The sequence below is a fragment of the Pseudomonas sp. genome (assembly GCF_030150285.1).
Taxonomy (GTDB): Bacteria; Pseudomonadota; Gammaproteobacteria; order Pseudomonadales; family Pseudomonadaceae; genus Aquipseudomonas.
In genome coordinates, this window is sequence record NZ_JASLGE010000070.1 from 1 (window position 1) to 57,237 (window position 57,237).

Sequence of the window (57,237 nt, forward strand, 5' to 3'; positions counted from 1 at the left end):
CCGGCGATGGCGATAAACGCAATGTAGGAACCAATCATGTACACCTCGCCATGGGCGAAGTTGATCATTCCAATAATGCCGTAAACCATCGTATAGCCGATGGCGATCAGGGCATACGTGCTGCCAACGTTGAGGCCGTTAACCAGCATTTGGAAGAAGTGATAGATGTCAGGCATTACAAAGCTCCTAAAAACCTGAGACGCATTTCACTGGTGGAGTCATTTTCCGGCCTGGGCTGTAAGGGTTTTGACCCTCTTTGAGCGCAAGTCTTCTGCCAGCGAACCGCTGGTGACGGTTTTAAAGATTTTCAGGTGGGGAGACTTTCGGATCACGAAAGCGCGGCCCATATTCCGATACAAAGAGGGGGCATACATGTCCTTAAAACAAAACCCACCGCTCGCGCAGTGGGCTTTGTGATCAGGTCAAAAGCCAGCCCTTACTGTGGGCTTACTTCCGTTTTAGGCTTGTCGAAGTGCCACTCGTAGACCACGAACTTGAAGTTTTTCAAGTCGCCTTTTTTGTCAAAGCTCAGCTCACCCATCGGGGTTTTGAATGTGCCTTCATGGATGGCTTCGGCGACTTTTGCAGTGTCTTGAGTTTTAGCTTTTTCAATGCCTTGGGCAATGACTTCAACAGCGGTGTAGGCCGGGAACACGAACGGACCGGTAGGGTCTTTCTTTTCTGCTACGAACTTGGCAACCAGCGCCTTGTTCTCAGGCTGTTGGTCGAACGCTTGCGGCAGGGTCACCAGCAGGCCTTCCGATGCGCCCTGGGCGATTTGAGAGATGGAGTCGTTGCCCACCCCTTCTGGGCCCATGAACTTGGCGTTCAGGCCTTTTTCCTTGGCTTGGCGCAGGATCAGGCCCAGCTCCGGGTGGTAGCCGCCGTAGTAAACGAAATCGACATTGGCTTGCTTGAGTTTGGCGATGATCGCCGCGAAGTCTTTATCGCCGGCGTTCACACCTTCAAATACGGCAACTTTGGTGCCTTTGCTCTCAAGCGTCTGCTTAACGGCACTGGCGATGCCTTCGCCGTATTGCTGCTTGTCGTGCAATACAGCAACCACTTTAGGTTTCACGTGATCAGCGATGTAGTTGCCTGCAGCCGGGCCCTGGGCGCTGTCCAGACCAATGGTGCGGAAGACGTTCTTGTAACCACGAGCGGTGATTTCCGGCGCTGTGGCGGCCGGCGTAATCATGATGACGCCTTCGTCTTCGTAGATGTCAGACGGCGGCTGAGTGGAGCTTGAACACAGGTGACCGACTACAAACTTGACGCCGTCGTTAACGACCTTGTTAGCCACCGCGACGGCTTGTTTCGGGTCGCAGGCATCGTCGTATTCTTTAGCTTCAAGCATGAACTTCGTGCCGCCAACATCGACGCCGCCGTTAGCGTTGATGTCTTTGATAGCTTGCTTGGCACCAGTGAATTGCATGTCGCCATACTGTGTAACAGGCCCGGTTTTAGGACCCGCAATACCGATCTTGATGGTGTCTGCAGCAAACGAATGGCTGGCAACCCCGGCCAACACCATAGCAGCGAACAGTTTAGTAATTTGCTTAGTAGCCATCTTTATTGGTGCTCCACTCTTCTGTTGTATTTTTTATAGTCCTGGAAGCCAAGGCAGCCGGACCGGGTCTTCTGTGAACGAAATTCCCGGTCAATCCCCCTTGCAACTGTACCGGTACAGTGTAGAGCGCCGGTTCAGCGCTTGAATAGCGGTCAGCCAGGGGAAAAAACAGGAAATGTCGCTTTAACGCAAGAAAGAGACAGAATGGCGGCGGATTAACATCGTGATAGTTATCAGAATGTTGCCAGCTTGGGGTCGTGACCCCTGACCTTTCACTCTTTCTTCGTTCCTCTTCCTTGAATCGGGTTTTTCTACCGGGTGTGCAGCGCTATCATTGCGCGTTTTTTTACCCGGTGAAACCCATGAACCAAGAACCTAGCACCCTCTATGCCAAGCTGATTGGCGAGACCTCAATTATCGAATGGAAGGCCCTTGAAAAATTCTTCGCCAAGGGGGAATTGCTGTGGGTCGATCCAACACTGGACCTGATTGAAGCGGCGCAGGCCGTGAGCCAGGATGAGGCACTCACAGTGGCGGCCTGGATGGCCGCGGGAACCCTGAACAAGCTGTCTGACGCGCAGGCTCAGGACTTTTCTGGGCGTAACCCACTGCTGTGGGCAGTTGTAGTCTCGCCCTGGGTAATGATCCAGGAAAGGGCGGAAAAATAAGAAATTGCACCAAAATCGAGCGGTGGTTACACGCATTTGAATGCAGTAAGTGTGTAGCTCCGTAACTCGTTTTTTGAGTAATGGCATTTTGCCGTGAAGAAACGCCACAAGTCTTCTGGTGGCGTTTTTTATACCAGGCAAGGCCGAGCAGGTTGGAATAGGGCGGTCACTTAAGGCCCGGAGAGTTGTAGCGCAGCGTAATCCGGATTCGTCAGGGAGTGGCTGTTGAGCCGCTCCAGCAGTGCATGCAATTCGGCAAAAGGCACCGCCCGACTGAGCAAAAAACCCTGGATAAAGTCGCAGCCGTGGAGCTTTAGGCATTCGAATTGCTGGAGGTTTTCCACCCCTTCTGTGACCACTTGCAGGTGCAGGGTATGGGCCATCACGATAATAGCCTGGACAATTTCCATGTCTTGAGCGCTGGTTGGAATGTCGTAGATAAAGGAACGGTCGATTTTCAAGGTGTTGAGTGGCAGGCGTTTCAGGTAGGCCAGAGAGGAGTAGCCGGTACCGAAATCGTCAATGGACAACGAGACGCCCAGTGCCCGGATCTGACGCAACAAGTTAGAGGTGTTGTTGATGTTGCTCATGAGCGCGTTTTCTGTGACTTCGAGCTCCAGCCTGTGAGGCGCAATGCCGGATGAGCGCAAGATGCCGGCTATTTCGTCGGCAAGGGCCGGCCTTACCAGGTTAAGGGCTGAGCAATTAACCGTAAGCCCCAAGTGTTGGCGGCCCAGACGGGAAAGGGCTGCCAAGTCATGGCAGGCTTTGCGCAGCACCCACAGGTCCAGTTCGGCAATCAGGCCATTCGCTTCGGCAATGCCTATAAAGCGCTCGGGGCCCAATAAGCCGTGTTCGGGGTGTTGCCAGCGCACCAAGGCTTCCAGTTTGGCGACACAGCCTTTCTTCAGGTCGTAGATGGGCTGGTAAAACACCATAAGACCGTTGTCATCATTGAGTGCGTTACGCAGCTCTTCTTCTATCTGCAGGTCCAGAGACGCGCGTGCTTTAAGGTTGGAACTGAAGAAGTTCAGGGTGTTACGACCGTTGTCTTTGGACTGGTAGAGCGCCAGATCTGCGTGCTTGAGCAGCTCGGAACTGGTGGTGCCGTCATCGGGAAAGACGCTGATGCCGATGCTGGTGGTCATCACCATTCGGCGGCCTGCCAATGCGATAGGGTCTTTCATTTTGAGCATGATGCGCTGTGCCATGTGTTGCGCTTCATCGCGGTGGTTGATGTTGATCAAGATGCAGAACTCATCACCACCAAAGCGCGCTACCAGATCGTCATGGGTGCGAACGGCGCTTTTGATGTGGGTGGCGATGGTTTTAAGCAGATCATCCCCGGCATCGTGGCCCAGGCTGTCGTTAATGCGTTTGAAATGATCGATATCAAGGAAGATGACCGCAAGTTTGCTGTTTTTTGCCGCGCACTCTGTGAGCTTTTCAGCAAAAATCTGATTGAAGCCTCTGCGATTGATCAAATTGGTCAGCGGGTCGTAATGGGCGACTTGTTGCAAGGACATCCGCGCCTGATCCAACTGCCTGAGCAGTGCGTTGACACGGCGCAGGTCCTGCTCTTTATTTTGCAACTTCTTGTCGACAAGGGCTGCGCTGATGCTACTGCCAATGAGTAAAAGTGCGATCAAAGCGACCATCAAGGCCAATTGCCAGTGATTATTCTCAATGCCGAGGTGCCCAGCGCTTTCTGCCGGTGAATAGCTGTGCTGCGCCCACATACCGACAAAATGCACGCTGATAATGGCAATCCCGGCGACGATGCTGATGGCGTACTTGAAAAACTGATGGAGGATGCCGCTGCTGGTGTGCAGGGAAATGCCGAGCAAGAGCGCGCAGTAGCTGCTGCCAACGGCAAGCACCAGTGAGAGTGCAATCAGTGACGGGTTGTAGTGTGCCAGGTTGTGGGACTGCATGGCTGACATGCCGACATAGTGCATGCAGCAAATACCGAGCCCTAAAACGAGTGCTGCCAGCTTTGGGTGAGCCTGAGACATCGACGGGCGATTGAGCAGGGCCATGGCAATGAGGGCGGCGGCCCACATGATCAGTAACGAAACGATAGTGATGATAAGGTCGTAACGGATCTGGAAGGGGGTTTCAAATGCCAACATGCTGATGAAGTGCATGGCCCAGATGCCACCTGCCAGGCAACTGGCCGCCAGCCATCGCCAGATAGCCTTGGCAGTCGGCTTTTCGGCATTGGCTGCGCGCTCGATCATGTGCAAGGTGGCCAAGCTGGAGCCGCAGGCCACCAAAAAAGCGAGGAGTACCAAGTACGGGTTGTGGCTGCTACTCAACAGCAGGTGCCCGTCCTCAAGATGAGTTCCTGGGAGATGTAGTCTTTGCCATTCCATAGCGTGCCTCGACACCAAGACGAAGTTTGCCAAGTGTCGCAGCCTGGCTTGATACCCAGTGTAGAGGCTGAGAGCCATTTGTGTAGTAAATGATGGCTAAATGATACCTATCATTTTGTCATTAGTCCGATGTGCGTTATCGCGAGGTCTGCTGACGGAGCAATGGAGGGGGGAAGTGGCAGCAGATGCCCCCATTCCCGTTGCGGGAATGGGGTGTTTGTTAAGGTCAATGAATTAACCGGCAACCAGTACGCGAATGGCTTCAAGGCGCAAGGCTGCTTTTTCCAGCATTGCCAGGCTCTGCTCACGTTGCTTGCGCAGCGCGACCAGCTCGCTGTCCCGAACGCTCGGGTTGACAGCTTGCAGGGCTGTCAGGCGCGCCAGCTCTTCTTCGGTGTCGGCAGCCAGCCTGCGCTGGGCATCGGCCACGCGTTCGGCGTGACGCGGGGTGATTTTAGCTTCGCCCGCATTGATTTTCGGTGTCAGGCTGTCGCGCTGTGCCTGAATAAACTTGTTGGCGCTGGCGCGAGGCACGCTTTCCAGTTGTTCATTCAGGGTTTCGAAGGACACCCGTGACGACAGGTCGTTGCCGTTGGCGTCGAGCAGGCAGCGCAGTGCCGCTGGCGGCAGGTAGCGGCCCAGCTGCAAGGAGCGGGGCGCAACGACTTCGCTGACGTAAATCAGTTCCAGCAACACCGTGCCCGGCTTCAGTGCCTTGTTTTTGATCAGGGCAACGGCGGTGTTACCCATAGAACCCGATAGCACCAGGTCCATGCCACCTTGCACCATCGGGTGTTCCCAGGTGATGAACTGCATGTCTTCGCGGGACAGGGCCTGGTTGCGATCGTAGGTGATGGTCACGCCTTCGTCGTCGCCCAGCGGGAAACTGGCGTCGAGCATTTTTTCGCTCGGCCGCAGGATCAGGGCATTTTCCGAATGGTCTTCGCTGTCGATGCCAAAGGCGTTGAACAGCGTTTCCATATAGATCGGCAAGGTGAACTGATCGTCCTGCTCCAGAATCGCTTCAACCAGCGCTTCGCCTTCGCCAGAGCCACCGGAGTTCAACTCCAGCAAGCGGTCACGGCCGGTGTGCAGTTCTTGTTCGAGGCGTTCGCGCTCGGCTCGGGCTTCGTCGATCAGGGTTTGCCACTCTTCATCGTCGCCGGCCTCCAACAGCGGCAGCAGACGGGGGCCGAAGGTGTGCTGCAGTGCATTACCGGTCGGGCAGGTATTGAGGAACGCATTCAGCGCTTCGTGGTACCACTGGAACAGGCGCTGTTGCGGGCTGGTCTCCAGGTAAGGCACGTGCAGTTCGATAATATGTTTCTGGCCAATCCGGTCCAGACGGCCGATACGCTGCTCCAGCAGGTCCGGGTGGGACGGCAGGTCGAACAGCACCAGGTGATGGGCGAACTGGAAGTTGCGGCCTTCACTGCCAATTTCCGAACAGATCAGCACTTGTGCGCCGAACTCTTCATCCGCGAAGTAGGCGGCGGCGCGATCGCGCTCAAGAATATTCATGCCTTCATGGAACACGGTGGCCGGAATACCGGAACGCACGCGCAAAGCGTCTTCCAGGTCCATGGCCGTTTCGGCATGGGCGCAGATCACCAGTACCTTGGTGCGTTTGAGCATCTTGAGTGTGTCAATCAGCCACTCAACACGCGGGTCGAAGTTCCACCAGCGTTGCTCGTCGCTGGCCTCCGGTTGGGACTGGAAGCTGACTTCAGGGTGCAACTCGGCGTGTTCACCCAGAGGCAGTTCAAGGTATTCGTCCGGGCACGGCAGCGGGTAGGCATGCAGTTTTCGCTCGGGGAAGCCCTGAATAGCGGCGCGGGTGTTACGGAACAGAACGCGGCCGGTGCCGTGGCGGTCAAGCAGTTCGCGCACCAGACGGGCGCTGGCCTCGGCATCGCCCTCGTTGACGGCCGCGAGCAAGGCGTCACCTTCAGCGCCCAGGAAGCCATGAATCGTTGTCTGGGCTTCAGGCGACAGGCGGCCTTTGTCCAGCAATTCTTGAACGGCCTGGGCTACCGGGCGGTAGTTTTCGCTTTCAGCACGGAAAGCCGCCAGGTCGTGGAAGCGGTTAGGGTCCAGCAGGCGTAAACGTGCGAAGTGACTGTCTTGCCCCAGTTGCTCCGGGGTGGCGGTCAGCAGCAGAACGCCGGGGATGACACCGGCCAATTGTTCTACAAGGCCGTATTCAGGGCTGACGTTGTCTTCGTGCCACACCAGGTGATGGGCTTCGTCGACGACCAGCAAGTCCCAATCGGCATCAAACAGTGCGGCCTGGGCTTTGGGGTCATCGACCAGCCATTCCAGGGCAACCAGTGCCAGTTGACTGTCTTCAAAAGGATTGCCTGCATCGCTTTCGATGAAACGTTCTTCGTCAAACAGCGCAACTTCCAGGTTGAACCGACGGCGCATTTCCACCAGCCACTGGTGCTGGAGGTTCTCTGGCACGACGATCAGCACGCGGCTGGCGCGGCCACTGAGCAGTTGACGGTGGATCACCAGGCCCGCTTCGATGGTTTTACCCAGGCCCACTTCGTCTGCCAGCAATACCCGTGGGGCGATGCGGTCCGCTACTTCGCGGGCAATGTGCAATTGGTGTGCAATCGGTTGCGCGCGAACCCCACCCAGGCCCCAGAGCGGCGATTGCAACTGACGGCTGGTGTGTTCGAGGGTGTGATAACGCAGCGAGAACCAGGAGAGCGGGTCGATTTGCCCGGCAAACAGGCGATCACTGGCCAGGCGGAACTGGATGAAGTTCGACAGTTGGGTTTCGGGCAGGGTAACGGCTTCGTTGTGCTCGTTGAGCCCGTGATAGACCATCAGGCCATCGGCGTCCTCGACTTCACGCACGGTCATCTTCCAGCCTTCGAAATGGATGATCGAGTCACCCGGTGAGAACCGTACCCGTGTGAGCGGTGCGTTGCGCAGCGAATATTGGCGGGTCTCGCCAGTGGCCGGATAGAGCACGGTCAGCAAGCGACCGTCCTGTGCCAGAACGGTGCCTAACCCTAGCTCAGCTTCGCTGTCACTAATCCAGCGTTGCCCCGGTTGATACTGCTGCGCCATGCTGCCTGACTCCCGCTTTGAAAAAGCCGAGTATATTAACGGAACAAGGGCCTCAGTCCAAAGGCTCTCATGAAAAAGCTGCTCGGGCGTTCAAGCGCCGGAACGATTTACGATGAGCGGCTTCACGTTGGTCGGCTGACAACCGATAACCTGGTTTACAGGAGAACGATACGTATGCTGCCGCCTATCTTGCCGCTCAGCGTTGTACCCGTGACGTCCCAACAAGATCCTGCACGCCCTCGTCCCGATATCCCGCCCGTAGTGCCAGCACAGGCCAGTTCCGGGGACAGTGCGATCAACCTGGCCCATCACGAGCGTGATGAAGCGGCATTGCTATTGCGTGAAGAGCAGCAGCGCCAGCAACAGCAGCGTCGTGATGAAGCGGCTGAGGACGGCCAGTCGGGCGGCCCGGCCAGCGATGGTACCGAGCCTGCAGCCCCGTCGGTTGACGGCATGCAGCGTCAGGGGCTGTGGGTTGATATCAAGGTCTGACCCTTTTTTCTGGCCTCGCGTGCCAGTGCGTCGCATTATTGGCCGAGAGCCTGCGGCCAACGCCGTGCGGTACCTCGACTAGAACTCACAGACAGTGGCCCGATGCGATATGAGCGAAGACAACAAACTGATCGATCTGAACGCTGAACGCATAAAGCGTGTACATGACCTCAAAGAAAAACGTCTGAATGAAGTGCGGGCCGCCTTCGAGCAAGCCCTGCCTTTTGCCAAAGCGGGTAAAAAACCCAAGAAGAAGCCTAAAAAGCGCTGACCAACAGCGTTTCTCATGATCTGAGTCAACAATGCCTTCCGGGCCCGGCCGGGGTGAGGGGCAACATTGATCCCGGTCAAGTTCTCGCTGTGCGTGTCTGGTTAATCTAGCTTCAACACACACAGACACGCACAGGAGGCCGTCATGTTTCTCGATAATGTGGTTATCGCTGGAGTCGTTACCGTCGGCCTTATGGTTTTGTTTTTTGCGGGTCTGGGCATTTTTATCTGGAAAGACTCACAAAAGCGTAAAGAGCGCTGAGTCTTTCGCACGCAGAGCACGCAAGGCATTTTGGGCGACTTCGGTCGCCTATTTTTTTGTGCCCTTTTTAAGGTGTACAGGGTTGGCATGATCGCGGCGCATAAAAAAAGGTACGCCCTGTGAGGGGCGTACCTTTTTTGTGCCGCGTGTGTTATCAGCCGAGCGCTGTGGAGGCGAGCCAGAACAGTGCGGCAGACAAGGCAACAGTAGCGGGTAGCGTCAATACCCAAGCCATCAGGATGGTCTTGATCGTACCGCCTTGCAGGCCGCTTTTGTTGGCGACCATCGTCCCTGCCACACCCGACGACAGAATGTGCGTCGTGGACACGGGCAGGGCGTAGATGTTGGCCAAGCCAATGGCGACCGTTGTGGTGATCTGCGCCGACATACCCTGGGCATAGGTCATGCCTTGCTTGCCGATCTTTTCACCGATGGTTTTAACCACGCGTCTCCAGCCCACCATAGTGCCCAGGCCCAGTGCCAGAGCGACCGCCAGAATCACCCAGAACGGAGCGTATTCAGTGGTGGCTGTCAGGTCTTTACGCAGCTTCTCGAGGTCCGCCTTCTCGCGAGTCTCCAGTAGGGGCAGCTTGCTGACTTTCTTCGCGGTATCGTCCAGGCACAGCAGGTAGCGACGGATCTCGATACGCTTTTCCGCGGACAGCGAGTGGTAGTCCGATACGCCTTTCAGCGAGTCCAGCAAGGCCGTGATGGTTGGCTCGGTTTGCTGGGGGTTACAGCTGAACTGTTCTGGCAGGTCGCCCTTGGCGCTTTTGCCCAGCGCCAGGAAATCGCTCAAGGTGTCGTGATTGCGCTGATAGAACTGGCTCAGGTGCAGGGTGGCGTCGCGAGTCCGCTCAATCTGGTAAGTGGTGCTGTTGAGGTCCAGCACGAAAACACTCGGCACGATACCGATCAGAACCAGCATGATCAGGCCGATACCTTTCTGGCCATCGTTGGAGCCGTGAACAAAACTCACGGTCATGGCAGAAATCACCAGCACCAGGCGGTTCCAGAATGGCGGGTGCTTTTTGTCGTCCAGTTTGCGGCGCTGCTCCGGGGTTTTGTGCATCTTGGAGTCAGGGCGCCACCACTTGAGGCCAATCAACACCAGAGCCGCTAGCAGAAAACCGGCGAGGGGCGAGAACACCAGTGAGGCACCAATATCGATAGCCTTCTGCCAGTTCACACCTTCACTCACGGGAATGCCGGTAATCAGGGCGTTGGCCAGACCGACACCGAGGATCGAGCCGATCAGGGTGTGGGAGCTGGATGCCGGAATACCGAAGTACCAGGTGCCCAGGTTCCAGGTAATGGCTGCAGCGAGCAGCGAAAACACCATTGCCAGGCCGTGACCGGTGTTCACATTGACCAGCAGCTCTACGGGCAGCAGGTGGACGATGGCATATGCCACACCGACCCCGCCGAGCAGGACGCCGAGAAAATTGAACACACCGGAAAAAAACACCGCCAGGTGAGGCGGCATGGCTTTGGTGTAGATGACAGTCGCTACCGCGTTTGCGGTGTCATGAAAGCCGTTAATGAACTCAAAGGCGAGAACAAAGGCTAGGGCGAAGAAGAGGCTGATAAGAACCCAGGCGTCCAATCCGCTTAATAGATCGATCATGAAGGTTTTCTGACACGGTCATAAAGGGGGCGGAATTATGCCAGAAAACCCCGGTAATCGATGCATTAGCTGCCTGTTGGTAACATCTAAAAATGAAAAACTTTGTAAGACACATTCATTTGCCAATGCCTGGACTACCCTGCAAGCCGCTGATATCAAAGGCTTTAAGCGTTCAGGAAGGATCTTGTTGGCGCGCGCAAAGGTCTGAAATGAGCGTGTGAAATTTCTCAAATCGGAAGCTTTGCCGGGGTGTATGGCCACACCGTTTCACAAAACGGCTGCTCTGGCCCGTGTACAGGGGGTGCCAGAGGCGGAGTGCCAGATCAACGCCGCAGGAAGAAGTTAGTCACCCTTACGCTCTTTTTCAATTTTCTGTATTTCATCCGTGAAGGCTTGATCGAGCAGGCTTGCCCGTTTGCGCCAAGGCTTGCGCTCGGGCTCGGGCTGGGCGGCATAGGTCGTCACTTCACCACCGTAAACATCCTTGTAACGTTGTTCCTGACGCTCAAGTTCTGCGCGCAGTTCGTCTTTCGTCACAGTGTTACCTAAATAGAGTGGAAATAAAAATCGATGAACCTTCGTGGGGCAATGAAGAACCAACTGACGGTTGCGGGTGCACTCGTATTACTCATACACACCGTCAAGATTAAACCAATCGCTCCGCGCGCGGCCCGATCATCAACTAATGGATGACTGTGCCGCGGTGAGTGTTCACCCCAATGAAAAATAACATACCGTGCACTTAACGTTTCAGGGCATATTCACGGATTGGATTCACGCGTGAAATTGGATCCAATGGGTGGATATGTTCGATCCGGTACATTCAATTACGTGCAGGCCCTCCAGGGTCTGAGTAATGGCTCTACTATCGCTGAATAAGTTCGGTTGCGTCAACTTCCAAGTGGCTATCAGTGGAGGTGCACTCGTGACTAAACGAGTTGCGCAGTGCGCATTATTAGTGGCTCCGGCTATTAGTTATCCTGATGAATTATTCAATGTGTTGAGCGGGTTTAAAATCGTTCAATCATAAACAGTGTTTTTCTTTCAGCGCTACTGCGGCGTGTGCAGATGACTTGCCCCTTTCGTTGTTTAAATAATGGTTGGCTCAATCATGGTCAGCAGTTTCTTCTTTGCGCGGATTGATCATTATCTTGTCCCTGTAGGGAAATGGCGGAACCTTTCGTATGACAGCGGCCGGGTGTGTTAATACCGTTATATTGCGATTATCGGTCATTGGTTCGATAATCGCCCATTACCGCTGGCGCACAGGGCCTGTCCGGCGGGTTTGGTCTGCAATAATAAATAAGTAAATCAGCAGGGGGCAGGGAATGAGTGAGCAATTGCGTAATGTGGCTGCCTGTATTGCGCCGCCGATTGTGGCATCGCCCGCCAAGCGCATTCAGGCGTTTGCAGGCGACCCCGATTTTATGGCTTCACTGGCCCGAGGCTTGGCCGTGGTGCAGGCGTTTCAGGAGCGCAAGCGGCACCTGACCATTGCTCAAATCAGCCATAGGACTGAAATTCCCCGCGCGGCGGTGCGCCGTTGCCTCTATACCTTGATCAAGTTGGGGTATGCCACCACCGATGGGCGCACCTATTCACTGTTGCCCAAAGTGTTGACTCTGGGCCACGCCTATTTGTCTTCGACACCTTTGGCCGTATCGGCGCAGCCCTACCTGGATCGCATGAGCGAGCAGTTGCATGAAGCCTGCAATATGGCGACGCTCGAAGGCGACGACATTTTGTACATCGCTCGTTCAGCGACCACTCAGCGTTTGATCTCTGTGGATCTCTCCGTGGGTGGGCGTTTGCCGGCCTATTGCACCTCCATGGGGCGCATCCTGCTGGCGGCGCTGGACAACGTGACGCTGGACGAATACTTGTCTCATGGCGATTTTCAGGCCAAGACCAGCCGAACGCTGCACACCCCCGAGGCCTTGTTGGAATGCCTCAAACAAGTGCGCACTCAGGGCTGGTGTGTAGTGGATCAGGAGTTGGAGCAAGGTTTGCGCTCGATTGCCGTGCCGGTCTATGACGCCTCGGGGCAAGTACTGGCGGCCCTGAATGTCAGCACCCATGCGGGCCGTGTTACCCGCACAGAACTGGAACAGCGCTTTCTGCCGATCATGCTCAATTCCAGTCGCGAACTGAGTGCTCAGTTGTTTACTTGATTCGTTCTGCTTCGGCTATTACACAGCTAGCTAACTATGTGTTCGTTAATCGAACACATAGTCGATTATCGGATTGTTTGACCGGGTACGGCGGCTTAACCTGCTGATTATCCGGTGCCCTCTGGCGCACCTCCAACGCTCAGTGGCCTACAACAATCGGGAGCTACCCCAGATGGCAGATATCATCTCGCTGCACGACGCCGTGAAACAGTTTGTGAACGACGGCGACACCCTTGCCCTCGAAGGTTTTACACATCTCATTCCGACCGCAGCCGGTCATGAAATCATTCGTCAAGGCAAGAAAGACCTGACTCTGGTGCGTATGACACCTGACTTGATCTACGACCAGTTGATCGGAGCCGGGTGTGCCCGCAAGTTGATTTTCTCTTGGGGCGGTAATCCAGGTGTCGGCTCGTTGCACCGTCTGCGCGATGCTGTCGAAAAACAGTGGCCGCAGCCGCTGGAGATCGAAGAACACAGTCACGCTGACCTGGCCAATGCTTATGTGGCAGGGGCTTCGGGCTTGCCCTTTGCGGTACTGCGCGCTTATGCAGGCTCTGACCTGCCCAAGGTCAACCCGCTGATCAAAACCGTGACGTGCCCGTTCACTGGCGAAGTACTGGCCGCTGTGCCTTCAGTACGCCCGGATGTCACCGTGATTCATGCCCAAAAAGCAGACCGCAAAGGCAACGTGTTGCTGTGGGGCATTCTGGGCGTGCAAAAAGAAGCCGCACTGGCGGCCAAGCGGTGCATTGTGACGGTTGAAGAGATTGTCGACGATTTGCAGGCTCCGATGAATGCGTGCGTGCTGCCTACCTGGGCGTTGAGCGCCGTTTGCCATGTGCCGGGCGGGGCGCACCCTTCCTACGCTCATGGTTACACCGAGCGTGATAACCGCTTCTATCAAGCGTGGGATCCGATTGCCCGCGATCGTGAGACGTTTACTGCCTGGATTAACGAATACATCCGTGGCACTGCGAATTTCAGTGAGTTCCAGGCCAAGCTGGCCCGCGCTTCGGAGGCAAAATAATGACTTACTCCACCAACGAAATGATGACCGTCGCCGCTGCCCGCCGCCTGAAAAACGGTTCAGTGTGCTTTGTTGGCATTGGCCTGCCTTCCAAGGCCGCCAACCTGGCGCGCCTGACTTCGTCCCCGGACGTCGTATTGATCTACGAGTCCGGGCCGATCGGCGCAAAGCCCAACGTGCTGCCGCTGTCCATCGGTGATGGCGAGCTGGCCGAAACCGCTGATACTGTGGTCTCGACCAGCGAAATCTTTCGTTACTGGCTGCAAGGTGGTCGCGTGGATGTTGGCTTTTTGGGGGCCGCGCAGGTTGACCGCTTCGGTAACATCAACACCACCGTTGTGGGGGATTACCACCACCCTAAAGTTCGCTTGCCGGGAGCTGGTGGTGCGCCGGAGATTGCCGGTTCAGCGAAAAGTGTGCTGATTATTCTCAAGCAGTCAGCCCGTTCGTTTGTCGACAAACTGGATTTCATTACGTCAGTCGGCCATGGCGAGGGCGGCGATTCACGCCAACGCCTGGGCCTGCCGGGTGCTGGGCCGGTGGGCATCATTACGGACTTGTGCATCATGGAACCGGAGGCGCAAACCAACGAATTTGTCGTCACGGCACTGCACCCGGGCGTTACCCGTGAGCAAGTGGTCGCAGCCACGGGCTGGGCCGTGCGTTTTGCCGATCACGTAGAGCACACTGCGGCACCGACTGAGGTAGAGCTTGAAGCGCTGCGCGATCTGGAAGCGCGTACCGCAGTGGCCCACGGCCAAGCACCGGGAGAAGCGTGATGCGCGACGTTTATATCTGTGACGCGATCCGTACCCCGATCGGGCGCTTTGGCGGTGGCCTGGCCGCCGTTCGCGCTGACGACCTGGCCGCGACCCCAATCAAGGCCTTGATGACGCGTAACCCGAGCGTGAAATGGGACGAGGTGGACGAAGTGTTTTTCGGCTGTGCCAACCAGGCCGGTGAAGACAATCGCAACGTCGCCCGCATGGCGGCATTGCTCGCCGGTCTGCCAGACACCGTTCCTGGCGTGACCTTGAACCGCCTGTGCGCTTCGGGCATGGACGCGATCGGCACCGCATTCCGCGCCATTGCTAGCGGCGAGATGGAGCTGGCGATTGCCGGGGGTGTCGAATCGATGTCCCGTGCCCCCTTTGTGATGGGCAAGGCCGATGCTGCGTTTTCACGCACGATGAAGCTGGAAGACACCACCATCGGCTGGCGCTTTATCAACCCGCTGATGAAAGCCCAGTACGGTGTGGACGCTATGCCGCAGACCGCCGATAACGTGGCCGATGACTACGGTATTTCCCGTGCCGATCAGGACGCCTTTGCCCTGCGTAGCCAGCAGCGAACGGCGGCGGCGCAAGCGGCCGGCTACTTTGCTGAGGAAATCGTGCCAGTGCGTATCACCCATAAAAAGGGTGAAACCGTGGTTGAGCAGGACGAGCACCCCCGTGCCGACACCACCCTTGAAACCCTGAGCCGGCTAAAGCCCGTCAACGGGCCGGATAAAACCGTGACCGCTGGCAATGCCTCGGGGGTCAATGATGGTGCGGCGGCGCTGATTCTCGCCTCGGCCGACGCGGTGAAACGCCACGGCCTGACCCCCCGCGCCCGCGTGCTGGGAATGGCCAGCGCCGGCGTTGCGCCCCGAGTGATGGGTATTGGCCCGGTGCCGGCTGTGCGCAAATTGGTGGAGCGCCTGGGCCTGGTGGTCACAGATTTTGACGTGATCGAACTGAACGAAGCATTCGCCAGCCAGGGCCTGGCGGTGCTGCGCGAGTTGGGCCTGGCCGACGATGCGCCGCAGGTCAATCCCAACGGCGGAGCTATTGCCTTGGGACACCCGCTGGGCATGAGCGGCGCACGGATCGTCATGACTGCGTTACATCAGCTGGAAAAAACCGGCGGTAAAAAAGGTCTGGCCACGATGTGCGTCGGCGTAGGGCAAGGCCTTGCCCTGGCTATCGAGCGCGTCTGATCGCGCTACGCTTTACGTGTTCGCCAAAAGCCGGGCGACTGACCTTCAGTCGTTCGGCTTATTGTGGTTACGGCGTTAAATGTTGCAAGGTATGTCTGATTGCTACTAAACCTCGATGAGTGCCTAGCCATGACTACAGAAACTCACTACACAGGAGAAGAGCGCAAAAAAAGGATTTTTGCGATTGTCGGTGCGTCTTCCGGCAACCTGGTCGAATGGTTCGACTTTTACGTGTATGCCTTTTGTGCCATTTACTTTGCCCCTGCTTTTTTTCCTTCTGATGACCCGACGGTTCAGCTACTGAACACGGCTGGCGTATTTGCCGCCGGTTTCCTGATGCGGCCTATCGGCGGTTGGGTGTTTGGGCGGGTGGCCGACAAGCATGGGCGCAAGAACTCCATGATGATCTCGGTGCTGATGATGTGCGCCGGATCTCTGGTGATTGCCTTTTTACCGACCTATGAGTCGATTGGTGCCTGGGCACCGGCGCTGCTGCTGTTGGCACGGTTGTTTCAAGGCCTGTCGGTGGGTGGCGAGTACGGCACCACGGCCACCTACATGAGTGAAGTAGCGCTCAAGGGCCAGCGCGGGTTCTTCGCGTCTTTCCAATACGTCACCCTGATTGGCGGGCAGTTGCTGGCCGTATTGGTGGTGGTGATTCTTCAGCAGTTTCTGTCAGAAGACGAACTGCGTGCCTGGGGCTGGCGTGTACCGTTTGTGATCGGGGCCATTGCGGCCGTGATTTCCTTGCTGCTGCGCCGTACCTTGAAAGAAACCACCAGCGCGCAAACGCGTCAGGACAAAGATGCGGGCAGTATCGCGGCGTTGTTCCGCGACCACAAAGCCGCCTTTATCACCGTGCTGGGTTACACCGCAGGCGGTTCGTTGATTTTCTACACCTTCACCACTTATATGCAGAAGTACCTGGTGAACACCGCCGGTATGCACGCCAAGACCGCCAGTTACATCATGACCGGTGCGCTCTTCCTTTACATGTGCATGCAGCCGCTGTTCGGCATGCTGGCAGACAAGATTGGCCGTCGTAACTCGATGCTGTGGTTTGGCGGTTTGGGCACGTTGTGTACTGTCCCGATTCTGTTGAGCCTGAAAACCGTCAGCAGCCCGTTTTTGGCGTTTGTGCTGATTACATTGGCACTGGCGATTGTCAGCTTTTACACCTCGATCAGTGGTCTGGTTAAAGCCGAGATGTTCCCACCTCAGGTCCGAGCGCTGGGCGTGGGGCTGGCCTATGCCGTAGCTAACGCGATTTTTGGTGGCTCGGCGGAGTATGTGGCACTGGGCCTCAAGTCCATGGGCATGGAAAACACGTTCTACTGGTATGTAACGGCCATGATGGCCATTGCGTTTCTATTTAGCTTCCGTTTGCCCAAGCAACCCAAATACCTGCACCACGACGTGTGATGCACGGCGCGCGCCCATGACCGGCGCGCGCCCTCAAAGGATGGATTATGAGTACGCGTAATCAACTGTTCGATGCCTACTTCACTGCCCACGCCATGGGTGAGGTGTTTTCCGATCACGGCCGCGTGCAAGCCATGCTTGACGTTGAAGCCGCGTTGGCAAGGGCCCAAGCTCGCGTGGGGTTGATCCCCGAGTCAGCGGTGGAACCGATTGCGCAGGCTTGCCAGGCACACCTGTATGACTTTGATGCGTTGGGCCAGGCCATCGCCAGCGCCGGTAATTCCGCAATTCCCTTGGTGAAAGCATTGGGCAAGCAAATTGCCAGCACCGATCCCGAGGCGGAACGTTACGTGCACCTGGGTGCAACGAGCCAGGATGTGATGGACAGCGGCCTGGTGCTGCAATTGCGCGCTGCCTTTGAACTGGTCGAACGGGACCTGGCGCTGATGGGCGACGTATTGGCCCAGCAGGCGCAACGCTATGCCACGACGCCGCTGGCGGGGCGCACGTGGTTGCAGCAGGCCACACCCGTCACATTGGGTATGAAAATCGCCGGTTGGCTGGGGGCTGTCAGCCGCAGTCGCCAGCGCCTGCATGAACTGAAGCCGCGATTGCTGTGCCTGCAATTTGGTGGCGCGTCGGGCACCCTCGCCGCACTGGGTGACCAGGCCATGCCGGTGGCCCATGCATTGGCGGATGAACTGAGCTTGAACCTGCCCGATCAGCCCTGGCACACCCAGCGCGATCGTTTGGTGGAGTTTGGTGCGGTGTTGGGGCTTATTGCCGGCAGCCTGGGCAAGATGGGGCGAGATATCAGCCTGCTGATGCAAACCGAAGCGGCCGAGGTATTTGAGCCGTCTGCGCCCGGCAAGGGCGGGTCTTCGACCATGCCGCACAAACGCAACCCGGTAGGTTGTGCGGTGCTGATCAGCGCCGCGACCCGTGTTCCCGGGCTGCTGAGCACGCTGTTCAGCGCCATGCCACAAGAGCATGAGCGCAGCCTCGGGTTGTGGCATGCCGAGTGGGAAACCTTGCCTGAAATCTGTTGCCTGGTGTCTGGCGCATTGGTGCAGGCGCTCAATATGGCCCAAGGCATGGAAGTGGATGGCGGGCGCATGCTGCGTAATCTGGACCTTACCCACGGGTTGGTACTGGCAGAAGCGGTCAGCATCGTATTGGCTCAACGGGTCGGGCGCGAAACGGCGCACCATCTGCTGGAGCAATGCTGCAAGCGCGCGGTGGCCGAACAACGGCACTTGCGTGCGGTGCTGGGCGACGAGCCTCACGTCACTGAGCACCTCTCAACAGACGAACTGGATCGCTTGCTCGATCCGGCCCATTACCTCGGTCAAGCGACGACGTGGGTCGAGCGCGCGCGGGCCGAGCATTTTGCGATTCAATGATAAAAAGGAGCACTGCGTGGGACGTGTACAACTCGCTGAAGGTGAACTCAACTACCAGCTCGACGGGCCGCAAGGTGCGCCGGTATTGGTGTTGTCCAACTCGCTGGGCACGGATCTGAACATGTGGGATACCCAGATTCCAGCGTTCAGTCAGCATTTTCAGGTGCTGCGTTATGACACGCGCGGTCACGGCGAATCATTGGTGACCGAGGGCCCTTACAGCATCGAGCAGTTGGGTAAGGATGTGTTGGCGCTGCTGGACGCGCTCGATATCCAGCAGGCACATTTTTGCGGGTTGTCCATGGGCGGGTTGATCGGCCAATGGTTGGGAGTCAATGCCGGTTCGCGACTGAAAAAATTGGTGGTTTGTAACACCGCAGCCAAAATTGGCGAGCCTGCCATGTGGAACCCGCGGATCGAAACCGTGCTGCGCGAGGGAGCACCGGCCATGGCCGGGCTGCGCGATGCGTCCATTGCCCGCTGGTTTACCCCGGATTACGCCCAGGCCCACCCGGATCAAGCCAAGCGCATCACTGACATGCTGGCCGCTACCTCGCCCCAAGGTTACGCCGCCAACTGTGGTGCGGTGCGCGATGCCGATTTTCGTCAGCAGTTGGGTGCCATTGAGGTGCCGCTGCTCGTGATCGCAGGCACTGAAGATGCCGTTACGCCGCCCGCGGGCAGCCATTTCATCCAGCAGCAGGTGCACGGAGCCCAGTACGCCGAGTTTTACGCGGCCCATTTGTCCAACGTGCAGGCTGGCGACGCGTTCAGCCAATGCGTCGTGGATTTTCTGTTAGCTGAACACACGGCTTGAGGAACACTTGATGGACGAGCAACAACGCTACGACGAAGGCATGAAGGTACGCCGCGCGGTGCTGGGCGATGCCCATGTGGACCGCAGCCTGAACGCATTGACCGAGTTCAACAGTGAGTTTCAGGAGATGATCACCCGCCACGCCTGGGGTGATATCTGGACTCGCCCCGGCTTGCCGCGGCATACCCGTAGCCTGATCACCATTGCCATGTTGATCGGGATGAACCGCAACGAAGAGCTCAAGCTGCACCTGCGTGCTGCGGCCAATAATGGCGTGACCCGTGCCGAGATCAAGGAAGTGCTGATGCAGAGCGCGATTTACTGCGGTATCCCGGCAGCCAACGCCACGTTCCACCTGGCGGAGTCCGTGTGGGATGAGTTGGGGGTTGAGTCCCGCGAGTGAAGAGCCGGGGGCATTCGACACCCTGAACAACAAACCCGCCAATTGGCGGGTTTGTTGTTTAAACGCGAGGTATCACGCTTTTGGGGGGGTATCCGGGATGGGATGGTTTTGCCCGGTCTGTTCGTACCAACCACCTCCCAAGGCCTTGTACAGATTGACCTCACTGGTCAATTGCGACAAGCGATCGGTGATCAACGATTGCTGAGCACTGAACAGCGAGCGCTGTGCATCGAGGAACGTCAGGTTGCTGTCGATGCCAATGCGATAACGGCGTTCGGCTAACCGGTAGTAATCCTGGTTGGCGTTGACGAAATCGTTCTGTGCCTGCAACTGCTGATTGTAGGTCTGGCGCGCTGCCAGGCCATCCGAGACTTCCTGGAATGCCGTCTGGATCGCCTTCTCGTACTGAGAAACGGTGATGTCCTTCTGGATTTTCGAGTAGTCCAGGCTCGCGCGCAAAGCCCCTGCGTTAAAGATCGGCAGGTTGATTTGCGGTGAGAACAGCCAGGTGCCGGAGCCCCCCTTGAACAACCCGGACAGGTCCGGGCTCAAGGTCCCGGCATTGGCCGTGAGGCTAATGCTCGGGAAGAATGCAGCCCGTGCTGCACCGATATTGGCGTTGGCGGCCAGTAACTTGTGCTCAGCTTCGAGAATGTCCGGTCGACGTTGCAGCAAGTCGGACGGCAAGCCTGCCGGCATGTCATTCAACAGGTCGGCTGCCAGCGGTTTACTTGCCGGCAGGTTCTCCGGGATGGTCGTGCCCAGCAACAGCGCGAGGCTGTTCTGATCCTGAGCCACCTGGCGGGTGTACCGGGCCAATTGCACTTTGGCGTTTTCGACCGATGTGCGCGACTGGCTCAGTTCCAGGGCTGAAGCGACGCCCACTTCATTGCTGCGCAAGGTCAGTTTGTAGCTTTCGTCGAAGGCCTTGAGCGTGTCTTCGGTGAGCTTGAGCAGCTCTTTATCCGCCTGCCAGGTCAAGTAAGCATTGGCGACACTGGCCACCAGACTGATCTGGGTGGAACGTCGGGCTTCCTCAGTTGCGAAGTAGTTTTGCAGCGCTTGATCGCTCAGGCTGCGCACCCGGCCAAACAGGTCCAGTTCATACGCGCTGACCCCAAGGGTCGCCGAGTATTGGCTGGTGATGCCGGATTCGCCGGTTTGTGACAAGCGCGCCGGGGTGCGTTGACGGCTACCGCTGGCATTGGCGCTCACGGCCGGGAACAGGTCAGCCCGCTGAATACGGTACTGCGCGGCATACGCATCAATGTTCAACGCGGCGACCCGCAGGTCGCGGTTGTTGACCAGCGCGGTCTGAATCAACTGCTGCAGGGCCGGGTCATGGAAAAACTGGCGCCAGCCTTGTTCCGCAGCGGCCTGGTTGGCCGCCTCGGTTGGCGAGTAGGCCGGGCCTTGCGGGTACTGCGCGGCGACCGGCGCTTCAGGGCGCTGGTAATCCGGGATCAGTGAGCAGCCGCTCAGCGTAAACGCCGTGACGGCCAGGGCTAGAAGGGACTTGCTCATTGGCCAGCCTCGTTGTTTGGAGTTTTAGTCAGATCCGCAGCGGTCTCAGGCTGCTTTTTGCTGCCAATGGCCGACACGGCAACAAAGAACAATGGCACCCAGAAGATGGCCAGGATGGTTGCACTCAGCATGCCCCCGATGACGCCTGTACCGATGGCGTGTTGGCTGCCGGAACCTGCGCCATGGGAAATCGCCAGCGGGATAACGCCGAGGATGAAGGCCAGCGAGGTCATGATAATCGGGCGCAAACGCATGCGGCACGCTTCAATGGCTGCTTCAGTCAGGGTGCGTCCTTGTTCATGCAACTCTTTGGCGAATTCGACGATCAGGATGGCGTTTTTGGCTGCCAGCCCGATGGTCGTTAACAGCCCCACCTGGAAGTACACGTCGTTGGACAGCCCGCGCAGGCTGGTGGCCATCAACGCACCGATAATCCCCAGGGGCACAACCAGCATGACCGCAATCGGGATCGACCAGCTTTCGTACAGAGCCGCTAGGCACAGGAATACCATCAGCAGAGAGATCGCGTACAGGGCAGGCGCTTGCGAGCCTGACAGACGTTCCTCGTAAGACAGGCCTGTCCAAGAGATACCTACGCCTGGCGGCAGCTTCTTGGCCAAGGCTTCAACTTCAGCCATCGCCTCGCCGCTGCTGTAGCCCGGAGCCGGAGTACCCAGGATTTCCATGGCTTCGACGCCGTTATAGCGCGACAGTTTTGGTGGGCCATAAGTCCATTCACCGCGGGCAAAGGCCGAGAACGGAACCATCGTGCCTTCAGCGTTGCGCACGTACCATTTCTTCAGGTCTTCAGGGTTCATCCGCGATTCGGCATCGCCCTGCAGGAACACTTTCTTCACGCGCCCACGGTCAATGAAGTCGTTGACGTAGCTGGCACCCAGGCCAATGGACAGCGTGCTGTTAATGTCCGACAGGCTCACGCCTTGGGCGCGGGCGGCCTCATCGTCGATGATCAGGCGGTATTGCGGTTCATCGTTCATGCCGTTTGGCCGCACACCGGCCAGCACCTTGCTTTGGGCGGCCATCCCCAGGAACTGGTTACGGGCCTCCATCAGCTTCTCGTGACCGATACCGGCACGGTCTTGCAGGTAAACGTCAAAACCGGTGGCGTTACCCAGCTCCATAACGGCCGGCGGGGCAAAGGCGAACACCATGGCATCGCGGAAAGTGGAGAAGTGTTTCTGGGCCCGCGCGGCCAGCGCAAATACGCTGTTGTCCGCATCACGGTCGCCCCAGGGCTTGAGCATAATGAACGCCATGCCCGAGCTTTGACCGCGACCCGCAAAGTTGAAGCCGTTTACGGTAAAGACAGAAGACACGGCCGCCGATTCATCCGTGAGCAGGTACTCACGCATGCGATCGATAACATCCTGCGTGCGCTCTGCGGTGGTGCCCGGTGGCGTTTGAACCTGTGCAAACAGTACGCCTTGGTCTTCTTCCGGCAGGAAGGAGGTAGGGATACGGGTGAACAGGAACACCATGCCGACCACGATCAGTACGTAGGCCAGCAGGTACGGTGCCTTGTGGCGCAGAATGCTGGCCACGCTGTTTTCGTACCGCTTCACGCCGCTGTCGAAGGTGCGGTTGAACCAGCCGAAGAAACCGCGCTTGTTCTCGCCGTGATCACCTTTGGCAATCGGCTTGAGCATGGTGGCGCACAGGGCCGGGGTGAAGATCAGGGCAACCAGTACCGAGAGGCCCATTGCTGACACGATGGTGATGGAGAACTGGCGGTAAATCACACCTGTAGAGCCGCCGAAGAAGGCCATCGGCAGCAATACAGCCGACAGCACCAGGGCAATACCCACCAGAGCACCCTGGATCTGGCCCATGGATTTCTTGGTGGCTTCTTTAGGCGACAGGCCTTCTTCGGCCATCACCCGCTCGACGTTTTCCACCACAACAATGGCATCGTCCACCAGCAAGCCGATGGCCAGTACCATGCCGAACATGGTCAGGGTGTTAATGCTGAAGCCCGCTGCGGCCAGAATCCCGAAGGTACCCAGCAACACCACAGGCACCGTCATCGTGGTGATGATGGTGGCGCGGAAGTTCTGCAAGAACAGGAACATCACCAGGAACACCAGTACGACGGCTTCAACCAGGGTTTCAACCACACCCTTGATCGAGGCGGAGACCACTGGCGTGGTGTCATAGGGGTAAACCACTTTCATGCCTGGCGGGAAGAACGGTTCCAGGTCTTTGATGGTCTGACGCAGTGCCTTGGCGGTGTCCAGTGCGTTGGCACCGGTCGCCAGTTTGATGGCAAGGCCCGATGACGCTTTACCGTTGAACTGAGCGCTGATGCTGTAGTTCTCGCCGCCCAGGGCGACGTCAGCGACGTCTTTCAAGCGAACCTGGGAACCGTCGGTGTTGACCTTGAGCAGGATTTTATTGAACTCCTCGGCGCTCTGCAGGCGCGTTTTGCCGATGATGGTAGCGTTCAGCTCCTGGCCTTTGACGGCTGGCAGGCCACCCAATTGCCCGGAAGACACCTGTACGTTCTGAGCCGCGATGGCCGACTTAACGTCCACCGGTGTCAGGTTGTACTTGTTCAATTTGGACGGGTTCAGCCAGATACGCATCGCGTACTGGGCACCGAACACCTGGAAGTCACCCACACCTTCGGTACGGGAGATCGGGTCCTGCATGTTGGACACGATGTAGTTGGACAAATCGTCCTTGTTCATGGTGCCGTCTTCCGACACCACGCCGATCACCATCAGGAAGTTTTTCACCGCCTTGGTCACACGGATGCCCTGTTGCTGAACCTCTTGAGGCAACAGTGGCGTGGCCAGGTTGAGCTTGTTCTGCACCTGAACCTGAGCGGTATCGGGGTCAGTGCCCTGGTCGAAGGTGGCGGTGATGGTCATGCTGCCGTCAGAGTTACTTTCCGACGACACATAACGCAGGTGGTCAATCCCGTTGAGCTGTTGCTCGATCACTTGGACCACGGTGTCCTGCACGGTTTGCGCCGAAGCGCCCGGGTAGCTCACAGAGATCGAAATGGCCGGAGGTGCAATGCTCGGGTATTGGTTGATGGGCAGTTTGAGAATCGATAGAGCCCCGACCAGCATGATCACCAGGGCAATTACCCAAGCGAAAATCGGACGGTCGATAAAAAATTTCGACATGGTTTATTCCCCTTTGCTGCCCGTAGCTTTTTCAGTTGCCGGGGCGGATGCCGGGGTTTCGCCTTGTGGTTTTTCCATGATTTTGACTTCAGCACCGGGTCTGATGTATTGCAGGCCGTCTGTAATCAATCGATCGCCAGCGTTCAGGCCTTTTTCCACCAACCAGTAGTTGCCTACGGTACGGGACGCTTGAAGCACACGCAGTTCAACCTTGTTATCCGGGCCCACGACCATTGCCGTCGGTTGGCCCTTGAGGTTGTGCGTCACGCCGATTTGCGGTGCCAGAATGGCATTGCTGTCGATGCCGGCTTCCAGTTGCGCGTGGACAAACATGCCCGGCAACAAAGTGTCGTTCGGGTTAGGGAACACGGCGCGCAGCGTCACGGAACCGGTGGTTTCATCCACCGAGACTTCGCTGAACTCCAGGCGACCTTCCAACGGGTACTCGGCACCATCAGGCAGGGTCAGTTTGACCTTTGCTGCGTTTTCACCGGCCTTTTTCAAGCGGCCGTCGGCCAAATCGCGGCGCAGCTCAAGCATTTCTACAGAAGACTGCGTGACGTCCACATAGATCGGGTCCAGTTGCGTGATCACAGCCAGCGCATTGGCTTGACCGCTGGTGACCAGAGCCCCTTCGGTGTACAGCGAACGCCCGATACGACCCGACAGAGGGGCCAGAACTTTGGTGTAACGCAGGTTGACCAGTGCAGTATTCAGCGCGGCTTCAGCCTGCAAGCGTGCCGACTCGGCATTGTCGTATTCCTGGCGGCTGACAGCTTGCTCAGCGACCAACTGCTTGTAACGCTCAGCCAGCGATTTGGCTGATTGCAGTGTTGCCCGAGCGCTGAGCACGTTGCTTTCATAAATAGCGGGGTCGATTTGATACAGCTGCTGACCGGCTTTGACGTCAGAGCCTTCCTTGAACAGGCGCTTGAGAATAATGCCGTTCACTTGTGGGCGAACTTCAGCCGATCGATAAGACGTCGTTCGACCGGGGAGATCAGTGGTCAGGGTAAAAGGTTGAGTTTTCAGCGTGACAACGCCGACCTGAGGGGTTTGCGGGGCAGGTGCCGCCTCTTCCTTTTTACATCCGCTGAGCAGGGATGCCAGGGTGACGGCAGCAACCAGAGCAGTAACAGCTGGCTTGAATTGCATGAAAGTCCTCGGGTCAGGCACGCGAAAGCGCACAAGAATAGTGGAAGGGTAAAGAAAGCTGTTCCGGGTGGATAAGTAGCTTGCTATGAAATATACTTACATTCGTGTCTGTTTGTAAATAGACGAGGCACGCTGTACCGAACGCCGCAGGGCCCTTTTTAAAGCCTGTAGCAGGCCGGGATAAGGCATAACAAGCGCCACCCGATGTTGGTTTGGATAAGCGATCGCCGGTATCCGGATTCTTCTGATTGAGGTTTTTATTGTCATGGCGCGTCGTACCAAAGAAGAGGCTCAGGAAACCCGGAGCAAAATCCTCGAATCGGCTGAGCAGGCCTTTTATGAGCGGGGCGTTGCGCGTACCACCCTCGCGGACATAGCGGCTCTGGCAGGTGTGACGCGAGGCGCTATCTATTGGCACTTCAGCAACAAGGCCGAGTTGGTGCAGGCCATGCTGGACAGCTTGCATGAGCCGCTTGAAGAGATGGCCAAGGCCAGTGAAAGCCAGGACGAACTGGACCCGCTCGGCTGCATGCGTAAGCTGCTGGTGCATTTGTTTCGTCAGGTTGTGCTCGAACCTAAAACGCGACGTATTAATGAAATTTTGTTTCATAAATGCGAATTCACTGACGAAATGAGCGATTTGCGCCGTCAGCGCCAAGTGGCGAGTGTCGACTGTAATGTTCGAATCGAGCTGGCTTTGACGAATGCCATCCATCGCAAACAACTCCCTGAAACCCTTGATGTCCACCGTGCTGCAATCTGTTTGCATGCCTATATCAACGGCGTTCTAGGGCAATGGCTGCTGGTTCCCGACAGCTTTGATCTTCATCGGGATGCTGAGTCCTTGGTGGACACTTGCCTGGAAATGCTGCGATTCAGCCCTAGCTTACGTAGGCCGGATCCGATTTGTGCATGAGTCTAGTAGCCCTAAGCCATAAGGCTAGGGAAGATTGCTGTAGAAACGCATTTTGATACACGACGGCCTTTATATACGTCTATGGCGCAGCTTTAAAGCCAATGGGCTGAGTATTTTGTAGGTTAAGTGTTACGGCTGAGTTAAGGAAAGAGGGCTCATCCAAGTCGTATGAGCAAGCAGAGGGCCCACAGGTCAGGTCCGTTTCCTACTGAATATACGGGGTGTGGCTGACTAGCCTGTATCTGGTTTCTTGAAGTCGTATCAGCGCTGTGCACGACGAGCGCCCTCTCAGCCCTCATATGGTCTGACCTGCGGACCCTGTTCCCAAAACGCAAAAAGCCCCGGCTCACAGTGAGGCGGGGCTTTTTTACTGCAGTGCGGCTTAGCGTTCCAGATCAGCGATCTTGTTCGGCTTACCGTCCCACTCTTCCGCGTCCGGCAGAGCGTCTTTCTTTTCAGTGATGTTTGGCCAGATTTCGGCCAGCTCCACATTCAGCTGAATAAAGTTTTCCATGCCGGCAGGGATCTCATCTTCAGAGAAAATGGCCTGTGCGGGGCATTCAGGCTCACAAAGCGCGCAGTCGATGCACTCATCCGGGTGAATCACCAGGAAGTTCGGGCCTTCGTAAAAGCAGTCCACCGGACAGACTTCTACGCAGTCGGTGTACTTGCACTTGATGCAGTTGTCGGTGACGACGAAGGTCATTTCTAATTCTCTCCTCAGGCGGCGGCGGCAAAATCCTTCCAGTTCAGGTTCGCCGGGTTCGGGAGTGATATCTACTGATCAGGCTAAAAGGCCAGTAGCATCCCGAACCGCGCGCGATTCTAGCAGCTTTTAAAGGCGTGTCTTTAATGTGTAGAGCAAATCAAGTGCTTTACGTGGCGTCATGTTGTCCAGATCGAGCTTGGACAGGTCATCCAGAACCGGGTGCGGCAAGCTGGCAAACAGATCGCTCTGCTGCGGCGGTGCCTTTTTTCCGGGGGCCGCGCGCGGCGCTTCATGGGGCAGGCTTGTGGTTTCAAGACGGCTCAAGTGTTCGCGGGCACGAGTAATGACATTGCTTGGAACCCCTGCCAATTGCGCGACTGCCAAGCCATAGCTTTGGCTCGCCGGGCCGGGTAAGACGTGGTGCAGAAACACGATGCGTTCGTTGTGTTCAGTCGCGCTCAAGTGCACGTTGGCCACCAGCGGTTCGTTCTCGGGCAGCACCGTGAGTTCAAAGTAATGCGTGGCGAACAGGGTGTAGGCACGCAATTGGGCGAGCCGCTCGGCAGCAGCCCATGCCAGCGACAAACCATCGAACGTGCTGGTACCGCGCCCCACTTCATCCATCAGCACCAGGCTGCGGTCAGTGGCGTTATGCAGAATGTTCGCGGTTTCGCTCATTTCGACCATGAAGGTTGACCGCCCGCCGGCCAGGTCATCGCTGGAGCCGATCCGGGTGAAAATCCGGTCCACCAGCGACAGTTCACAGCTGGCGGCGGGCACAAAGCTACCGATATGCGCGAGCAATACAATGAGTGCGGTCTGGCGCATGTAAGTGGATTTACCGCCCATGTTCGGGCCGGTGATTACCAACATGCGAGTGTTGTCATCCAGCGCCAGGTCGTTGGCGACAAACGGCGTTGTCAGCACTTGCTCGACCACCGGGTGGCGACCTTGGCTGATGCGCATGCACGGCTCAGTGACAAAGCGCGGGCAGTTCAAGTCAAGGTTCAAGGCGCGTTCGGCCAGGTTGCTCAGTACATCCAGCTCGGCCAGTGCCGCTGCCGTGTCTTGTAGCGGTGGCAACTCCCCGATCAGGGTTTCAAGCAAGGCTTCGTACAGCATTTTCTCGCGGGCCAGCGCCCGGCTTTTCGCTGACAGGGCTTTGTCTTCAAAGGCTTTGAGCTCGGGCGTGATAAAGCGCTCCGCACCTTTAAGTGTCTGGCGGCGGATGTAATCGGCGGGAGCCTGTTCAGCCTGTTTGCTGGGCAACTCGATGAAGTAGCCATGAACACGGTTGTAGCCGACCTTCAGGTTGGCCAGGCCGGTGCGGGCCTTTTCGCGGGCCTCAAGATCAATCAGAAACTGCCCGGCGTTTTCGCTCAGGGACTGCAGCTCATCCAGTTCGGCGTCATAACCGGTCTTCAACACACCGCCATCGCGAATCACCGCAGGCGGGTTATCGATAATGGCTTTGTCCAGCAGCGCTGCCAGTTCCGGGTAGGTGCGGGTGACCGTTGCCAGGTGTTGCAGGTGCGGTGCCTCAAGGCCGAGCATCGCATCTTGCAGCTCAGGCAGGGCGCTCAAGGCATCACGCAGTCGTGCCAGGTCGCGTGGGCGGGCATTGCGCAAACCGATACGGGCCAGAATACGTTCCAGGTCACCGATTTCCTTGAGCTGCGGTTGCAGTTTTTCGAAGCGATAACCGTCCAGCAGGCAGGTAATGGACGACTGGCGCGCCAGCAGAACAGTCAAATCCCTAAGTGGCCGGTTCAGCCAGCGCGTCAGCAGGCGACTGCCCATTGACGTCTGGCAGCGGTCAACCACCGATTGCAGCGTGTTGTCGCGGCCACCGGCCAGGTTAGTGTCCAGCTCCAGATTGCGACGGCTGGCCCCATCCAGCACGACGGTATCGTCCAGGCGTTCATGGCGCAGGCTGCGCAAGTGGGGCAGGGCGGTGCGCTGGGTTTCCTTGGCGTAGCTGAGCAAACACCCGGCGGCACCGATGGCCAGTGTCAGGTTCTCGCAGCCGAAACCTTTAAGATCCTGGGTGGAGAATTGCTGGCACAGGCTTTTCAGCGCCGAATCGCGCTCAAAGTCCCACGGTGCACGCCGCCGCACGCCCCGGCGCTTTTCGGCTGGCAGCCCTTGTGGCCAGTCGTCCGGGATCATCAGTTCTACCGGGTTGATCCGCTCCAGCTCCGCCAGCAGGTTCTCCCAGCCCTTGATCTCCAGCACCGAGAAGTTGCCACTGGTGATGTCCAGTACGGCAAGGCCAAACAAACGCTCATCGCCCAGCACTGCGGCGATCAGATTATCGCGGCGTTCATCCAGCAGCGCTTCATCGCTGACCGTACCCGGCGTAATGATCCGCACGACCTGACGATCCACCGGACCTTTACTGGTAGCAGGGTCACCGACCTGTTCGCAAATCACCACGGACTCGCCCAGCTTGACCAGCTTGGCCAGGTAACCTTCCGCCGCATGGTAAGGAATCCCGCACATCGGGATGGCCTGGCCGGCAGATTGCCCACGCGCCGTAAGGGTGATATCCAGCAGCTTGGCGGCTTTCTTCGCGTCTTCGTAGAAAATCTCGTAGAAGTCGCCCATGCGGTAAAACATCAACTGATCAGGGTGCTGGTTTTTCAAACGCCAGTACTGCTGCATCATTGGCGTGTGGGAGGACAGGTCGCTGGTATTTTTACTCATGAGGGGGCTTAGGCGGGTTCGTTTGAAAAGAGGGGTAAAAAGTGGCGCAAGGCGCTGGCTTTTCGCAATGTACTCAAGGTTAACATGCCAGTCCCCTGCATCTACAGGCGCGAATCCGTCTGCAATCGCGGGGCGCTCTATATAGAAGAAACAGAATCTGCCCGCGATGAACCGGCGTGCAGATCAAGGTCACTATCTGTCAGGAGACGATCATGGATTCACTCTCTCAACTCGCGGCTGAGCTCGGGCAGCAGTTACAGGCGCTTAACGCTCAAGTGACCACTGCCGAATCCTGCACCGGTGGGGGGATTGCACAGGCCATCACCCGAACGCCCGGCAGTTCTGCCTGGTTTGAAGCCGGCTTTGTCACGTATTCGAACCGGCAGAAAACGCGACAACTGGGGGTTCCAGAGCCATTGTTTGCCCAGGTCGGTGCGGTCAGCCGTGAAGTGGTTGAGGCCATGGTGCGCGGTGCGCAGGTGCAAAGTGACGCGCGATTCGCCGTTGCAGTCAGTGGTGTCGCCGGGCCGGGAGGCGGGTCGGTGGACAAACCGGTAGGCACCGTCTGGTTGGCGTGGGGCGTGGGTGACGTGGTCACCGCCGAGTGCCGGCACTTCCCCGGTGATCGTGATGAGGTGCGCTTGCAAACGGTGAAAGCTGCTTTGGAGGGGCTAATACGCCGAACGGTAGGCGAAATAAAAAATCAGGGGTAGGCGATCCTTTAACCCTGTGGAATAATACTGTCTACTTATACAGTTATCGGCCGACCGGCCATATTGATTACGAGAGGACTTTAATGGACGACAACAAGAAGAAAGCCTTGGCTGCGGCCTTGGGTCAGATCGAACGTCAATTCGGCAAGGGTGCCGTGATGCTGATGGGCGAGCAAGAGCGTCAGGAAGTACCGGCGATCTCTACTGGTTCCCTCGGCCTGGACATTGCGCTGGGCATTGGCGGTCTGCCAAAGGGTCGTATTGTTGAAATTTACGGTCCGGAATCGTCAGGTAAAACCACGCTGACCCTGTCCGTGATTGCCCAGGCGCAAAAAGCCGGTGCAACCTGTGCTTTCGTCGACGCCGAACACGCCCTTGACCCTGAATATGCGGCCAAGCTGGGTGTGAACGTCGATGACTTGCTGGTTTCCCAGCCTGACACCGGCGAGCAGGCGCTCGAAATTACCGACATGCTGGTGCGCTCCAATGCGGTTGACGTGATCATTATCGACTCCGTAGCGGCACTGACACCTAAAGCTGAAATCGAAGGCGACATGGGTGATATGCACGTTGGCTTGCAAGCCCGTCTGATGTCCCAAGCGCTGCGTAAAATCACCGGTAACATCAAGAACGCCAACTGCCTGGTGATCTTCATTAACCAGATCCGCATGAAAATCGGCGTAATGTTCGGTAGCCCGGAGACCACCACCGGGGGTAACGCGCTGAAGTTCTACTCATCTGTACGTCTGGACATCCGCCGCACGGGTGCAGTGAAAGAAGGCGATGTGATTGTCGGCAGCGAAACCCGCGTCAAAGTGGTCAAGAACAAAATGGCCCCGCCATTCCGTCAGGCCGAGTTCCAGATTCTTTACGGCAAGGGTATCTACCTGAACGGTGAGATGATCGATTTGGGTGTGCTGCATGGTTTCGTCGAGAAAGCAGGCGCGTGGTACAGCTATAACGGCAACAAAATTGGTCAGGGCAAGGCGAACTCTGCCAAGTTCCTGGACGATAACCCTGAAATCAAAGACGCTCTCGAAAAACAACTGCGCGCCAAACTGTTGGGGCCAAAGACTGATAGCGAGTTGGCAGAATTGAAGGTTATGCCAAAACTGAGCAAGGCAGCCAAAGCCGCTGCCGATGAAGCCGAAGCTGCAGAAATGGCGCTCGAAAACGCCGGCTCAGGTGCTGAAAACGATAACTGACAGCCCTTATGACAGTCGTTTTGGAAGACCTCGTCTCGGTACGACGAACGGCAATGGACCTGCTTGCGCGGCGCGAGCACGGTCGAGTCGAGCTGGCGCGCAAGCTGCGTCAGCGCGGTGCCTGCCCTGAGATGATTGATACGGCTCTGGACCGTTTGACGGAAGAGGGCTTGTTATCAGAGTCGCGTTACCTTGAGAGTTACATCGCTTACCGGGCAGGCTCCGGGTACGGCCCTTTGCGTATTCGCGAAGAGCTGAACCAGCGGGGCTTACCGCGTGGGGATGTCGAGCAAGCGTTGCGTGAGTGCGGTTTTAACTGGCAAGAACGACTGGAAGAAACCTGGCGGCGCAAGTATTCCGGGCAGTTACCCCACGATGTGAAGGAGCGTGCCCGCCAAGGGCGCTTCCTGGCGCATAGAGGGTATTCGCTTGAAATGATTGGCCGCCTGTTAAGCGGCCGAGAGTTTGACGACTGACGGTGTAACCGTTCTTCTGCACAGGCCTGTTCAGGCGTGTGCAACCCGGCAGTTCTTGCCAGATTTCGTAGCGGTGCCTGTGGGCCACGCTACGAAATGCGCCCGACTCTCAATCCCAATGTTGCGGCAGGTTGATAAAGTCGATCAGCTCGCGCAATCGGCCTTGATTTCTACCGCTGAACGTAAAGCTCAGACGGCTAAGGTGGCTGAGGCCCGGTTCATCGTCTTGCTGTTGATGAAAACCGTCCTTCAAACAGATATCTGCAAATGCCTGTTGAATATGAACCAGCGCCGACGGGTTGACTGGGCGTTTCATGCGTAGCACGAAGGTTTTGTTCAGCCAACGAGTCGAGTGGAAGTTACTGTAAAACTGGGTGATGTGCGCCACTGCCTCTTCAGCGCTGTGTACCAAACGTACCAGCTTGAGGTCATTGGGAAGAATGTATTGGTTGGCTTCCAACTGCGCATGAATAAAGTCCAGCGCACTGTTCCAGAACGTCCCCCCCGGCATGTCCAGCAGCACCACCGGTACCAGCGGTGTTTTTCCGGTTTGAATCAGTGTCAGGACTTCCAGGACTTCATCCAGCGTGCCAAAACCGCCGGGGCACATCACCAGCGCTTCAGCCTCCTTGATGAAGAACAGCTTGCGGGTGAAGAAAAAATGAAAAGCCAGCAGGTGATCGCTGTCGTGGATGGTTGGGTTGGCGCGCTGTTCGAACGGCAGGGTGATGTTGAAACCCAGGCTGTGGTCAAGCCCGGCACCTTCGTGGGCCGCGGCCATAATGCCGGCTCCGCCTCCGGTAATCACCATCATGTCTGCTTTTGCCAGGGTTGCACCGACCTCGCGGGCCAGCGCATAGAGCGGGTGTTCGACGGGCGTGCGTGCGGAGCCGAATACGGTCACTTTGCGCCGGCCTTTAAAGGTCTCAAGTGTTCTGAAGGTTTTTTCGAATTCACGGATGGCTTGCAGCGTGATTTTGGCATTCCAGCGATCAAAGTCATCGTGGGCCATGCGCAAGGTGGTCAGTAACATTTCTCGGTAGAGTGCACGGTTCGGGCTGTTTGGCGCTGCTTCTTGCAGTAACTCATCAACCCGCTGAACAAAATCCAGGCCTTGGTTCTCAAAATAAAGAGCCAGGGTTTCATTGGATGGGTCAGGCATGTACTTCTCCTTCTGTACAACGTCCAGGCGCTGAATGTTAGACATGATCGTTCGATGATGGTCTGGCGAGGTCTTTGCTGGCAATAGCTAATTGCCTGATGCCGATGAAGATTCAGTGAGGCAGTGATGGGCGTTGAGCGCGTGCAAACGCCGCTGTGAGCAACGGCGTTTGCAGGGGGAAGGGGGGATTACTTTTTACGCTGGCAGTTACTGGCCTGAAAGTCCTGCACCAGTACCGATGTGTTCACCTTGTACTCCCTGAAGCTGTAGCGCAGCGTGGCACCTTGCTGCATCAGCGTGCGGAAACCGTCGTTGCTGCACACGCTCTTACCCAGTTTCTGCACGGTCTCCTCAGGGTTGGAGCGCATTTGGGCGGCTAAAGTCGGGCTGGTTTCCAGGTTATTGATCAGAACGGTACCGTCAACCGTGAAGCCTTTATCCAGCAAGTCGGGATTAATAGCCCTTGGTGTGCCGTCATTGCTTTTCTCTGCGACCTTTAACAGGGTTTTGTTCAGCTCAAAGTCTTTGAGAGAGGCTGCTTGCGCGCTCAAGGGTAAGGCGAAAACAAGCGCGAGGGCCGGAATAATGGTGCGCAACATGAAACTCTCCTGATTCAGTGACGCAGGTTTTGACCCGCCACGTATCTATGTGTTCAGTGGCGCGAGAGTATAGGTCAGCATCATCAGGCATGAAATGCCAAAGGTGATGGGCTCGCGTGCTGGTGCCTTGCCTCTGTTAGACTTCGCGGCTTCCTGATTTTTATCCGTTTTTTTGCCAGTACACGGTAAATGGGCGGTCGGTGCCTTAAGTACATACCCATGACCATGACAACGTTTTCCCCTAATGCCGTAGCCCGATTGCGAGACGAGCGTGAAGAGGAGAGTACCAAGCCCTATTTGGCCCGTGGTTCACGTGCGCCACGCTGTCATACCTGTCGCGTGATCGAGAGTCATTGCCTGTGCAACTGGCGACCGCACGTGGCGACCCGCGCGGGTGTGTGCTTGATCATGACCAAGAAAGAAGTGTTCAAGCCCAGCAATACCGGTTGGCTGATCGCTGACGTGGTGAGCGATAATTTTGCCTTTATCTGGTCACGCACCGAAACCGACCAGGCTTTACTGGCGTTGTTGGCTGATCCGCAGTGGCAGCCTTATCTGGTGTTTCCTGGTGAATATGTCGCGCCTGAGCGCGTAACGCACACCGTTGAGATCGATACCCGCAAGCGACCGCTGTTCATTTTGTTGGACGCGACCTGGACCGAAGCCCGTAAAATTTTCCGCAAAAGCCCTTACTTCGATGCGCTGCCCATTCTCAGCCTGTTACCGGAGAAACTTTCGCGTTACCGCTTGCGCCGATCGACTCGCAATGAGCACTTGTGCACGGCGGAAGTCGCGAGCCTGTGCCTGGACCTGGCGGGCGATACCCTGGCTTCCCGCGCACTGGATGCTTACTTCGATGTGTTCAGCCAGCACTACCTGGATGCCAAGAACCAGTTACCGATCAATGAGAACAGCGCAGCCCATCGGGAGTTGAGCGTTTTCTGTAAAAGACCTTCGCCGCAATTGTGCTCAATAGACTAAAGAAGTAGCGCTACAATTTTGTCCATGCCGTAAGCGCGTGCTCGGTGCCCGTGTCAGGTAAATTCTTGACCACCCTGGGTTCGCTGGGCATGCTTGGCAGCCGATTCGGTTGCAGTAGCGGCTCAGACGCTTATATTTGCCGACGTTTGGCGTAAATCGCGCCCTTGAACAGCTGTTTATCAACGGTTGTTCAAGATGCATAGCGAGCACTGGCCATGATCAGCGCTCGCCTGAAACAGGATCATTTGAAACATGGCCACCTACGAAATCCTGATAGCCGACGACCATCCTCTGTTTCGCAGTGCTTTGCACCAGGCCGTGACCCTGGGACTGGGTTCAGATGTGCGTCTGGTTGAAGTCGCCAGCATTGCCGAGCTGGAAAAACAGCTGGCAGACAAGGCTGATTGGGATCTGGTTCTGCTCGACTTGAACATGCCAGGGGCTTACGGGTTCTCCGGGCTTGTGCTGCTGCGTGGGCAGTACCCGCAAATTCCGGTCGTGATGGTCTCTGCTCAGGAAGAAGCCTCGGTGATGGTGCGTTCGCGAGAGTTCGGTGCCAGTGGCTTTATTCCTAAATCCAGCTCACTGGATCAAATTCAAAAAGCCGTGCGCGCCGTGCTGGACGGCGATGTGTCCTGGCCGCCGCAAGCGTTTGAAGAAGTCCAGGTGTCGGCTGAGGCCAAAGCAGCCAGCGAAGGGCTGGCAAGCCTCACGCCACAGCAGTTTCGCGTGTTGACGATGGTGTGTGAGGGGCTGTTGAACAAGCAGATTGCCTATGAGTTGAGTGTGTCTGAAGCGACGATCAAAGCACACGTGACGGCCATTTTCCGCAAACTGGGGGTTCGTACCCGCACCCAGGCCGCGCTACTATTGCAGCAGCTTGAGTCCATCTCTAACCACTAAACGTTTGCGCTTCACGCTTTTTTGATGAAACGTGAACTGGTTTTTGTACGAAATGCCTTCAGCGCAGCCGCACCGCGCGCAGACGCATTTCCTACAGAACCTGGCGCTCCCCTCCCATTTCTTGTGCAGTTGCCTATCTATGTCTCCTTTTAAAGGTAAAACCGGGTTTAAGCGGATTTTGAATGCTGGCGGTTATTCGCTGGACGGTTTACGTGCTGCCTTTACGGGCGAGGCTGCCTTTCGGCAATTGGTGCTGCTCAATGTTGTATTGATCCCGCTGACATTTATTTTGAATGTCAGCCGGGTAGAGCGTGCTGTGCTGATCGCCGTGTGCTTATTGGCCCTGATTGTTGAATTGCTCAACTCGGCCATTGAAGCGGCCATCGACCGAATTTCCCTGGACCTGCACCCCCTGTCGAAGAATGCCAAGGACATGGGGAGCGCCGCTCAGTTTGTGGTACTGACCCTGATTGCTGTTGTCTGGGCTGTCATTTTGCTTTAGGCAATGGCGGGCAATACGATCTCGTCGCTGCGCTGAACCCCGGCGGTGAAGGCGCGGCACAACTCCAGGAACTCACGCATGGCTGACGTTTGGTACTTCTTTTTGTGCCAGATAAAGTAGAACTGCCGGGAAAGATCCAGCTCCGGGGTTTCGACGGCCACCAGGCTGCCACGCCTGAAGGCGTCACGCAGTGCCAGGCGTGAGATACAACCGATGCCCAGGCCCGACTCCACCGCACGCTTGATCGCCTCTGTGTGTTCCAGTTCAAGACGGATATTGAGCGCGCTTTGGTGATGGCGCATGGCTTGGTCAAAAGTCAGGCGGGTGCCCGATCCCTGCTCACGCAGAATCCAGGCTTCGCGGGTCAGTTCATGAAGGGTGGCGTGACCGCGCGTCGCCAGCGGGTGCTGAGGCGCGCAAAACACCACCAATTCATCCTCGACCCAGCTCTGGACTTCGATATCCGGGTGGCTACAGTCGCCTTCGATCAGACCCAGATCAATTTCATAATGCGCGACTTGTTGCACGATATGGGCGGTGTTCTGAACAATCAGTTTGACCTGGCTTTCAGGGTGGGCCTGCATAAAACTACCGATCAATAAGGTGGCCAGGTAGTTGCCAATGGTGAGGGTTGCGCCCACGGTCAGCGAGCCGAAACCGGATTTGCCATTGAGCAGGTCTTCTATTTCCTTGGCCTGGTCCAGCAGTGCCACCGCCTGGGGTAACAGTTGTCGGCCGAGGGCGTTGAGGCTTAAGCGTTTGCCGGCGCGGTCAAACAGTTGGCAACTGGTCTGGCGCTCCAGTTCAGTAATGGACGTGCTGGCGGCCGACTGCGAAAGGGCCAACAAGCCAGCAGCGCGAGACACGCTCTCTTGTTGGGCGACGGTAACGAACACTTGCAGTTGTCTGAGAGTAAATCGCATATCGATATAACCGATAACCCTTATCTTGATAATTCAGTTAACAGATATTGTCGTCGCCATTAGAATGTTATGCAATCGCGCTCATCGTCAGCGCACGCGAAATCAGGAGCCCCGTACATGAGCAACATGAACCACGAACGTGTCCTCAGTGTTCACCACTGGAACGACACCCTGTTCAGCTTCAAGTGCACCCGCGACCCGGGCCTGCGCTTTGAGAACGGTCAGTTCGTGATGATCGGCCTGCAACAACCCAACGGCCGTCCGCTTATGCGTGCCTACTCGATCGCCAGCCCGAACTGGGAAGAGCATCTGGAGTTCTTCAGCATCAAGGTGCCGGATGGCCCGCTGACCTCCCAGTTGCAGCACTTGAAGGAAGGCGACGAGATCATCATCAGTAAAAAGCCTACGGGTACGCTGGTGCTGGACGACTTGAAGCCGGGTAAACATCTGTACCTGCTCAGCACCGGTACGGGCTTGGCCCCTTTCATGAGCGTCATCCAGGACCCGGAAACCTACGAGCGTTTCGAAAAAGTGATCCTGTGCCACGGCGTGCGTTACGTCAATGAAGTGGCGTACCGCGAGTTCATCACGGAGCACCTGCCGCAGAACGAGTTCTTCGGCGAAGCGCTGCGTGAAAAACTGATCTACTACCCCACCGTGACCCGTGAGCCTTTCGAGAACGAAGGCCGCCTGACTGATCTGATGCGCAGCGGCAAGCTGTTCAGCGATATCGGTCTGCCCCCGATCAACCCGCAGGACGACCGCGCCATGCTGTGCGGCAGCCCGAGCATGCTCGACGAAACCAGCGAAGTGTTGAACAGCTTCGGTTTGACCGTGTCGCCGCGTATGCGCGAGCCGGGTGACTATCTGATCGAGCGTGCCTTCGTCGAGAAGTAAGCCTCGCTCAACAAAGAGCCCGCGCTACCGGACGGTGGCGCGGGCTTTTTGCGCTCTGGCCCCTATCACTGCGCTGTTGGGATGACCTCTAGCACGCGGATCAAGCCGGGCTCGGGGTAGTGCCAACGTACATCCAGGTCCCAGAAGCGAGCCCCGTACTGGCGCTCGGCGGTGGGCGTCTGATAGGCCGGACGCGGGTCTTGGGCCAGGCATTGCTCGATCAGTTCCACCAGCGGTTCCTGAAGGCGCAGCGCCTGGGTGTGTGCCTGCTGCAGCGCTGTGTCGGCCCATTGCACGGGTATCTGCTCGGGGGGCGTGCTGGCCATGCAATTACTGGCCGTGTCGATGATGTCGGCATAGGGTACGTAGGGCTTGATATCTAGCACGGGGGTGCCATCCAGCAGGTCGATGCCGGAAATGTACAGGCGGCCGGCTTCTACCCGGTCCAGCTTGACCACCGATTGGCCTATACCGTTCGGGCGATGGGTTGCACGGGTCGCGAACACCCCCATCGACGTGTTTCCGCCCAGGCGCGGTGGTCGCACCTTGAGGCGGGGCTTGTCTTCCAGCGTCTGATGAAACACAAACAGCAACCAGATATGGCTGACCTGTTCCAGGCCTTGCACGGCATCGCCCTGATCGAACGGTGCAACTAGTTCCAGCACGCCACGGGCTGCGGGTGCCAATTGCGGCTGGCGCGGAATGGCGAATTTCTCCTTGAAACAGGAGCGCACAAAGCCGACAGGGGAAACGGTGTAGGGCATGGTCGCGGGCTCCCAGCTATAAGCTGCAAGTTTTAAGCTGCAAGCTAAAAGCGGCAAATATGTTGATTCAGGCTTTTGACTTAAGCTTGCAGCTCAACCCTGCTTTAGGCTCTAACCCGCAGGGTTAGCCCCTTGAGGAAGTTACGCAGCAACTGGTCGCCACAGGTGCGGTAGTTGGTGTGGCCGAACTTGCGGAACAAGGCGCTCAGTTCAGGCTTGGACACTGGGAACTCGGCTGCCTTTAGGATGGCGTGCATGTCGTCTTCCTTGAGTTCGAAGGCCACGCGCAATTTTTTCAGAATGGTGTTGTTTGTAACCGGCAATTCCACCGGAACGGGCGCACGGCTGTCGTCCTTGCCGCGTTTGAACACGACCAGGCCGTCCAGGAAGTGAGCCATCACGTTGTCCGGGCAGCGCACAAAACCGTCTTCTTCGTCTTTTTTCAGGTAAGTCAGCACGTCTTCTTTAGTGACGTCCAAACCGCCCATCTTGATGATTTCGACAACCTTGTTGTCACTGATGTCGAGCATGTAGCGCACGCTACGCAGTACGTCGTTATGAATCATGTGGTCAATCCTGATATTCAGCAGTGAGCATCGCAGGCAGTGCTGCGGTGTCGAAATGTTCGGGGCTGGTGGTGTTTAGAACTTTTCGGTGGTCGCCATATAGCGCCACTGGCCGACAGGCAACTTGCCCATCGATACGCCACCAATACGAATGCGGCGCATGGAAATGATGGTCAAGCCGACGGCCTGGCAAAATTGTGCAATGACGCCCGGCTGCGGATTCTTCATCGCAAAGCGCAGACGATTTTCGCTCTGCCAGCTGGCCTTGACGGCGGGCAACTCGCGACCTTTGTAGGTCATGCCGTGGTTAAGGCGGTTCAAACCGTGTGGGGCCATCTCGCCGGAGACTTCAACCACATATTCCTGCTCGATTTTGTTGGCATCGGCAGTCAACTTGCGCACGATTTTCCAGTCCTGGGTGAACACCAGCAGGCCGCTGGCGTTGGCTTGCAGCTCATTGCCAACGGTCAGGCGCAGGAAGTGCCCTTTAAGCGGTCGTTTGCCGTAGCGATGTTCTTCGCTCAGGGTCTCTGGGCCAATCAGTGCCATGGCGCTGTCCGTGTCGAGGCCCGCGGGCGCGTTCAACAAAATAGTCACGGGCTCGGGTGGCGTGGCCTTGGCATGCGGGTCCAGTTCGACTTTTTGGGCGTCGACCTTGAACTGCGGTTCGTCGATGACTTCGCCATCTACCGTGACCCAGCCACCTTCAATAAACAGTTCGGCCTCACGGCGGGAGCAGCCGACGAGTTCGATGAGGCGCTTGGAGAGACGTATCGGTTCAGACATGACAGGAGCCGTAAAAGTAGGGGGCGGTTATTGTACCCGCCTGGCACCTGTTAAGTCCGGCAACATTTGCCTTGGGCGGGCTACGGGTGCTTGTAACGCAAGTGTAAGAGGGGATAAGGCTTGCCCATGCCATCTGTTTCACTGCGCCCTACTGGTTCGAAGCCTTGTTTCAAGTAAAACCCCAAGGCCTGCGGGTTTTGCTCGTTGACATCCAGCTCCAATGCGTTGAAGTGATGGATGGCATGATTGAGCAGGTATTTCCCGACACCTTTGCCACGATAGTCCGGGTGGATAAACAGCATCTCAACTTTGTTTGCCGCCACACCGGCAAAGCCTGCGATGCGTTTCTTGGCAGGATCGCGAACGCAAAAAAGCATTACGGCATCCAGGTAGTGTTTTTTGACGAGGTCGCGCAGTTCACAGATGTAGGCGTCGGTTAAAAAGTCATGGGTCGCGCGAACCGAGGCTTCCCAGATGTGGGTGAGGCTGTCGTAGTCCGACGCCGCCGGGGTGGTGATGGTCCAGTGCTGTCGCATCAAATGTGTCTCCTGACACGTTTTTTATAAGCGTTGACCTGAATGATAGTTGCAAAAAAAGCCCTGGCGCACGCGCGGCAGGGCTTTTAGCGTGTGTTATTGAACGCTTAGAGCGCTTCAGCCCACAAGTCATACTCGTCGGCATCGGTCACACGGCACAGGATCTTGTCGCCCGGCTTGATAGCTTTATCGGTAGCGATAAAGACGTTGCCGTCGATTTCCGGTGCGTCGAAGAAACAACGACCGACTGCGCCCTGTTCATCGACCTCGTCGATCAGCACTTCGATTTCCTTGCCGATTTTCATTTGCAGGCGTGCGGCGCTGATGGCTTGTTGGTGAGCCATAAAGCGCTCCCAGCGATCCTGCTTGACGTCGTCCGGTACGATGGCCGCGTCCAGCAGATTGGCAGGTGCGCCTTCAACCGGCGAGTACTGGAAGCAACCGACGCGATCCAATTGAGCTTCGGTCAACCAGTCAAGTAGGTACTGGAAGTCCTCTTCAGTTTCACCCGGGAAGCCGACAATAAAGGTCGAGCGGATGATCAGGTCAGGGCAGATCTCACGCCAGTTTTTGATGCGTGCCAGGGTTTTGTCTTCAAAGGCCGGGCGTTTCATGGCCTTCAGCACTTTCGGGCTGGCGTGCTGGAACGGGATGTCCAGGTACGGCAGGATTTTGCCGGCGGCCATCAGCGGAATCAGTTCGTCAACGTGCGGGTACGGGTAGACGTAGTGCAAGCGCACCCACACACCCAACGTGCTCAGGGCTTCGCAGAGTTCGGTCATACGGGTTTTGACCGGCGCACCGTTCCAGAAACCGGTGCGGTATTTCACATCCACGCCATAGGCGCTGGTGTCTTGGGAAATCACCAACAGCTCTTTCACGCCGGCCTTGACCAGGCGTTGAGCTTCATCCAGCACATCGCCAACCGGGCGGCTGACCAGTTTGCCGCGCATCGACGGGATGATGCAGAAGCTGCAGCTATGGTTGCAGCCTTCGGAAATTTTCAGGTACGCATAGTGGCGTGGGGTCAGCTTGATACCTTGTGGCGGTACCAGGTCGATCAGCGGGTTGTGGTCCTGGCGCGGCGGTACGACCTGGTGCACTGCGTTGACCACTTGCTCGTACTGCTGCGGGCCGGTCACGGCCAGCACGCTAGGGTGAACGTTGCGGATATTACCTTCCTCAACGCCCATGCAGCCGGTCACGATGACCTTGCCGTTTTCTTTGATGGCCTCGCCAATCACTTCCAGCGATTCAGCCTTGGCACTGTCGATAAAGCCACAGGTGTTGACCACCACGACGTCAGCGTCCTGGTAGGTGGAAACGACGTCGTAGCCTTCCATACGCAACTGCGTAAGGATGCGTTCGGAGTCGACGAGTGCTTTCGGGCACCCCAGTGAGACGAATCCGACCTTGGGGTTGGCTGGCGTGGTAACGGTGGACATGGCGAACCTCGGTATGTAGTGACGTTACATGCCCGTAAAGGCTGCACGACGAACGGACGCTTGATGCGCCTCTAGTGAAAAAAAGTGCGCAATTTTAGCTATGGTCAACGCACTTGACCAGCGTTATACGGGGATTTACGACGAGTGCTGCGCTATGCTGCGCGCCGCTGCGAAAGTAGTATTTTTGTTGCAGGATATTTCACTCATAACAGTCAGGCATTTAGCGCATGCTGCGGCATAAAGCGCAGTGCTTGCGGGTAAAACACGATCCCAAGTCGTAGGAGTGGTTGATGGGGCAGGCAAGCAGTCAGGCAACAGAACATGGTCACTCAACGGCAAAGCCTGTCGGGATGCTGGTGGCAGCGGTTGGTGTGGTGTATGGGGACATCGGGACCAGCCCGCTGTACACCCTTAAAGAGGTGTTTTCGGGCGGTTACGGGGTTCAAGTCAACCATGACGGCGTGTTTGGCATTTTGGCGCTGATTCTGTGGTCGCTGATTTGGGTGGTATCGATCAAGTACGTGCTGTTCATTCTGCGCGCCGACAACCAGGGCGAAGGCGGGATCATGGCCCTTACGGCATTGGCGCGGCGGGCGGCGTCACCTTACCCGCGGCTGCGTTCGGTGCTGGTGATTCTGGGCTTGATCGGGGCGTCGCTGTTTTACGGTGACAGCATGATCACCCCGGCCATCTCGGTATTGTCCGCCGTTGAGGGGCTTGAACTGGCCTTTGACGGATTGGATCACTGGGTTGTGCCGCTGGCGTTGGTCGTGCTGGTGTTGCTGTTTTTGATCCAGCGGCATGGCACCGCCAGTATCGGCAAGCTTTTCGGGCCGGTCATGGTGGTGTGGTTTGTGGTGCTGGCAGGGCTGGGCATTCATGGCATCGCGCAACACCCTGAAGTACTCAATGCGCTAAACCCGGTGTGGGCGGTACGCTTCTTTGTATCGCACCCGGGCATGGGCGTGGCCATTCTGGGTGCCGTCGTGCTGGCGCTGACGGGGGCCGAGGCGCTGTACGCGGACATGGGGCATTTTGGGCGCAAGCCAATTGCCCGTGCCTGGTTCATCCTGGTGTTGCCTGCACTGGTACTCAACTATTTCGGTCAGGGTGCGTTGCTGTTGGAGAACCCTGCTGCGGCGCGCAACCCGTTCTACTTGCTGGCCCCCAACTGGGCGCTGATTCCGCTGGTTGTGCTGTCGACACTGGCCACCGTGATTGCCTCTCAGGCGGTGATCTCAGGCGCGTTCTCCCTGACACGTCAGGCGATTCAGCTCGGTTACATACCGCGCATGCACATTCAACATACCTCCAGTGCTGAGCAGGGGCAGATTTATATCGGTGCAGTGAACTGGTCGCTGATGGTGGGCGTCATTTTGCTGGTGTTGGGTTTTGGCTCTTCTGGCGCGTTGGCATCGGCTTATGGCGTTGCCGTAACGGGCACGATGTTGATCACTAGCATATTGGTGTCGGCGGTCATGCTGCTGCTGTGGAAGTGGCCGCCGCTGTTGGCGGTGCCTGTGCTAGTGGGCTTTTTGCTGGTCGACGGCCTGTTTTTTGCGGCCAACGTACCGAAAGTTGTACAGGGCGGCGCTTTCCCGGTGTTGGCGGGGATTGTGCTGTTTGTGTTGATGACCACGTGGCGGCGAGGCAAGCAGTTGCTGGTTGAGCGGCTGGACGAGAACGCGCTGCCATTGCCCCTGTTTATCAGCAGTATTCGGGTGCAGCCGCCGCATCGCGTTCAAGGCACGGCGGTTTTTCTGACGGCTCGCCCGGATGCTGTGCCCCACGCTTTGTTGCACAACTTGCTGCACAACCAGGTGTTGCATGAGCAAGTCGTGTTGCTCACGGTGGTCAACGAAGATTCCCCGCGGGTGCCGGCCGAGCGACGCTTTGAAGTGGACTCGTATGGCGAGGGGTTCTTCCGGGTGATCCTGCACTTCGGTTTTATGGACGAGCCGGATGTACCTGAAGCGTTGAAGTTGTGCCATCTCGATGAGCTGGACTTCAGCCCGATGCGCACGACCTACTTTCTCAGCCGTGAGACGGTTATTGCGTCCAACCTGGTGGGTATGGCTCGATGGCGTGAAGGGTTGTTCGCGTTCATGCTCAAAAACGCCAACGGCAATTTGCGGTTCTTCAAGCTGCCGGTGAACCGGGTAATCGAACTGGGTACCCAGGTTGAGATGTAGCGCCTGATAAAAGTCCCGGTTCATGCCTGGCCTGTGGGAGCAGCCGGTCGCCGCTCGCTTGCTCGGGATCTTTTGAAGATCAATAGATCACGAGCAAGCGCATTCCTGCAGGGCGTATAGGTTAGGGTGCTATTGCCTGATGCTTTTTGATCAGGTCCACCAGGCGCTGGGCCAGTGCTGGGTAGTTTTCGTCAAAGTGATGGCCGCCTGGCAATTTCAGTGCTTCGCCCACGGCCGTCTTGGCTGTGCAACCACTTTCATCGGCTTCTTCTTCGCCATAGATGCATACCACTTTGCCAGCGGGAAGTTTGGACATTTCCTCGCCGGTGTCGGCTTCTTCTCCCGCTTTGCCCAGCCAGCCGTCAACATGGATCTCAAAGCTGCCGCTGCGGGCGAAAGCCAGCAGCATGATCGCGTCGATGCGCTTTTGTTCGGCTTCCGGCAGGCGGTTGTAGGTCGCCGGTAGCACGTCTGCGCCGAACGAATAACCCACCAACACAAAGCGCTGTGTGCCCCATTTCTGACGATAATGCTGCATTAACTCGGCCAGGTCAGTGGCGCTTTGTTCAGGCGTTTTGTGCTGCCAGTAGTAACGCAGCATGTCGATACCGACCACCGGGAAGCCGATCTTGGCCATCTCACCGGCCACATCACGGTCCAAGTCACGCCAGCCGCCATCACCGGACAGAAACAGCGTCACGGTGCTGTTTTGCTGGCCGGCCGGCACTTCAACCACGGGCATGTTTAGCCCACCGTTTTCATCGCCCACCAGGATTTTGCGCAGTTCATTGCTCAATACCTGCGGCAAGTGAATGTCGTAATCGCTGATGCGGGTCTGCGCATTGGGTTGGTCGCGTACAAAGGCAGCGCTTGGGTCGTCAGGGTTGTCGTTCCAGGCCACCAGCCAATTCCCGTGGGCTGCTGATGTCGGCATGGGCAGCGTGCAGCCAGGTTCTTCAAGTTTGAAACCGACCGACACGGCCTGAGCCTTGTCATCGGTCTGGCTGGCCAGCCAGCGCCATGCCAGGTTCGCGCCCGGGCCGATACCGCTCACGAGTGTAGCGGGGCCCTTGAGTTGTTCCAGGGCCGACTGTAAGGCTTGCTGCTGCGCGGTGCAGTCGTCCTTGGGCACAATGACTTGCACCAGTTGCGCCGCTCCGCCTCGGCTCAGTGCTATCAATTGCTTGTCGCTCAGTGCTTCATCAGCAGGCGTGGCAATGACCACGCGGGCCCGCGGCTTTTGCCCGGGAGCGACAGTGGTCAGGGTTGAGCCGTCGGTCTGGATGAGTTGCGCCAGCGTCGGTTCGGGGGTGGGGCGATTCCACAGCCAATAACCGCCAGCCGCCAGCGCGAGGACTATCACCAGGGTTACCAGCAAAAACCGCCAGGAACGATGTTTCATTAGCGTTTCACCAATCCAGTCAAGCCGCCTGCAATCAGGGCGGCGGTATCAGCCAAGGCTACCAGCGGGTCCAACCCGGCAGGCACGGCCATATAACGAGGTTCCCAGTCAGGCTGGAATTTGTCTTTGAAGCGGCGCAACCCCTGGAAGTTGTACAGGTGCTCGCCACGCTGGAACAGCATTGAGCCCAAGCGTTGGGTCAATGGCGCGCCGCGGCGTGGTTGCAGGCCAGACAATGGCACCATTCCCAGGCTGAAACGGGCGTATCCTTGCTTCTTATAGTGTTGAATCAGACCGACCATCATAAATTCCATGGTCAGTTTCGGCGCATCCGGGTGTGCACGCATCAGGTCGAGGCTCGACAGCTCATGGCTGTGAGTTTCAAGCAAGTTGGCAAAGGCGACCGGTTTACCCTCAAAGCGAATGATCGCGACCCGGAAGTGTTTGAGGTAGTCCGGGCTGAAACGTCCCAGCGAGAAGCCTTTTTCACGCACATTCTTGCCGGTCAGCCAGGCATCGGAAATCACCTTGAGCTCATCCATTGGGGCTTCGCCTGGCTCGTGGATCTCCAATGACAGGCCATCACGGGTGCCGCGGTTCCAGGTGTAGCGCAGGTCCTTCATCTCTTTGCCTTTGGCCTCGAGGTCAAAGCGTTGCAGGTCGACCCGAGCCTCTTCGCCCAGCTTGATCGCTGTCAGCCCGATGTCCATATAGAACGGCAAGTTCTCGGCGCGTACCTGATAAAACACGGGGCGGGCGTGGTAGGTGTCACATAGGTCGCGGAACTGCCAGATCAGCTCGGCACGCTGTTGGTTCGGCCCGATGGGGTCGTACAGGGCCACCAGGCTGCGACCGCGACGGGCGTACATCAGGAATGCAGTGTCGTCCGGATGGAACAGCAGGGCTTTATCGCCGGTGAGGGCCAGGCCACCATCGGGCTGATCGGAGGCCAGAAGGATCTTTTCGGCTTTCTGCAGTTCTGCGGCGTCGGGCAAGTGAATGACCGGGCGTGCTGTGCGCAGCAGCCAGGTCAGCGACACAACCACCAACAGCACCGCCGCCCCCAGCAATGAGCGCAAGCCACGCGGCGCATCGGCATCAAGGGTGAACTGCCACCACAGTTGATGGCTGTAGGGCACGTCCTGGTAGGCGAACAGCAGCAACCAGATAGAAGCTCCCAGTACGCAGACGCTGGCCACCAGGTAAAGCGGCGAAAAAGGCAGCTCGGTCAGCCGGCTTGGGCGATAAAACGAACGGCGGAACAGCGCCAGCAGGCTGGCGGTCAGGGTCAGCAGCGTGGCCTCCTCCCAATCGAAGCCTTTTAGCAGGGAGAGCACGGCACCGACCAAGAGCAAGACCGTGGTCAGCATCCAGGCCGCGGACAGGCGGCGACGCAGGCCTTGTGCTAACAGCAGGCACAGTACGCCGATCAGGCTGGCACCAAAGTGCGAAGCATCAATCAGCCGATGCGGGATCAGAAAGCCGATGTTTTCAAGGCGAGTATCGATCTCGGGCGTCGCGCCAGAAAACAACAGGACTACGCCAGACATGAACACCAGCACGGCGAGAATCGGTGCTGCCAGGCCAGAGGCTACGCGCAGGCTTTGGCGGGTGTGGAGCAGTCGTTGTGCTTCATTGAACAGCAGCATGAAACACGCCACCAGCAATGGCAGCACCACATAAATCATGCGGTACAGCAGCAGGGCGGCGGCTAGCGGGGCGGCCCCGAGTGTGTCGGCAAAAGCGGCCAGCAGAATCGCTTCAAAAACGCCGACGCCACCGGGTACGTGGCTCAACACGCCGGCGGCCAACGCCAGCAGGTAAACCAGCAGGAACACGCCGAACGGGGGCGTTTCCGGTAGCAGCAAATACAGCACGGTGGCCGCCGCGGCGACGTCCAGCGCGGTGATCAGTAATTGCAGCAGCGTTAAGCGTGGGCTCGGCAGGCGTAACGTGCGACGTCTGACTTTGACGAGCAGGTTGTCGGCGATGGGTTGTTCGGCCAGGCGACGATTATAAATGCCGAGTGCGAGCCATCCGAACAGCAGCAGGATGACGCTGGCAATAGTGCCCAGCAGCAGTGGCGGAACATGCAGCGCAGTCGATGCCGCGTGCAAGTCGCTAAGCGTCGCCAAGGCCGCCAAAGGGGGGAGTGCGCACCCCAGCGACAGGCTGGCAAACAGCGTCATGCGTGCAACTTCTGCTGCCCCTACACCGTGCCGTGCGTATAAGCGGTAGCGCACGGAGCCACCCGACAGCAGCGACAAACCAATGGCGTTGCCAATGGCGAAGGCTGTAAAACCGCCCAGCGCCAGCGTTTTGGGCGGCAGCTTGACGCCTGCATAACGGCTGGCCGACCACTCGTACCCCAGTAGAATCACGAAACCCACGGCGGTAGCCGCCAATGCGCCGAGCAAAGCGGGTTTAGGCACTTCCAGGATTGAATCGTGCAGCGCGTAAAGGTCAAGTTCGCTTAGCAGATGGCGGCAAGCTATCAAGGCAATCGCGAACAGTAGCAGCGTGACGGCAAGCCCAATGGGTTGGCGATACTTGCTCAGCAGGTCCAGCCAGCGCAAGCGGGTTGCGTCAATGGGCTGGGCTGCGGTTACAGGGTCTTTGGGCAGTGGCGAATTATCGGGCATCAATCACCTCGTGGATCGTGCGCGATAGGATGGAGGCATCGACTCAAGTTACCAATCCTTTTGGGTAAAATATTTTGAAATACTTTCGGCCGTTTGCCTGGTGTTCAGGTAGCGGAGGCGGGAAAGCGCTCACTGCTGGGGGAGAGCATAGGTGAAGAAGCTTTCATAAATAGCGCGTTTATTGTCAATAAACGGTGATGGCGCACTTTTTCTGCGCACACAAAAAAGGCCACTCTTTCGAGTAGCCTTTCTTGATGTTTGGTTGCGGGAGCCGGATTTGAACCGACGACCTTCGGGTTATGAGCCCGACGAGCTACCAGACTGCTCCATCCCGCGTCTGTGTGGGCGCATTCTACAGAAGAACGCCGGGCTGTCAAGCTAAAATCCCGTAAGCGATTGAAATAATCCACTTTATTTCGCGGCTTTGATTGGGAGGTTACTGTGGGCAAAAACAGGCACGCACAAAAAAGGCCACTCTTTCGAGTAGCCTTTTTCGATGTTTGGTTGCGGGAGCCGGATTTGAACCGACGACCTTCGGGTTATGAGCCCGACGAGCTACCAGACTGCTCCATCCCGCGTCTGAGGGGCGCACTCTACAGTGATGAGCGGGGGAGTCAACCTTTAATCCATGAATCCCGCAAATAAGTGCATGGTCAGCTTTAGGGGGGGGATGTGCGCCCTGGATTGAAAAACACACGCGCACAAAAAAGGCCACTCTTTCGAGTAGCCTTTTTCGATGTTTGGTTGCGGGAGCCGGATTTGAACCGACGACCTTCGGGTTATGAGCCCGACGAGCTACCAGACTGCTCCATCCCGCGTCTGTGGGGTGGATTCTACAGCGATACGCAGGCGTGTCAAACCTTAATTTTAAAAAATAGCTTCTGGTTCAATTGCTTAGAGCAAAATAGCAGGTCTATGAATGGCTACAGGTCAGGCGGGGTAAGGCATTCTGCTCTATCAAGCGGTCGAGAACGATTAATAAAATATATTCACCGGCGACTTTCACCACGTCTATCGGGCTGGTTTAAACCACTGGTGCTATATACAGTGCATAGTGACATACTGGCGATCTGCATTGCCTACCCTCTATTAGGCCGCCGCCTTACATGACGCAGCGAAAAATCATCCATGTTGACTGTGACTGTTTCTATGCCGCTATTGAGATGCGCGATGACCCGAGCCTGGCGAACAGGCCCATGGCGGTCGGGGGCTCGGCTGACCGTCGGGGTGTGATTTCTACCTGTAATTATGAGGCACGGGCCTACGGCGTGCGCTCCGCGATGGCCTCGCGGCATGCGCTCAAACTGTGCCCCGATCTGATCATCGTTAACGGCAGAATGGATGCTTATAAAGAAGCCTCCAAAGAAATTCATGGCATTTTGCGTGACTACACCGAGTTGATTGAGCCGTTATCACTGGACGAGGCTTATCTGGATGTCTCTGATAGCCCGCATTTTGCGGGCAGTGCCACGCGCATTGCCCAGGATATCCGGCGTCGAGTGTCGAATCAGTTGCATATCACGGTGTCGGCAGGGGTGGCACCGAACAAGTTTCTGGCCAAAATCGCCAGTGACTGGAGAAAGCCCAATGGGTTGTTCGTGATTACGCCGGATCAGGTCGGTGATTTTGTATCGGCGTTGCCCGTCAATAAATTGCATGGCGTAGGCAAAGTTACGGCCGATAAGTTGGGGCGTCTGGGGATTGAGACTTGTCTTGATCTGCGCGGGTGGAACAAGCTGGAATTGGTGCGCGAGTTTGGTTCTTTTGGTGAGCGTTTGTGGGGGCTGGCGCGTGGGATTGATGAGCGTTTGGTGCAGAGTGATAGCCGACGTCAGTCTGTCAGTGTCGAGAATACGTATGACGCTGATTTACCGGATCTAGCGGCGTGCCTGGAAAAACTGCCTGAACTGCTTGCTACCTTAAACGGGCGGATTGGCCGGATTGATAGCAGCTATCGCCCCGGTAAACCGTTCGTCAAAGTGAAGTTCCACGACTTTACCCAGACCACCCTGGAGCAGTCGGGTGCAGGCCGCGACCTTCATAGTTATCAGCAATTATTGAGTCAGGCATTTGCGCGGGGGGCCAAGCCCGTCCGCTTGTTGGGGCTTGGTGTTCGTTTGCATGATGTGCGAACGGGGTTTGAGCAATTGGAGTTGTTCAATCGCTAAGTGGGCTGCCGGGTTTAGCTTGCCCCGGGGTCTGCCACCAGTCGTCCTGCGTTTTTGGTCAGGGACTGAAGGAATTCACGTTGTAATTCAGGGTCGTTGCGTGTGAGTTCGATCAGGCTTTGTTCCAATTCACTGGCCTCTTCTTCCAGGCCCAGCTCTGACAAGCGTTTGACCCTGTGCACCCACTGCTTGACGTCATCCCCTTCGAGGTCATCGTAAATCAGGCCATGGGCTTCGATCAGCTTGTTGCGCAAGTGGCTGCTGATCGACAGCGTCGAGTCGGAGTGGGTTTCGTCCTGGGCATCTTCAACCATGATGGTGAGTTTGCCGATGTGATTGAGGTCTTGTTCGGCAAAAGGCGTATCGAGCAAGTTGAGGCGCAGAATGCCGTTACGGTCGGTGGTCAATTCATGGCTGTGTTGGCCGGCTTTTACCACGACGGGGCGCTCTGCCCAGGGCAGGCTGGAATATTCCAGGCGTTTGTCGCGTTGCACTTCATCAATGCTGGCCAGGTTTTGCTCGGCGCGACCGTGAGATTGCACGTTTATGGCCGGGTTAAGCCCGGCAAAGCCATAGCTGATCCAGTCTTTGGTGACGCTGTCCGGTAATTGCCCGAACATAAAAACGTTCAGCACGTTGGCACCCACGCCTGCGACCACGGCCACTGCACCCAGCGGCATCTCATAGATTTTGCGCCAGGGCTGGTAAGGGGTGTAGCGGTCGTAATGGCGGGTGACATCAAACTCAGTGACCTCAAAGGTCTTTTGTTCATTGATACGCACGCGGCGCTGAGGAAGCTCAAGCGCGGCAGGCGAACCGACGTCAATCTGGAGGCTGTGGGCAAGCAGTTTGCGCTCGATGCGTTCTTCATGCTCACTGCGTTGTGACATGTGATTGGCGCAGCCACTCAACAACAGGGTGCCGCACATGGCGGCACCCCCGAGGGTCAAGGTCCTTCGATTAAACATGGCGTCTCTATTTGGTTTCAGCGACGAATGCGCGCCTGAAGAAAGTTCAGGACGTCAGCAACAGGCAGGGCCTGGGCTTCTGCGTCGGTGCGGCTCTTGTATTCCAGGTTGCCTTCGGCCAGGCCGCGGTCGCTGACAACGATGCGGTGTGGAATACCGATCAGTTCCATGTCTGCGAACTTGATGCCCGGGCTGGTTTTTTTGTCGCGGTCATCCAGCAAGACTTCAAACCCGGCAGCCGTCAGTTCGGCATACAGCGTGTCAGTGGCTTCGCGAACGGCATCGGTTTCGTAACGCAAAGGCACCAGTGCCACCTGGAACGGTGCCAGGGCGTCGCTCCAGATAATGCCGCGCTCGTCGTTGTTCTGCTCGATGGCGGCCGCCACCACGCGAGAAACACCGATGCCGTAGCAGCCCATTGCCAGGGTGACAGGTTTGCCGTTTTCGCCCAGAACCTGGCACTTCATGGCTTCGCTGTACTTGGTTCCCAATTGGAAAATATGGCCAACCTCGATACCGCGTTTGATTTCCAGGGTGCCTTTGCCGTCCGGGCTCGGGTCGCCGGCCACCACATTGCGCAGGTCGGCAACAGTAGGCACGGGCAGATCGCGCTCCCAGTTCACGCCAAAGTAGTGTTTGTCGTCGATGTTGGCACCCACGCCGAAGTCGCTCATGAACTCGACCGAGCGGTCGATGATGCAAGGCAGGGGCAGGTTCAGTGGGCCCAGGGAGCCCGCGCCGGCACCGATGGCGTCGCGCAGTTCGGCATCCGAGGCCATGGTCAGCGGGCTTGCCACCAACGGGTGGTTGCCGGCCTTGATTTCGTTCAGTTCGTGGTCACCACGGATCACCAAGGCAATCAGTTTGCCTTCTTCGGCCGCGTGAACGATCAGGGTCTTGACGGTTTTTTCGATTGGCAGGTTGTAGCCTTCAACCAATTGCGCGATGGTTTTGGCGTCAGGTGTGTCGACCAGGCTCAGGGCTTGTGTGGCCGCCGGGCGAGAGGTTTCACGCGGCACCGCTTCGGCTTTTTCAATGTTGGCGGCATAGTCGGAACCGTTGCTGAATACGATGTCGTCTTCACCGGACTCGGCCAGTACGTGGAACTCATGGGAACCAGCACCACCAATGGAACCGTTGTCGGCTTCAACCGGGCGGAAGTTCAGGCCCAGGCGGGTAAACACGTTGCAGTAAGCCTGGTGCATGCGGTCATACGTGACCTGCAGTGACGCTTCGTCCGCGTGGAACGAATAGGCGTCCTTCATGATGAATTCGCGGCCGCGCATCAAGCCAAAGCGTGGGCGGATTTCATCACGGAATTTGGTCTGGATCTGGTACAAGTTGATCGGCAACTGTTTGTAGCTGTTCAGCTCATTGCGGCACAGGTCGGTGATAACTTCTTCGTGAGTCGGGCCCACGCAGAACTCGCGGCCATGGCGATCTTTAAGGCGCAACAGCTCGGGGCCGTATTCTTCCCAGCGACCGGATTCTTGCCACAGTTCAGCCGGTTGAATGCTCGGCATCAGCACTTCCAAAGCGCCCGCAGCATTCATTTCTTCGCGAACGATGGCTTCGGCTTTGCGCATGATCCGCAAGCCCATGGGCAGCCAGGTGTACAAGCCCGAAGCAAGTTTACGAATCATGCCGGCGCGCAGCATCAGCTGATGGCTGATAACGACCGCGTCTGAAGGCGTTTCTTTCTGTGTGGCGAGCAAATATTGACTGGTGCGCATGGTTAGTCGTGGCCGTTGCAGATGGCTAGAAATGACTGAGCATTGTACGGGCGAGAGGTGCCTGCGTACAGGGCGGCGGGGGGAGGTGGGCTCCCCCTTGTATTTACGGGGTTTGGTCAGTGTCTACGGAGGGTTTTTGGCGGGCGCGACGGCTTTCCTGATACCAGTGCAGGCTGATCAATATCAGGGTGGGTATGCCCATGATGGCGGTGATGATAAAAAAGGTGTGGTAGCCGAACTTCTCGACCAGCACGCCCGAATAGCCGCCCATCAAACGGGGCAATAACAGCATGATTGAACTGAGCAGGGCGTATTGCGTGGCGGAAAACTTGAGGTTGGTCAGGCTGGACAGATAAGCCACAAAAGCGGAAGTGGCCAGGCCCGAGCTGAAGTTGTCGAGCGAAATGGTGACAATCAGCATTTGCAGATTGGGCCCCATATCCGTCAGCAGCATAAAGAGCAGGTTGGTGCCGGCAGAAGCTGCGCCCCCAATCAGCAGAATGGGCAAAATGCCAAAGCGCACAATCAGCAGGCCACCCATACCGGCCCCGACCAGGGTCATGATCAGGCCAAAGATCTTGCTGACCCCGGCAATCTGGTCTTTGGTAAAGCCTTGATCGATATAGAACACGTTGGCCATGACGCCCATGACCGTGTCAGACATGCGGTAAGTCGCAATCAGGCCGAGCAGCAGCAAGGCTTGCCAGCGATAACGCAGGATAAAGTCGTTGACGGGCGTCAGCACCGGTGCCAGACCGCGCCGCCCCAATGAGGACAGGCACATAACGGTGAGCAAGGTGTAGAGAATGGCGCGCAAGAAGGCGCGATCTTCCAGCACCAGGTTGACAGGGCTGATGCCTTCAAACAGCACACCGGCAAAGTTGGTGTTGTACAACTGAGTGAACATGGCGGGCACGGACACCAGCAGCACAATCAGCACAAATACTGAGGCCAATTGATGGCCAAAGCTGTAGCGCCCGGCTGACAGTTGGGTGCGAAGCGGAACCGGCGGTTCGCGCATAAAAAAAGTGGTCAGCAGCGCGGGCACCATCAGCAGCCCGAAGAGCACATAGGTGCCGGTCCAGGCCGAATGCTTGTAATTGAACCCGGTAGAGCCGAAGCCCTCGGCAAAAAACAGCGCTCCCGCGGTGGCCAGCAGGGCGGCCACACGGTAGCCGGACATGTAACTGGCGGCCAGCGCAGCCTGGCGGCTGTCCTCGGCGATTTCCAGGCGATAGGCATCAACGGCAATGTCTTGGGTTGCCGAGGCGAAGGACACCAGAACTGCAATTGCTATCAGCCATGAAAGATGCTTCTGGGGGTCGCAAAACCCCATGCCGATCAAGCCGAGCATCACCAGCGATTGTGACAGCACCAGCCAGGAACGCCGGCGGCCAAGCTTACCGAGCAACGGTAGGCGCCACTGGTCAAGCAGCGGCGACCACACCCACTTGAAGGCATAAGCGAGCCCGATCAGGCTGGCATAACCAATGGTCTCGCGAGCAACTCCGGCTTCGCGCAACCAGACAGACAGCGTGGAGAACACCAGCATGTACGGTAAACCGGCGGCAAAACCGAGCAGCAACAGCACAAGGGTCGAGGGGCTGGAATAGGCAGCTAGCGCTTCGCGCCAGGTTTTACGGGGCATAGACTCGAGTCTGCCTCTGATTACGGAAACAAAGGGCGCACTCTAACCGCAGTGCTCTATCGGACGCCAGCCATGACGCTTTAAATCCACGCGACTGTTCATAATGCTTAAACCCTCGCTGCGCAGACGGGCTCTTTGTTCGTCTCCTGACGCGCTACCCGCCGGCAAACTGATGCGGCCCCCGGCAGCCAAAACCCTGTGCCAGGGCAGCCGCGTGTCTTCCGGCAGTTGGCTGAGTGTGCGCCCGACCCAACGCGCCGCCCGGCCAAGGCCGGCCAATTCGGCGAGTTGACCATACGTCACCACATAACCGCAGGGCACTTGTATCAGGGTCGAATACAGCGCCATACGGCGAATATCAGCCGGGGACGGTTCCGGCTGTGGGCTCAAGGCAGAAGGTGTTGTCGTCATGGCGTGATGGGTCATCGGGGGCATTCATCTCAATGAGACTAATGGAACTACATAATCATCGTTGGGTCTTTCTTTTCGATACGCTCATCCGGATCATGCCGGCATTATTTCGAACTCCTGAGTTTTCCACCTGCTTATGTTGCCCAGAACCTTGTTATGCCTTGCTGTTTTCACTGTGTCCTCGCCGTTGTTGGCTGACACGGTGTGGTTGAAAAACGGCGACCGCCTGAGCGGTAAAATCAAAGTGTTCGATGGCGGCAAGTTGCTGGTTCAGACGGACTATGCCGGGGCCATTTCTGTTGATTGGAAGCAGGTCAAGACCCTGGAAAGCGATCAGCAATTGTTGGTCAAACAGGATGCCTACGCCGGTGAGGTGGCCAAGTCGCTTACGGCCACCGAGGACGGCAAGGTGATTCTGGCCAATGGCGAGAGCTCTAAAACCGTGGAATTGGCCAGTATCCAGCAGATCATGAAACCTAAAGCCGTGATTCAAGACCTGGCCTGGAAGGGCAATGTGGATGTCGCGCTTAACTACAAACGTGCCGACAAAGACACGGATGATTACGACGTGAGTTTCAAAACTTCGGCCCGGCATGGTTCCTGGCGTCATCATGCGGAAGGTGAGTACAACCGCGAATTTCAAAACGATGTGGTCACCACTGACAACTGGAGCGCAGGGTATGCGCTGGACTATTTCATCGATGAACAATGGTACTGGCAAGGGCGGCTGAACTACACACGAGACAAGGTTGAAGATATTGCCCGTCAGCGCACCGTGGGCACCGGCCCGGGTTATCAGTTCTGGGATGATGAGTTGGGCGCGTTCTCGCTGGGCTCATTGCTTAATCGCACTGACTATGAATATTCCGACGACAAGAAAGAGAACTTCTACTCGCTGGCCATGAGGTGGGATTACAACCGCTACCTGCTGGGTAAAACCGTCTCCCTCTTCACCAGTGGCGAAGTGGGGAAACCGTTGGGAGGCGATTCGGATTACAGCCTCGATGCCGAAATTGGTCTGCGCTACAAAGTGACCGAGTGGGCGTCGCTCAACCTGAAGGCTGAAAAAGAGCTGATTGGCAGCGGTAGTGGTTCCGACAATGCCCTCAACAAGACCCGTTATACCGCAGGCTTTGGTGTGACCTGGTAACTGCCCAGTAACCTGTAGCCACAACGGTGGCTACAGGTGGCGCTTTTCAGGTTTAGAGGCGCAGGCCGCCGTCCAGCTCGAGAATCCGGCCGGTGTAGTAATCATTTTCAAAGATGTACGCCGCCGAATGCGCAATTTCTTCGACTTTACCCATGCGCTTGAGCGGGATCACGGAGGTCATTCTGTCAAGCGCCTCCGGCTTCATGCCCATCGTCATTTCGGTTTCAATAAACCCGGGAGCAATTCCCGCAACGCGGATGCCATAGCGGGCCAGTTCTTTGGCCCAAGTCACTGTGGCGGCTGCGACACCGGCTTTTGCGGCGCAATAGTTGGTCTGGCCAATGTTGCCAGCCCGGGAGATGGACGAGATGTTGATAATCGCCCCCTGATTGTTCAGCTCCACCATCTTGGCCGCGACTTCGCGGGTGCACAGGAAAACACCGGTCAGGTTGACGTCAATCACCGCTTGCCATTGCGCAAGGGTCATTTTGCTCATCACCCCGTCTTTGACTTTCAGCAGCAGGCCATCGCGCAGGATCCCTGCGTTATTGACAAGGCCATTGATCGCGCCAAAATCGTCTGCGATTTGCGCCACGGTTTGCGTGACCTGCTCTTCATCGGCCACGTTGCACAGGTAGGCCCGGGCTTCTACGCCGTGAGCCTGACAGGCAGTGACCGCCAGTTCGAGCTTTTCCGGGTTCAGGTCAACCAGAGCCAACCGGGCACCCTTG

Annotated in this window: 48 protein-coding genes, 3 tRNA genes and 1 pseudogene (1 of these 52 only partly in view); 23 read left to right on the forward strand and 29 right to left on the reverse strand. The window is 57.1% G+C overall.

Translation table 11 applies throughout. The features are described 5' to 3' along the window. Positions 1 to 176, reverse strand: a pseudogene (locus Q1W15_RS15475) (branched-chain amino acid ABC transporter permease LivH); the annotation flags it as partial. Between the two features lie 260 nt (positions 177 to 436). Continuing rightward, positions 437 to 1,576 carry a branched-chain amino acid ABC transporter substrate-binding protein gene (locus Q1W15_RS15480; protein WP_300730161.1) on the reverse strand — a complete coding sequence of 380 codons (1,140 nt, stop codon included), beginning with the start codon at positions 1,574 to 1,576 and terminating at the stop codon, positions 437 to 439. Positions 1,577 to 1,932: 356 nt separating this feature from the next. Here Q1W15_RS15480 and Q1W15_RS15485 point away from each other — a divergent pair, with 356 nt between their 5' ends. Beyond that, positions 1,933 to 2,238 carry a DUF2288 domain-containing protein gene (locus tag Q1W15_RS15485; RefSeq protein ID WP_300730062.1) on the forward strand — a complete coding sequence of 102 codons (306 nt, stop codon included), beginning with the start codon at positions 1,933 to 1,935 and terminating at the stop codon, positions 2,236 to 2,238. Between the two features lie 170 nt (positions 2,239 to 2,408). Here Q1W15_RS15485 and Q1W15_RS15490 read toward each other — a convergent pair whose 3' ends face one another. Then, a complete protein-coding gene (locus tag Q1W15_RS15490) occupies positions 2,409 to 4,613 on the reverse strand; it encodes an EAL domain-containing protein (protein ID WP_300730063.1) in 2,205 nt (734 codons plus the stop codon). A 234-nt stretch (positions 4,614 to 4,847) separates the two neighbouring features. Further along, a complete protein-coding gene (rapA, locus tag Q1W15_RS15495; protein ID WP_300730064.1) occupies positions 4,848 to 7,694 on the reverse strand; it encodes an RNA polymerase-associated protein RapA in 2,847 nt (948 codons plus the stop codon). Between the two features lie 174 nt (positions 7,695 to 7,868). Here rapA and Q1W15_RS15500 point away from each other — a divergent pair, with 174 nt between their 5' ends. The 3 genes from Q1W15_RS15500 to ccoM all read left to right on the forward strand — a co-directional run bounded on the left by Q1W15_RS15500 (position 7,869) and on the right by ccoM (position 8,718). Then, complete coding sequence (locus Q1W15_RS15500; RefSeq protein ID WP_300730065.1) at positions 7,869 to 8,186, forward strand: aspartate-semialdehyde dehydrogenase; 318 nt, start codon at positions 7,869 to 7,871, stop codon at positions 8,184 to 8,186. 109 nt (positions 8,187 to 8,295) lie between these two features. Next, positions 8,296 to 8,457, forward strand: coding sequence for a hypothetical protein (locus Q1W15_RS15505; RefSeq protein ID WP_300730066.1), 162 nt, complete (start codon positions 8,296 to 8,298; stop codon positions 8,455 to 8,457). Between the two features lie 144 nt (positions 8,458 to 8,601). Then, positions 8,602 to 8,718, forward strand: a complete 117-nt coding sequence (gene ccoM / locus Q1W15_RS15510) for a cytochrome c oxidase subunit CcoM (protein WP_300730067.1) — start codon at positions 8,602 to 8,604, stop codon at positions 8,716 to 8,718. A gap of 154 nt (positions 8,719 to 8,872) precedes the next feature. On the opposite strand, the gene Q1W15_RS15515 is transcribed toward ccoM, so the two are convergent. Together Q1W15_RS15515 and Q1W15_RS15520 are read right to left on the reverse strand one after the other, a co-directional pair. Further along, positions 8,873 to 10,345 carry an inorganic phosphate transporter gene (locus tag Q1W15_RS15515; RefSeq protein ID WP_300730068.1) on the reverse strand — a complete coding sequence of 491 codons (1,473 nt, stop codon included), beginning with the start codon at positions 10,343 to 10,345 and terminating at the stop codon, positions 8,873 to 8,875. A 342-nt stretch (positions 10,346 to 10,687) separates the two neighbouring features. Continuing rightward, positions 10,688 to 10,882: a hypothetical protein gene (locus Q1W15_RS15520; RefSeq protein ID WP_300730069.1), complete on the reverse strand. Its 195-nt coding sequence runs from the start codon at positions 10,880 to 10,882 to the stop codon at positions 10,688 to 10,690. Positions 10,883 to 11,673: 791 nt separating this feature from the next. Here Q1W15_RS15520 and pcaR point away from each other — a divergent pair. The 8 genes from pcaR to pcaC all read left to right on the forward strand — a co-directional run bounded on the left by pcaR (position 11,674) and on the right by pcaC (position 19,572). Beyond that, positions 11,674 to 12,516: a pca regulon transcriptional regulator PcaR gene (gene pcaR / locus Q1W15_RS15525; RefSeq protein WP_300730070.1), complete on the forward strand. Its 843-nt coding sequence runs from the start codon at positions 11,674 to 11,676 to the stop codon at positions 12,514 to 12,516. Positions 12,517 to 12,688: 172 nt separating this feature from the next. After that, positions 12,689 to 13,546: a CoA transferase subunit A gene (locus tag Q1W15_RS15530; protein ID WP_300730071.1), complete on the forward strand. Its 858-nt coding sequence runs from the start codon at positions 12,689 to 12,691 to the stop codon at positions 13,544 to 13,546. Then, positions 13,543 to 14,325 carry a CoA-transferase subunit beta gene (locus Q1W15_RS15535; RefSeq protein WP_300730162.1) on the forward strand — a complete coding sequence of 261 codons (783 nt, stop codon included), beginning with the start codon at positions 13,543 to 13,545 and terminating at the stop codon, positions 14,323 to 14,325. Before Q1W15_RS15530 ends, Q1W15_RS15535 begins: the two co-directional genes overlap by 4 nt. Beyond that, positions 14,322 to 15,527: a 3-oxoadipyl-CoA thiolase gene (pcaF, locus tag Q1W15_RS15540; protein WP_300730072.1), complete on the forward strand. Its 1,206-nt coding sequence runs from the start codon at positions 14,322 to 14,324 to the stop codon at positions 15,525 to 15,527. The genes Q1W15_RS15535 and pcaF overlap by 4 nt, the downstream gene beginning before the upstream one ends. Positions 15,528 to 15,656: 129 nt before the next feature. Beyond that, positions 15,657 to 16,949: an MFS family transporter gene (locus Q1W15_RS15545; protein ID WP_300730073.1), complete on the forward strand. Its 1,293-nt coding sequence runs from the start codon at positions 15,657 to 15,659 to the stop codon at positions 16,947 to 16,949. A gap of 47 nt (positions 16,950 to 16,996) precedes the next feature. Then, positions 16,997 to 18,352, forward strand: a complete 1,356-nt coding sequence (locus Q1W15_RS15550) for a 3-carboxy-cis,cis-muconate cycloisomerase (RefSeq protein ID WP_300730074.1) — start codon at positions 16,997 to 16,999, stop codon at positions 18,350 to 18,352. Positions 18,353 to 18,368: 16 nt separating this feature from the next. Then, on the forward strand, positions 18,369 to 19,169 hold the full coding sequence (pcaD, locus tag Q1W15_RS15555) for a 3-oxoadipate enol-lactonase (protein WP_300730075.1): 801 nt from the start codon (positions 18,369 to 18,371) through the stop codon (positions 19,167 to 19,169). 10 nt (positions 19,170 to 19,179) lie between these two features. Then, positions 19,180 to 19,572 carry a 4-carboxymuconolactone decarboxylase gene (pcaC, locus tag Q1W15_RS15560; RefSeq protein WP_300730076.1) on the forward strand — a complete coding sequence of 131 codons (393 nt, stop codon included), beginning with the start codon at positions 19,180 to 19,182 and terminating at the stop codon, positions 19,570 to 19,572. 72 nt (positions 19,573 to 19,644) lie between these two features. Here pcaC and Q1W15_RS15565 read toward each other — a convergent pair whose 3' ends face one another. From Q1W15_RS15565 to Q1W15_RS15575, 3 genes are read right to left on the reverse strand one after another with little or no spacing between them, the layout of a single operon-like run. Continuing rightward, positions 19,645 to 21,096 carry an AdeC/AdeK/OprM family multidrug efflux complex outer membrane factor gene (locus Q1W15_RS15565; RefSeq protein WP_300730077.1) on the reverse strand — a complete coding sequence of 484 codons (1,452 nt, stop codon included), beginning with the start codon at positions 21,094 to 21,096 and terminating at the stop codon, positions 19,645 to 19,647. Continuing rightward, positions 21,093 to 24,248, reverse strand: a complete 3,156-nt coding sequence (locus Q1W15_RS15570; protein ID WP_300730078.1) for an efflux RND transporter permease subunit — start codon at positions 24,246 to 24,248, stop codon at positions 21,093 to 21,095. Before Q1W15_RS15570 ends, Q1W15_RS15565 begins: the two co-directional genes overlap by 4 nt. Positions 24,249 to 24,251: 3 nt before the next feature. Continuing rightward, positions 24,252 to 25,403: an efflux RND transporter periplasmic adaptor subunit gene (locus Q1W15_RS15575; protein ID WP_300730079.1), complete on the reverse strand. Its 1,152-nt coding sequence runs from the start codon at positions 25,401 to 25,403 to the stop codon at positions 24,252 to 24,254. Between the two features lie 265 nt (positions 25,404 to 25,668). On the opposite strand from Q1W15_RS15575, the gene Q1W15_RS15580 reads away from it, so the two are divergent. After that, positions 25,669 to 26,319 carry a TetR family transcriptional regulator gene (locus tag Q1W15_RS15580; RefSeq protein WP_300730080.1) on the forward strand — a complete coding sequence of 217 codons (651 nt, stop codon included), beginning with the start codon at positions 25,669 to 25,671 and terminating at the stop codon, positions 26,317 to 26,319. A 382-nt stretch (positions 26,320 to 26,701) separates the two neighbouring features. On the opposite strand, the gene fdxA is transcribed toward Q1W15_RS15580, so the two are convergent. Both fdxA and mutS read right to left on the reverse strand, forming a co-directional pair. Continuing rightward, positions 26,702 to 27,025, reverse strand: a complete 324-nt coding sequence (fdxA, locus tag Q1W15_RS15585) for a ferredoxin FdxA (protein ID WP_300730081.1) — start codon at positions 27,023 to 27,025, stop codon at positions 26,702 to 26,704. 129 nt (positions 27,026 to 27,154) lie between these two features. Beyond that, entirely contained in the window at positions 27,155 to 29,734 is a 2,580-nt protein-coding gene (gene mutS, locus Q1W15_RS15590) for a DNA mismatch repair protein MutS (RefSeq protein WP_300730082.1), read from the reverse strand. A 212-nt stretch (positions 29,735 to 29,946) separates the two neighbouring features. On the opposite strand from mutS, the gene Q1W15_RS15595 reads away from it, so the two are divergent. The 3 genes from Q1W15_RS15595 (at position 29,947) to recX (ending at position 32,128) form a co-directional block, all read left to right on the forward strand. Further along, positions 29,947 to 30,447, forward strand: a complete 501-nt coding sequence (locus Q1W15_RS15595; protein WP_300730083.1) for a CinA family protein — start codon at positions 29,947 to 29,949, stop codon at positions 30,445 to 30,447. Between the two features lie 83 nt (positions 30,448 to 30,530). Further along, positions 30,531 to 31,652, forward strand: a complete 1,122-nt coding sequence (gene recA, locus Q1W15_RS15600; RefSeq protein ID WP_300730084.1) for a recombinase RecA — start codon at positions 30,531 to 30,533, stop codon at positions 31,650 to 31,652. Between the two features lie 8 nt (positions 31,653 to 31,660). Beyond that, positions 31,661 to 32,128: a recombination regulator RecX gene (recX, locus tag Q1W15_RS15605; protein WP_300730085.1), complete on the forward strand. Its 468-nt coding sequence runs from the start codon at positions 31,661 to 31,663 to the stop codon at positions 32,126 to 32,128. 109 nt (positions 32,129 to 32,237) lie between these two features. Here the strand turns inward: recX and Q1W15_RS15610 are convergent, their stop codons facing one another. After that, positions 32,238 to 33,290, reverse strand: a complete 1,053-nt coding sequence (locus Q1W15_RS15610) for a TIGR00730 family Rossman fold protein (protein WP_300730086.1) — start codon at positions 33,288 to 33,290, stop codon at positions 32,238 to 32,240. 188 nt (positions 33,291 to 33,478) lie between these two features. Next, on the reverse strand, positions 33,479 to 33,889 hold the full coding sequence (locus Q1W15_RS15615; protein WP_300730087.1) for a PA3611 family quorum-sensing-regulated virulence factor: 411 nt from the start codon (positions 33,887 to 33,889) through the stop codon (positions 33,479 to 33,481). Positions 33,890 to 34,108: 219 nt separating this feature from the next. Between Q1W15_RS15615 and Q1W15_RS15620 the strand changes: the two genes are divergently transcribed. The 3 genes from Q1W15_RS15620 (at position 34,109) to Q1W15_RS15630 (ending at position 36,275) form a co-directional block, all read left to right on the forward strand. Further along, on the forward strand, positions 34,109 to 34,870 hold the full coding sequence (locus Q1W15_RS15620) for a tRNA-uridine aminocarboxypropyltransferase (protein ID WP_300730088.1): 762 nt from the start codon (positions 34,109 to 34,111) through the stop codon (positions 34,868 to 34,870). Between the two features lie 252 nt (positions 34,871 to 35,122). Further along, complete coding sequence (gene erdR / locus Q1W15_RS15625; protein WP_300730089.1) at positions 35,123 to 35,773, forward strand: response regulator transcription factor ErdR; 651 nt, start codon at positions 35,123 to 35,125, stop codon at positions 35,771 to 35,773. Positions 35,774 to 35,912: 139 nt separating this feature from the next. Then, positions 35,913 to 36,275 carry a diacylglycerol kinase gene (locus Q1W15_RS15630; protein ID WP_300730090.1) on the forward strand — a complete coding sequence of 121 codons (363 nt, stop codon included), beginning with the start codon at positions 35,913 to 35,915 and terminating at the stop codon, positions 36,273 to 36,275. Here the strand turns inward: Q1W15_RS15630 and Q1W15_RS15635 are convergent. Then, complete coding sequence (locus tag Q1W15_RS15635) at positions 36,272 to 37,198, reverse strand: LysR family transcriptional regulator (protein ID WP_300730091.1); 927 nt, start codon at positions 37,196 to 37,198, stop codon at positions 36,272 to 36,274. The genes Q1W15_RS15630 and Q1W15_RS15635 overlap by 4 nt on opposite strands. A gap of 117 nt (positions 37,199 to 37,315) precedes the next feature. Here Q1W15_RS15635 and fpr point away from each other — a divergent pair, with 117 nt between their 5' ends. After that, entirely contained in the window at positions 37,316 to 38,095 is a 780-nt protein-coding gene (gene fpr, locus Q1W15_RS15640) for a ferredoxin-NADP reductase (RefSeq protein ID WP_007923929.1), read from the forward strand. A 65-nt stretch (positions 38,096 to 38,160) separates the two neighbouring features. Here fpr and tsaA read toward each other — a convergent pair whose 3' ends face one another. The 5 genes from tsaA to rimO form a co-directional block, all read right to left on the reverse strand. Then, positions 38,161 to 38,859 carry a tRNA (N6-threonylcarbamoyladenosine(37)-N6)-methyltransferase TrmO gene (gene tsaA / locus Q1W15_RS15645; protein ID WP_300730092.1) on the reverse strand — a complete coding sequence of 233 codons (699 nt, stop codon included), beginning with the start codon at positions 38,857 to 38,859 and terminating at the stop codon, positions 38,161 to 38,163. 104 nt (positions 38,860 to 38,963) lie between these two features. Continuing rightward, positions 38,964 to 39,425, reverse strand: a complete 462-nt coding sequence (locus Q1W15_RS15650; RefSeq protein WP_300730093.1) for a DUF1456 family protein — start codon at positions 39,423 to 39,425, stop codon at positions 38,964 to 38,966. Positions 39,426 to 39,500: 75 nt separating this feature from the next. Beyond that, positions 39,501 to 40,211: an rRNA pseudouridine synthase gene (locus Q1W15_RS15655; protein WP_300730094.1), complete on the reverse strand. Its 711-nt coding sequence runs from the start codon at positions 40,209 to 40,211 to the stop codon at positions 39,501 to 39,503. Positions 40,212 to 40,291: 80 nt separating this feature from the next. Beyond that, on the reverse strand, positions 40,292 to 40,747 hold the full coding sequence (locus Q1W15_RS15660; protein WP_300730095.1) for an acetyltransferase: 456 nt from the start codon (positions 40,745 to 40,747) through the stop codon (positions 40,292 to 40,294). A gap of 107 nt (positions 40,748 to 40,854) precedes the next feature. Further along, entirely contained in the window at positions 40,855 to 42,192 is a 1,338-nt protein-coding gene (rimO, locus tag Q1W15_RS15665) for a 30S ribosomal protein S12 methylthiotransferase RimO (RefSeq protein WP_300730096.1), read from the reverse strand. A 290-nt stretch (positions 42,193 to 42,482) separates the two neighbouring features. On the opposite strand from rimO, the gene Q1W15_RS15670 reads away from it, so the two are divergent. Beyond that, positions 42,483 to 44,384, forward strand: coding sequence for a potassium transporter Kup (locus tag Q1W15_RS15670; RefSeq protein WP_300730097.1), 1,902 nt, complete (start codon positions 42,483 to 42,485; stop codon positions 44,382 to 44,384). Positions 44,385 to 44,505: 121 nt separating this feature from the next. Here Q1W15_RS15670 and Q1W15_RS15675 read toward each other — a convergent pair whose 3' ends face one another. The 5 genes from Q1W15_RS15675 to Q1W15_RS15695 form a co-directional block, all read right to left on the reverse strand. Further along, positions 44,506 to 45,786, reverse strand: coding sequence for an AcvB/VirJ family lysyl-phosphatidylglycerol hydrolase (locus Q1W15_RS15675; protein ID WP_300730098.1), 1,281 nt, complete (start codon positions 45,784 to 45,786; stop codon positions 44,506 to 44,508). Next, positions 45,786 to 48,428, reverse strand: a complete 2,643-nt coding sequence (gene mprF / locus Q1W15_RS15680) for a bifunctional lysylphosphatidylglycerol flippase/synthetase MprF (RefSeq protein ID WP_300730099.1) — start codon at positions 48,426 to 48,428, stop codon at positions 45,786 to 45,788. Before mprF ends, Q1W15_RS15675 begins: the two co-directional genes overlap by 1 nt. A 259-nt stretch (positions 48,429 to 48,687) precedes the next feature. Next, positions 48,688 to 48,764, reverse strand: a tRNA-Met gene (locus Q1W15_RS15685). A 165-nt stretch (positions 48,765 to 48,929) separates the two neighbouring features. Beyond that, a tRNA-Met gene (locus Q1W15_RS15690) sits at positions 48,930 to 49,006 on the reverse strand. A 163-nt stretch (positions 49,007 to 49,169) separates the two neighbouring features. Continuing rightward, positions 49,170 to 49,246 (reverse strand) — tRNA-Met (locus Q1W15_RS15695). Positions 49,247 to 49,534: 288 nt separating this feature from the next. Between Q1W15_RS15695 and dinB the strand changes: the two genes are divergently transcribed. Then, positions 49,535 to 50,596, forward strand: a complete 1,062-nt coding sequence (dinB, locus tag Q1W15_RS15700; protein ID WP_300730100.1) for a DNA polymerase IV — start codon at positions 49,535 to 49,537, stop codon at positions 50,594 to 50,596. A 14-nt stretch (positions 50,597 to 50,610) separates the two neighbouring features. Here the strand turns inward: dinB and Q1W15_RS15705 are convergent, their stop codons facing one another. The 4 genes from Q1W15_RS15705 to Q1W15_RS15720 form a co-directional block, all read right to left on the reverse strand. Continuing rightward, entirely contained in the window at positions 50,611 to 51,564 is a 954-nt protein-coding gene (locus Q1W15_RS15705; protein WP_300730101.1) for a hypothetical protein, read from the reverse strand. A 17-nt stretch (positions 51,565 to 51,581) separates the two neighbouring features. Then, positions 51,582 to 53,297 (reverse strand): proline--tRNA ligase, encoded by a 1,716-nt coding sequence (locus Q1W15_RS15710; protein WP_300730102.1) that lies wholly within the window; start codon positions 53,295 to 53,297, stop codon positions 51,582 to 51,584. Between the two features lie 103 nt (positions 53,298 to 53,400). Continuing rightward, positions 53,401 to 54,945: an AmpG family muropeptide MFS transporter gene (locus Q1W15_RS15715; protein ID WP_300730103.1), complete on the reverse strand. Its 1,545-nt coding sequence runs from the start codon at positions 54,943 to 54,945 to the stop codon at positions 53,401 to 53,403. A gap of 42 nt (positions 54,946 to 54,987) precedes the next feature. Then, the gene (locus Q1W15_RS15720; RefSeq protein WP_300730104.1) at positions 54,988 to 55,371 is read right to left on the reverse strand and encodes an MGMT family protein; all 384 of its coding nucleotides are present in this window, start codon (positions 55,369 to 55,371) and stop codon (positions 54,988 to 54,990) included. Between the two features lie 121 nt (positions 55,372 to 55,492). Here Q1W15_RS15720 and Q1W15_RS15725 point away from each other — a divergent pair, with 121 nt between their 5' ends. Continuing rightward, entirely contained in the window at positions 55,493 to 56,506 is a 1,014-nt protein-coding gene (locus tag Q1W15_RS15725) for a DUF481 domain-containing protein (protein ID WP_300730105.1), read from the forward strand. Between the two features lie 52 nt (positions 56,507 to 56,558). On the opposite strand, the gene Q1W15_RS15730 is transcribed toward Q1W15_RS15725, so the two are convergent. Further along, positions 56,559 to 57,237: the 3' portion of an SDR family oxidoreductase gene (locus tag Q1W15_RS15730; protein WP_300730106.1), read on the reverse strand. 80 nt of this gene lie beyond the right edge of the window; only the last 679 of its 759 coding nucleotides appear in the window; its start codon lies beyond the right edge, outside the window; the stop codon is at positions 56,559 to 56,561.

Bases quoted from the DNA above. Each gene is read 5' to 3' on its own strand.
- Q1W15_RS15490 (WP_300730063.1), bottom strand. From the start codon at position 4,613: ATGGAATGGCAAAGACTACATCTCCCAGGAACTCATCTTGAGGACGGG.
- Q1W15_RS15655 (WP_300730094.1), bottom strand. From the start codon at position 40,211: ATGTCTGAACCGATACGTCTCTCCAAGCGCCTCATCGAACTCGTCGGC.
- dinB (WP_300730100.1), top strand. From the start codon at position 49,535: ATGACGCAGCGAAAAATCATCCATGTTGACTGTGACTGTTTCTATGCC.
- Q1W15_RS15635 (WP_300730091.1), bottom strand. From the start codon at position 37,198: ATGCGATTTACTCTCAGACAACTGCAAGTGTTCGTTACCGTCGCCCAA.
- pcaR (WP_300730070.1), top strand. From the start codon at position 11,674: ATGAGTGAGCAATTGCGTAATGTGGCTGCCTGTATTGCGCCGCCGATT.
- pcaC (WP_300730076.1), top strand. From the start codon at position 19,180: ATGGACGAGCAACAACGCTACGACGAAGGCATGAAGGTACGCCGCGCG.
- Q1W15_RS15670 (WP_300730097.1), top strand. From the start codon at position 42,483: ATGGGGCAGGCAAGCAGTCAGGCAACAGAACATGGTCACTCAACGGCA.
- mprF (WP_300730099.1), bottom strand. From the start codon at position 48,428: ATGCCCGATAATTCGCCACTGCCCAAAGACCCTGTAACCGCAGCCCAG.
- tsaA (WP_300730092.1), bottom strand. From the start codon at position 38,859: ATGCCCTACACCGTTTCCCCTGTCGGCTTTGTGCGCTCCTGTTTCAAG.
- recA (WP_300730084.1), top strand. From the start codon at position 30,531: ATGGACGACAACAAGAAGAAAGCCTTGGCTGCGGCCTTGGGTCAGATC.
- Q1W15_RS15725 (WP_300730105.1), top strand. From the start codon at position 55,493: ATGTTGCCCAGAACCTTGTTATGCCTTGCTGTTTTCACTGTGTCCTCG.
- erdR (WP_300730089.1), top strand. From the start codon at position 35,123: ATGGCCACCTACGAAATCCTGATAGCCGACGACCATCCTCTGTTTCGC.
- Q1W15_RS15550 (WP_300730074.1), top strand. From the start codon at position 16,997: ATGAGTACGCGTAATCAACTGTTCGATGCCTACTTCACTGCCCACGCC.
- Q1W15_RS15660 (WP_300730095.1), bottom strand. From the start codon at position 40,747: ATGCGACAGCACTGGACCATCACCACCCCGGCGGCGTCGGACTACGAC.
- Q1W15_RS15500 (WP_300730065.1), top strand. From the start codon at position 7,869: ATGCTGCCGCCTATCTTGCCGCTCAGCGTTGTACCCGTGACGTCCCAA.
- Q1W15_RS15595 (WP_300730083.1), top strand. From the start codon at position 29,947: ATGGATTCACTCTCTCAACTCGCGGCTGAGCTCGGGCAGCAGTTACAG.
- Q1W15_RS15675 (WP_300730098.1), bottom strand. From the start codon at position 45,786: ATGAAACATCGTTCCTGGCGGTTTTTGCTGGTAACCCTGGTGATAGTC.
- recX (WP_300730085.1), top strand. From the start codon at position 31,661: ATGACAGTCGTTTTGGAAGACCTCGTCTCGGTACGACGAACGGCAATG.
- Q1W15_RS15580 (WP_300730080.1), top strand. From the start codon at position 25,669: ATGGCGCGTCGTACCAAAGAAGAGGCTCAGGAAACCCGGAGCAAAATC.
- Q1W15_RS15485 (WP_300730062.1), top strand. From the start codon at position 1,933: ATGAACCAAGAACCTAGCACCCTCTATGCCAAGCTGATTGGCGAGACC.
- ccoM (WP_300730067.1), top strand. From the start codon at position 8,602: ATGTTTCTCGATAATGTGGTTATCGCTGGAGTCGTTACCGTCGGCCTT.
- Q1W15_RS15530 (WP_300730071.1), top strand. From the start codon at position 12,689: ATGGCAGATATCATCTCGCTGCACGACGCCGTGAAACAGTTTGTGAAC.
- Q1W15_RS15565 (WP_300730077.1), bottom strand. From the start codon at position 21,096: ATGAGCAAGTCCCTTCTAGCCCTGGCCGTCACGGCGTTTACGCTGAGC.
- Q1W15_RS15610 (WP_300730086.1), bottom strand. From the start codon at position 33,290: ATGCCTGACCCATCCAATGAAACCCTGGCTCTTTATTTTGAGAACCAA.
- fpr (WP_007923929.1), top strand. From the start codon at position 37,316: ATGAGCAACATGAACCACGAACGTGTCCTCAGTGTTCACCACTGGAAC.
- Q1W15_RS15615 (WP_300730087.1), bottom strand. From the start codon at position 33,889: ATGTTGCGCACCATTATTCCGGCCCTCGCGCTTGTTTTCGCCTTACCC.
- Q1W15_RS15705 (WP_300730101.1), bottom strand. From the start codon at position 51,564: ATGTTTAATCGAAGGACCTTGACCCTCGGGGGTGCCGCCATGTGCGGC.
- Q1W15_RS15715 (WP_300730103.1), bottom strand. From the start codon at position 54,945: ATGCCCCGTAAAACCTGGCGCGAAGCGCTAGCTGCCTATTCCAGCCCC.
- Q1W15_RS15650 (WP_300730093.1), bottom strand. From the start codon at position 39,425: ATGATTCATAACGACGTACTGCGTAGCGTGCGCTACATGCTCGACATC.
- Q1W15_RS15630 (WP_300730090.1), top strand. From the start codon at position 35,913: ATGTCTCCTTTTAAAGGTAAAACCGGGTTTAAGCGGATTTTGAATGCT.
- Q1W15_RS15570 (WP_300730078.1), bottom strand. From the start codon at position 24,248: ATGTCGAAATTTTTTATCGACCGTCCGATTTTCGCTTGGGTAATTGCC.
- Q1W15_RS15515 (WP_300730068.1), bottom strand. From the start codon at position 10,345: ATGATCGATCTATTAAGCGGATTGGACGCCTGGGTTCTTATCAGCCTC.
- Q1W15_RS15505 (WP_300730066.1), top strand. From the start codon at position 8,296: ATGAGCGAAGACAACAAACTGATCGATCTGAACGCTGAACGCATAAAG.
- Q1W15_RS15710 (WP_300730102.1), bottom strand. From the start codon at position 53,297: ATGCGCACCAGTCAATATTTGCTCGCCACACAGAAAGAAACGCCTTCA.
- Q1W15_RS15620 (WP_300730088.1), top strand. From the start codon at position 34,109: ATGACCATGACAACGTTTTCCCCTAATGCCGTAGCCCGATTGCGAGAC.
- fdxA (WP_300730081.1), bottom strand. From the start codon at position 27,025: ATGACCTTCGTCGTCACCGACAACTGCATCAAGTGCAAGTACACCGAC.
- Q1W15_RS15575 (WP_300730079.1), bottom strand. From the start codon at position 25,403: ATGCAATTCAAGCCAGCTGTTACTGCTCTGGTTGCTGCCGTCACCCTG.
- mutS (WP_300730082.1), bottom strand. From the start codon at position 29,734: ATGAGTAAAAATACCAGCGACCTGTCCTCCCACACGCCAATGATGCAG.
- rapA (WP_300730064.1), bottom strand. From the start codon at position 7,694: ATGGCGCAGCAGTATCAACCGGGGCAACGCTGGATTAGTGACAGCGAA.
- rimO (WP_300730096.1), bottom strand. From the start codon at position 42,192: ATGTCCACCGTTACCACGCCAGCCAACCCCAAGGTCGGATTCGTCTCA.
- Q1W15_RS15545 (WP_300730073.1), top strand. From the start codon at position 15,657: ATGACTACAGAAACTCACTACACAGGAGAAGAGCGCAAAAAAAGGATT.
- Q1W15_RS15720 (WP_300730104.1), bottom strand. From the start codon at position 55,371: ATGACCCATCACGCCATGACGACAACACCTTCTGCCTTGAGCCCACAG.